Below are 57,671 nucleotides of genomic sequence, written 5' to 3'. Positions count from 1 at the left end.
TCGCGCATGGCGGGCATGGCCCGCAATGCGGCCTTGATGGCTTCGTCCACTTCGGGCTTGTCACCGGCGCCCAGCAGCTCCACGCGGGTCACCACGCCCGTGCTGGAAATCCAGACATTCACGCTGCGCTGAAACTCTCCCGCAGTGCGCAATTTCTTGTCCCTTGCAATCACGTCCTGGATGCGCTCCTTCAGCAGCGCGCCATACCAGGCAAATTTGTTGCCCGTGCCGCCGCCCCCTCCTCCGATCAGGTCCGAGCCGCCCTTCTTGCCCACTAGCCCGAAGCCGTCGCCAGCTCCAGTCCCTGCCGCGTCCACCGCAAGGTCTGGGCCCGGCGGCGGCGCCTCGGCCTTGGTGGGCGGAGCATCCGGCTTGGGGATGTCCATCTTTTCCTTGATCTCTTCTTTGGGCGGCGGTGGCGGCGTCTTGGGTGGCGGTGGCGGTGGTGGCGGCTTCATCAGGGCGATTTCCTGAATCACCTTCTTCTTGCGCGGCTCTTCGCCACCTGCCATCAACTTGACCAGCCAGGCCACCAGCAAACCCAGCGCCACGACAACCGCAAGCGCCAGCAACGGCAGGCGATAGCGCTGCCATGAACTCTTCTTCGCACTCACTTGACCAACCGCTGCGTCACCAAGCCGACCTGGTTCAGGTCCAGCCGCCCCAGCATGTCCAGGACCTCCATCACCTTGGCGTACTGCACCGCCGAGTCACCCTTGAGCACCACGGGAAAATCCGGCGTGGCGCCCTTGAGCGCCACCAGCCGCTGCTCCAAGTCCTGGATGGTGGCCATGGGATAGGCGTCCAGATACAGGCTGCCATCCTGCGTGATGGTGATGGCCTTGGTAGCCGGCTTGGCCAGACTGGGCGTGTTGCTGGCCTTGGGCAGATTCACCTTGATGCCCTGCACAGAGGCTGTGGTCATTAATATAAATATCACCAGCAGCACATACGACAGATCCAACATCGGTGTGATGTTGATGTCGTCATAGACTGCACCGTCTTCTTGCGCCTTGGACATGATCAGCCTCCGTAGTTTTCCGCCATCTTGGTGACGAACTCATCCACGAACACCGTCATGTCGGCACCCACACCCTTGATGCGCGTTTGCAGATAGTTGTAGCCAAACAGCGCGGGAATAGCCACCCCCAAACCCGCCACGGTAGCCACCAGAGCAGCGGCGATACCGGGGGCAATCGCGTTCACATTGACGTCACCTGCGGCAGCAATGGCGGCAAAGGTAATCATCACGCCCACCACCGTGCCCAGCAAGCCCAGGAACGGTCCACCGGAAATGGCAATCGTCAACAGCACCATGCCCTTGTCCAGCCCGTGGCGCTCGCGCGTGAGCTGTGCATCCAACGTGGCGCGCACCGCATTAATGGACTGCGACGAAACAACCGGGAAGTCGTGGTGCTCATCATTCACCTTGGGGAAACGCGACATGAGCTCCATCACACCCACCTTGTAGATGCGGTGCAGTGAAGAAGCAGAAAAGTCATCCGTACGCACGCACAGACTGTCCAGCGTGCCCGCATGGGCCTTGGCATCCTGGCCCAACTCCAGCAGCTTGCGGGTCACATTGCCAAACTCTTCGTTGAAGTGCCGATTCGTGCGCTCCATGCGATTGAGCAGCACCAGCTTTTTGCCCATCACCCACAGGGCAATGAAAAACATCAGTACACAGATGCCAACCACCACCCATCCGTCCACCGTCAGGTTCTGCAGCGTGGCCTTGAAGTAGTTGGGGCCTTCACTGGTGTCGGTGGTTTGCTCTTCTCCTTGCGACAGCAGCTTGCCTTGCTCGGCCTGTGACTGCACCTGAGCCGACAGCCAAGCCTCGTTGCGCGCCACACCCGATACCTGGATTTCGTCTACCTGTGCCACCAGGGTGCTGCCTACACGCAACGCATCGGTGGCTACGAGCAAACCAGCCGCATTGGCCACAGCCTTGCCATCCACAAACAACACGGCCTGTGCGCCACCGCTCACCGCCACATGGTGCCAGGTGTTCAGGCTCAGTGCCTCTGCGGCCTTGGAGGTCACCGTACCCATTTTCAAAACCGGCACGCCACCGAGCAACGACACGCTGACGTTGCCAAAGGAAAATACTTCTCCATCACTGCGCTCTGGGTTGACCCAGGCCGACACGGTGATTTCCTTGGTCTGTTGCAGCGTAGGGTTTTTCACGACCACACCACCGTCACCGTTGAGGTGTGCAGAGCCTGCGATCAGACCGGACGGAACTACGGTCGCATGTGACTCGGTGGCATGCAGAGCCTTGCCACTGGCATCCTGGGGCAGACCTTGAGGTTCACCCAGGTGGTACACCGCGAGCTGCTGCGCATCAAACACCGGCGCAGGCGCCGCTGCTGCCGCCTTGGTATTGCCGTAATACATCCAGATGTGTTGCGTGGAGTTGCCCGTCTGCAGCTTGGGCACTTGCACCCAGACAAAGGCCAGGTTGTTGACACTGTCAAAGCGCTCTATCTGAAATGGCAACAGCGTCTTGTCGTCTTCTGCCAGAAAGCGCAAATCGCTGCCATCCTCTTTGCCCGCCAGAAAGTCAAAGTTGGCACTGGACAAACGCACCAGCACTGGCACTTGCGACACATCACTCGTGATGCCGGCGGCCTTGGTATCCAAAGTTATTTTTTTTCTGCCGGTCCAGTCCTTTTCCCACCAGGCGTGAGCAGACAGGGGCATGACTAAAAATAGGGCGACGATGGCTAGAAAACGTTTCATGGAAGTTGGATATAAATAGTCAAAAAGAACGCGGTTCGCCCTGAGCGGCAATCCTATGAATAGCGTATGTAACGCGTATGACATGGCACTGTTGTTCATGTCACTCACCAAAGCCCAGCACGTCCACGCGCACGACGGGTGGCCGTAAGGAAGTGGCCAGTGCCTGGGCCGAGCGCGCTGAATCCGCAGCGCTCTGGCTGGCCGCGGCAATCGTCTTGCTGGCGTCGTCACTCATGGAGCTGGCACCGGATGCGGCAGCGGTCACAGCGCTCATGTCGGCTACCGGCACGCCCACCGATTTGCCGCTCACCGTGACGTTGTCGGCGCCCTTGAAGTCCAGTGCGGCCACGTTCAGGTTGCCGGCGCGAATACCGGCGTCGCCTGCATTGACCGTGCCTTTGGGAGCAACCAGATCCACATCGCCCGCAGTGACGCCTGCAGTGGCCAACGCGCCGATACCGCTACCGGTGGCAGCGCCTTGCAGCACCAGGCTGGTGGTTCCGGTTTCATAGTTGGTCACCAGCAGCGGCGGCGGAACGGCGCTGGCGGTCTTCTTTCCCTTGCCGGCGTCAATACCGCCTTCGCTGGACCACAACATCACGTCGCCACCACCCAGCGTCAAGATGCGCGACTGGTTGACGATGATGTCACTGCGCGCAAAGCCTTTGATATTGCCCGTGCCCGCAACCACCATGCCCAGCACATTGCTCAAGGGCGACTTGGAGCTTCCAACCAATGCCTCGGGCGTGTTGGCCAGACCCACCACCACTTTGCCGCCTGGCACCATCAACTCGATATCACCGCCGCTCTCCGACTTCACCCGGCTGGCAAACAGATTCACATTGCCCTTGTAGTTTGCAAAAGTACCGTCGTTGGATTTGGTGGATATGCCCGGAAACAGCAACTCCAGCGCCGCATAGCCGCGCGCGTAGTCACCTTTGAACGCGCTGGATTTGTCGTTGTAGTCACGCCCGGTGGTGCGCAACGCGGTGTACACCATGTCGCGCATTTTTTGCCGCTGCGTTTCGGTGTTCTGGCTGGCAATGGCCGCCACAGCTGTGCGCGCCTGTGCGGCGTTCATGCTGTCGTCGCCCGCCAGCCAACGGGCCTCCCATAATGTGGCGTCGTCCGTAGATCCCGCCTCCAACTTGGCCAGCAAGCGCTGAACCGCAGTCACATAGTCGATGCCTTGCGCACCCACACCTGCTGCGAGCTGCAGGTCTGCACCCTGGCTTGGCAGATTCACGTTCTCCTGGTTGCCCAGGCTACGGATGCCACCGGATGTGCCAAGGTCCAGGTTGCGGCCGGCGGACACCTCCAGCCTGCCGGAGCCTGCTACCGTGATGCCGTCGTTCTCGGTGCGCTTGGTGGCCGCCGCGTAAGCAATATCGCGTCCGGCTTGTACCAAGCTGACGCTGTCAGTATTGGCGTTCTGTATCACGGCGTTGAAGTCCGTCACATCCTCACCGGCGCGCACCTGCACAGCTTTGGAAATGTCCAGTGTTGTGGACTTGCTGTCGTTTGTGGCCTGGGATACGCCCGACACATCTCCAGTCACCGCATAGATGTGCGCCGCTTCCGAGTCATTGGCATGCACGGGCGTACTTGCGTGTTTTTGTGCCGTCGTACTGGTCAGCACATTGGAGGGCAACGAGGGGTCAATCGGCGTGGCCGGAGCGGGGATCAATGCGGGGTCTCGGTCACTCACGGTCAACGAGCTATTCAAAGTCACACTGCCCTTGGCCAGCAAATCCAGCTGCCCCGTGGTGGACGGCATTAGCGTAGACACGCCACCGTTAGGTGTAACACCCACCTTTACATTGCCTTGCAAGGCCAGCATCTCCAGTCGAGAAGGCATGTAGTTGATCAATTCTCCGTAGCCTCCCTCGGAGGAAACCAAAATATTGGTGTAGGCATTTGTCAGGCTGGAAACGCCTTCACCACCAGTGGCTGTATGCAAAACAACGTCGCCAGACAGGCTGCTCAACGACACCTCGGAGGTGTCGCCGTATGTGGAAAATGCGGTGCGCCGTACGCTACCCGAGGAGTTCGCTTGTAAGTTACCCGTGGTATTCGATCCAACGGACTGCGGTAACAGTGTCGGGTTGACGACAGCCAGAATGTTGACATCCCCTTGCGCCTGCACCTTGGCAGAAGCATCACCCAGTGCAATGACCGGGTAGACAGCACCTGTTACAAGACTGTTGACGGCGCCCCCAATTTGCCCCCCCGCCTTGACCACCAACGAGCCGTTATCGGCGTAGAGCTCACCCCCCAATACACTGCCCCCAGCTTCCAGGCGCACATTGCCGCCCCCCGTCTTGAGTAACTTGCTTGCATCTACCGTAGCGGAGTTCGCCCGGCCTTGGGTGGCAGCACTGGCCCCCACGTTGATCAGGTCGGCACCGGCAGAGATCGACACATTGCCACCACCCAGCGTGGCAACGCCTTGCTTAAATAAGTCAAAGCGAACCCACCAAGCAGGGGTTGCGGGTACCAGGGTATTGCCCGTTACCGGAGCAATGTAGTAAGTATTGCCATCCGGACCTACGCGCCCTTCACGGAACAGCCACTCAGAATAGAGCTGATCGGAAGCCACCATGCGGACGTTGCCACCGGCTTTGAGGCTGACGTCGCCGCCGTTGCGGGTGAACTTGGCGTTCTGCGCAGATATCGGTGCGACAAAGTCAGACAAGGTGGCGGAATACTGCTGCCCGGCGGTATAGACCACAGACCCTGCGCTGCCCAACGTGATGTCGTTGGCCGATGCCAGCGCAATGCTGCCAGTCCCGGTGCGTATCATTTTGTCGGCCGCCAGCGTCAGGTTACCGGCCGTTGCACTGGTCGCCTTGGTGGTCATCACGTTGGCAGCAGCCGTGTCAGCACCTGCAACAAAACGATACGACCAGGAGTTCTTGCCGCTTCCGTCAGCGTTCAATGCCAGCGGCGAGGTTGGCACGCTTCCGGTTGGTGTTGTGTTGCGCGTGGCATTGACGAATCCGTCCGACACATTGGCATTGACGTTCAGATTGCGGCTGGCACGCAGCGTCAGTGCGCCCGGCTCCAGCGTACTGGTACGCAGCGTTGCAAAATTCAAATCGCTACTGATGCTCAGGTCGAGTGCCGACTGCACTTCCACGCCGGCCCGCACATGCAACAGAGACGGGTCCAGATGCGTGCTGAGCGCACTGGCAATGGCACCCGCATGGGCCGTGACACTGGCGTTGTCAAACACCATGTTGCCCAGGGTGAGTGTGCTGCCGTTGTTCCAGGCGGTGCTGGTCAGCGTACCGGTGATGTTGCTCACACCGGTATAGGTCTTGACGGCCTCCACTACCACGGAGCTGGCGCCGGTGATGCTGCCGTTCAAGGCTTCTACCTTGACACCCGTATCCACGCTGCCATCGGTACGCGCGGCACGCAGGTTCACCTGCCCACCCACGCCACCGGCGAGTGCGCTGACGTCCATGCTGCTGCCGGCTTCCGCGCGGATCTTGCCGCTGGTGGAGCCCAGCGCAACTTTCCCACCCGCCTTGCCGCTGGCGCTGGAGGTGGCGCTCAGGGAAGCGGTGGACGCCAGCGTCAGGTCCGAGCCCGCGTTCAACGAGATGCTGCCCTGCTCCGCTCCTGAGGCTACAACGGAACCTTTGACCGTTAGCCTGCCCGCATCCGCAGCAATGTCCACCGTCTTGGCACGCACTACGTCTGCCGTATCGACCGTGACATCTCCATTGCGTACACGCAGCTGGCGCTCGCCGACAAAGCCGCTGCCCAACGCGCCGTTGAAGCTGGAGAAACTCGCCAAGGTACCTACGTCGACCTGCACGCGCGCACCCTCACCACTTTCACCCTGTGCATTGGCGGCGTTGGTGCCACGCACATTGCCGCTAGCCAGTTGTACCGTGCTGGTATTGCTGCCCTTGGCGGATAGCACCAGCGTGCCAGCGTCACCACCGGCGGCGCCTGACACATCGACCCAAGCCCCGGTGTCAAAACGTACATTGCCCGCTGCGCTGGTGAGTTCTACCCGACCCGCTGAAGACACACGCTGCTGGTCAAAGAAGCTGACCGTCTGACCAGACACGTCCACCTTGGCGTTGACACCCAGGGTGACATCGCCACTGTTGGCCACCACCTTGAGGCTGCCCGCATACAGGTCCACTTCGGTGTTGATGGCCACGCTGTCACCGGACAGCGTCCACTTGGCGCCCAGTTCGGTGACCGGCGTCAGGGCGACTGCGGACGTCAATGCATTCACCGCGACCGAGCCACCATTGACTGCCAGGGTCTGGTCAGAGCCTGCCGCGCCGGTGATGCGGGCGGTGTTGACGACAACCGGTGCATTCACGTTCAGGCTGCCCGTGCCCTGCCCCACCACTTGCCCGGAAGAAATCGAGACGTTCGAAAACTGGTCCAACGTCTTGTCGCCATTGCCCAGAACCAGTGTGTCGCTCACCACGTGCAACTGACCCGCACCGGTGACGCCGCCATTGGAGAACGCAACCCCACCCGGATTCGACAGTTGCACCGTTTGCGCATGGATGGACGCGACATTGCCGGCAGTCCCGTGCCCCACGATGCCTGCCCCCTGCAGCGTGAGACTGGCCAGCGTGGGCCGTTGGCTCTCATTCAGACCACCTACCTGCACATCACCATACATGTCAAATGTGGAGTAGCTGACTAAGCTCATGCTGGCCAACGCACTGAGCGCATCCAGTTGGGCTTGTGTGTATGTCAAGCCGGTCACGTTGGGCGTGCTGCCGGTGTTGCCAAAGTTGATCTTGGACGCACCCACGGATAGATAGCCTGCCACTGCCTTTCCATCTTTCTGAAAGACGTAGCTGCCTTTGAAACTGTTGTCCTTGGTGGCGTCCAGTGTGATGGCCTTGGCGGACTGCAGTACGCTGCTGGCGTCACCGGTGACCGTACCGCGCGTGCTGCCCGGGTTGCCACTGCGCACCAACGTGGCTGTGCTATTGGCTACACGCACCAGGGCACCCATGCCCGAAGTGGTGAGCGTGCCGCCATCGGTGCCGCTGCCATCGGCGACGATTTTGCTACCGGCCTTCAGGTCCACCGCATTGTTGGCGGCCAGAATGACTTCGGGGGCCTGCAAAGGGGTTGCCGAACCATTGTCCAATGTGACGTTATTGGCACCTACCTGTATGCTGGTCGTGCTGCCACTCACCGTGCGTGTACCGCCCAGCAACAAGCTGCTGGCGCCCATGGCATTGAGGGTGTCCACGTTCACCTGTGTGGCCGTGCCGTAGTTGCCTGCGGTGGCGCTGTTGACAATTGCCAGTTCATTGGCACTGATATCCACAACAGCGCCTTTTCCACCGCTGGCTGCTGCCGTCACGAAGGTGCCGTTGAGTTGCAGGCTGGACGCCCCCTGGCCGGTCGTGGAGATGCTCAGCTGCCCGGCATCTGCAGGCCCATTGCTGCTGGCAAAGAAGTCCGAAGCCTGGGTTACGGTCAGTTCCGAGCGTGCATGCACTTGCGCCCCAGTCAGCACCTCAAAGCCCTTCCAGGTGGCATCCCGTGGCGCATTGGCGCGCGAGTCGGTCAGGTAACCGCTGGCAATGCGCACACCGTCTTGGCGCGTGTATTCCTGCCCCGGCAGGATGCTCGACGCCGTATCCAGACGCACGGCATAGGCACCTGGCAACAGCGCGTAGTGGGCTGGCAGCAAGGTGTAGGTGCCGGCCTTCAGGCCCGGCACTCCACTGAGGTAAATGGATGTGCCAACGCGCAGATTGAAACTCTCTTGCGGATCACTGGGCGCAAAGCCACCCTTGAAGCTGGGTACTACGGCGTAGATGTTGGCATCACTCAAAATATCGCGCGAACCACCAGGCCCCACGGTGAACTCATACGCCTGGACATCACCGCCACCGGCCACGTTAACGGTGGAGCCGCTTTGCATGTCCACTGTGGTACCGCTCACGCTGACCGACTTTTGCGGCAGTGCGGGCACCTCCAATTGCCCTTTCGGTACCTTCGCAGGATCTACGTTAACCACCCACTTCAAGCCATTCTGAATCTGGCCCAGCGGCAAAATCGATCCGGCATCCGCCGCCACCGAGGTCACGCTTCCGGCAGACAAGGTCACCGCGTTGCCAGCGTTCAATGCAATCTGGCCCAGCGGCGCCCAGATGCGTCCGGCCTGCTCGATATTGGCGGCGTCCACTTCCAGGCGCCCCAGTGCTGACAAAGGCTGGGTAGGCGCATCTCCCACCGCTTCAAAACGGATGGTCTTGCTCGGCGCCTGCAGCGTGATATCGGCATAGGTGCTGGGCGTCACTACACCCGCCTTCAAGGTCAGGTTGCCGGTGCTGGTGATGGTGGCTGAGTTTTCATACGTATCAGTGGTCTTTCCTGCCGCATCCAACTTGTCGCGCGTGATGCCACTCAGTTGCACCAGTTCCGTCCCCGTCAGTGTGGAAGAAGCCATGCCTTTGAGACGCAAGTTTCCCGCGAGTTCCAGCATGCGGGCATTGGCCGTCAGCGTGCCCGTGCTTTGGCTGGTTCCAGCGGTACCGATGCGGTTGTTGGTGTCATAGTTGCCCAGGCGCACGGCGTCGGCGGTCAAAGTCACATTGCCGCCATCGGTCTCAATTCGTGCGGCGTCGAGCTTGAGTTCGCGCATGGGCTGTGCCCGGCTGCTACCAATGTCCACATTGCCCTCCAGCACAATACCGTCCGGACTGCTGATGGATACCGTATCGAATCCGCCAGCCTCTATGGTGTCAGCTCCAAGGCGGGAGCGGACGACCGTTCCAGGAAGAACCACCGGATTCACATCGGTGGCCGTGCGGTTACTGATCTGCGTAGCGACGCTGCTGGCCAGATGAATCTCACGTGCATAAATGTCATAACCGGCTTGGCCGTCAGGACGTGCGGTCGTTGTCAGCGTGATGCTGAGGTTGCCATTGCGATAGCCATCCGCGCCGCCCTGTGCTTGCAAGGTGGAGTCCAGGACCAACGCTTCCTTTGCCGACACCACAACACTGCCGGCCTCGCTGCCCTGCATGCGGCCTATGCCCCCGCTCTCGTTCTTGACATCCAACCACACCGGGGCGGCACCGTTCACCGAGATGCGGCTGCCTTTGAGCGCGGCTATATAGCCCTTGGTGGAATTGAGATTGACGGTACCGCCTGCGTATACGGTGCCCTTGGTTTGGCCTTTGGAGTCAACCGAAGTTACCGCGATGCCGCTGGCATCCAGTACCGCGCCGCTACCTAACCACAAGGCATTCGCATCAGCTGCATTGCCGGGTGTCAGATTACCCCGGTCCAACAACAGATTGATAGTGCCGCCGTGTGCGACCAAGGCTCCTTCTACGTCCAGCGTATTGAGCGCATTCAGGTTCAGCGTGCCGCCAGCCTCGGTGGTAAGGCTGGCGCCGCGACCAATGGTCAGCACACCAGTTCCGGCTGTGTCTTTCTGCGCCGAGAGTGTGACATTCACGGCCTTGCGCACCGTGCTGTCGTCTAACAGTACCTGGCCCACGTCGGCCATAGCCGTACCGGTAGCCAAGGAACCCACACCCCTGAGTGCGCCCGTACCAACATCCTGCGACAGGATCTTGCGGTTGCTCTGCTGTGCAAGCACTTGCGTTCCCGCTGCTACATCCAGCGATGTCAACCCGGTCAACTGGTAGCTGCCAAAACCTCCGCGCGTCAGGAGTCCGCTATCCAGTCCCAGCGTGTCGGCAGCCGCTTGCCCACCCAGCTGAATCTTGTTGGCCGTGAGCTTGAGCGTGCCGCCCTGCGTGGCACCATAGGCCTGCATGGCGGAGGGCAAACCGTTAACGCCGTAGGCAGACACCTCCAGCGTGCCTGCCTTGCCGTTGCTGATCTTGCCCTTGCTGTCCATATAAGCACCAGCACTTGCGTCCAAGGATGCGCCTTGGCCAAAGCTGACCATGCCCTCGGTCAGAAAGCCGCCACTGGGATCGCCAATGACCGCAGCCGTCACACTGACGGTGCCGGCATTCAGCGTCGGCACAACAGACGCCGCTGTACCGGCCAGCTTGTCGTTCACCCATTTGCCACCCACGCTCAATGCCACGTTGTCGGCAATCTTCACACTGGGGGTGCGGGCGCCAATGTCGGTACCAGAGGTGTTGCGGGCCGACAGCGTGATGGCGCCGCCTGCGACTGTGATGTCCTTTTCAACCGTCAAGCCAGTGGCCACCAACGTGACTTCACCCTTGTCGGGTGCCGTCAGCGTGGCATCGCTGACCAGGCTGTTGTTGGCATAGATGTCCAGGTTGGCAACCTTGTCCACGCCCAGCAACTGGCCGTTGATTTCAAGGGTGGCTTGCTGCGTAGCGGTCAGTGCTGCATCCTTGGCAAAATCCGCGGCCAAGCTGCTGGCACCGTCCTTGATCAGTACCTGCTGGTTGGATTTGTAGTCGGTCGTGGAGCCAAGGCCGGAGTTGATCGTCAGCGTGGCGCCCTTGGGCGTATTGGCACTTGCGCGCTGCAGCCTACCAACGGTGGTGGTGCCATGGATATCAGACTGGATATAGGCCGACCCCAAGGACGTCACATTCAGGGTGCCCGCATCCTTGCCCTCCACATAACCCTCCACATAACGGCTGGAAGGTCCGGAGCTATAGGTTTCGGTGTGGTTCCAGCGGCCATAGTCCACCACCAGCTTGGACGCCAAGCTGGTGTAGCGGGTGGTCGCCAGAGCCTTGGATATATCCACCGTTTTGCCACCGGAGCTGACCAGGCTGCGCTGCACCACGGCGCTCTGGTAGTCCAGACTGCCCCCCGACAGATTGATGGTGGAGCCGTTTTCCAGAATAGTTTCGCCTTCCGAACGGATGTTCACGGTGCCAGCTGCAGTGGACCGCTCTGCCACGGTGCGCGTGGTCTTGGCCGCATAGGCCGTCAAGCTGTCCTGGGCGATCAGCGAATTGGAAGTCGCTTGCGCCGTGGCGATGTCCACGTACACGGTCTGGCCGCGCAAGGGGCCCACCTGGTTGATGGGCGAGTCCTTCAACTCGTCACCACGCAATTGCACTTCCACGGTGTTGCGCGCCACCGATACAGCCACGTCGTTGAGGCCGGAGACATCGATCAAGGCACCAGATGCGATGTCGATGCGCGCCGTGCTGGATTGTTTGGCGAAAGGGGAAACCGACTGGAGTGTGGTGGAGTCATCCACCGCCAGAAAGTCCACCTTGCCTGACGGCGCAATCACCTGTGCGCCACTGGCCATGTAGATGCGATTGCCCACCACACGTACTTCCGAGCGCTTGTCCAAGCCGATGCCACCGGTACCATCCACCGAAGTGGTGGTATCCGCCACTTCGGGCATGACCGTGGTCACACTGCCGCTGCCCAGCATGACGTTGCCGGTGGCACTGGGATCGCCCATGGTGGGCCTGAGCAATGGGTTGTTGTAGCCGCTGGCCGTCAGGTACACGGATCCGTTGGACACCACCGAGGTAGTGGCTTTTGCAATGCCGTTCTGGTTGACGGCATAACCCACCATGGTGATGTTTCCGCGCGGTGTGAACAAGGTACCGCTGTTGCTGGCCAGGCCCAGCTTGTCCTCGGCACTGTTTGCCAAGCCAGCAGGCACCGCAGCATGGGTCGCTCCGGCATCGGTGGGAACTTCCACCTCCACCAGCAAACCGCGCGTATTCAGATTGGCATCATCTGACACACGCAAATAGGCCTTGCTACCCGCGGCCAGTACGACCTGCCCATCGGGCGCTGTGATTGTGCCTCGGTTGACCACGGTGGGTGCCAACAGCATGACGCGGCCCTGGCTGCCCGCGGTGATCTGTGCGCCTTCCATGACCTTGATGAAGCCCTTGTTCACCAGGTCGGCATTGTTGAAATCCTTGGTGCCATTGAACTGCGCCTCATTGCCACCCAGCAATCCATTGGTGATGAAGCTGTCCACCATGTTCAGGCTGCTGGCCGTGAAGTTGTTCAAGTTGACCTGCGCGCCATTCATGAAGGCGATGCCGTTGTTGTTGACCAGAATGATGTTGGCCTGCTGCCCGGCGCCTTGGGTAATGGCACCCGAAATGACGCTGGGGTTGGCGTCCCAGATGCGGTTGAGCGAAGTGAAGCTGGCGCCTTGCACCAGGTTGTTGGTGGCCAATGAATCCACCTGACGGAACTGCACGGTATTGCCTGCACCGATATTGAAGCTCTTCCAGTTCAGGATGGACTTGTTGCCTACCTGGCTGACCACACCCACATTGCCGTTGACCTGGTAGCTCGCCGTCCCCAGCTTGGCAAAGTTGCCTGGAACTCCCCCATTGGCAGCCACAGGCAGCACGGCATAGGCAGGGACTGCCATCAGACTGCCAGCTAGCATTGCGCCAGCCAAGGTGACGCTGGCCGGTGATTTACCCCGCCTGCGGGCGGTCTCTGCCTGCGGCACAACCATGCCGAGCGTGGCACTGAATACAAGCTGATAACAATTGCGGTTCATGGCGGGTCCTGGTCGGTAAGGCTTGGGCAATCACCACTCTTGGGCGAGTCGGAAATGCAGGCGGTTGTCGCCCTGCTGCGTGCTATTGATATGGTTCTGGGCAATGGCCCAGTCCAAGGTGAGGCTCAGGCCGCGCGCGCCGTTCACGCGCAGTCCCAGGCCGTAGCTGCCTAGTTCAAAACGTGAGGTGGCAAACAGCGGGTCCACCACTGTCACCCAGCCCTGGTCGGCAAACGCCAGTAGGCGCACATCACTCACCCACAATGGCGCATCCGATGCATTGGCGGGTGTCAGCAAATTGGGGGTAACGGCTTCCAGCGTGAGCGCCATGCCCGTCTCGCCCGAGGCGGCCGAGTCGTAATAGCCGCGTACCGTGTCCACACCGCCGATGGAAAACTGTTCATTCGATATCAGTGCCTGACCTGCCAGCTGCCAGCTGCCACGCGCCTGCACGGTTGTGCCCTTCTCCCAGGACTCCTTGTGCGAAAAACTACCTCGCAGATAGGAGTAGTTGGAGCGGCCTTTGAAACGCTTGTCGGCAAACTGCTGGTCGGTACCGACCAGGCCCATTACATGGAAGTTGAAGCCCACGTTCAACCGGGTCTCGCGCATCGTGCCATTGAAGGTGCCATCCCAGCCCAGGGTGAAGGGCATGTAGGCAATGGGTGTGTTGAAGCTGCCGCTGGCCAACTGCGACACGGTCTGGTTGAAGTCCTTGTAGTCCACTCCCAAGGTGGCAGTCTGGTAGTAGTCGGCGCCACTGGGCAGGTTGGCGATGTAGCGCAATCCGTAGATATCACCAATGCCCGCGGTATTGGTAGCCTCGGTCAGGGCCACATCTGAAGTTGTATGCACCGCATACAGTGCCAGCATGTCGCCATTGCGCTGCGGCCAGTTGTAATTGAGTGACAGCACCCGGCTTTCATTGGGTTGCTCGGGCACGCCCTGCAAGGCTACGCCCAGGCTGTGCTGCTGGTCCCACATATTGTCCCAGCGCATGGAGACGGCAGCATGCGTTGGCGTGGTGCCCTCGCTGTGGCGGTCATTGAGTTCCGCGCTGCCGTGGAAGGGCAAATCGTCCTGCACCTTGAGCTCCACCTCCACCGTGCCCGGCTCCTTGCCAGGCCGCAAGATGGGGCTGACGCGGCGGTCGGCGCCCCGGTTCAGTGTGGCCAGTTCTTCTTGTACCTGGTCGAATTGAGGAACCTTGCCCTCGGCCAGTTCGGGCACCCGGGCCTTGATCTCACCCAGGCTGAAATACTGCGACTCCACCACACGCAGGCGGCCCACGGGGGCTTCGGTCACCGCCAGCGCCACTTCGGCGTTTTGCACCTTCTGCAAGGGGATGGAGACCACCACAGTCAGGTAGCCAGCATCGTGGTAAGCCTTCTCCAATGCCGTGCGCGCTTCTTCCACATCGGCGAGCGTCTTCTGCTCACCCAGATAGGGATACACGGCACGCTCCACGGCGGCCACCGGCAGCAGGCTTACACCATCCACCCGATACTCAAAAATATCAAACCGGGCTGCGTCCTCTGCTTGCGCGGTGCTCAGCACCAGAGCCATTAGGCAAAAGACAAGTGTGCGCATGCAGCCAATCAATCGCATCAAAATTTTCCCCTACCCCGCTCACTCGGGTAAAACAACAAATGGCGATACGCAGTGACCTGCGTATCGCCTGTACTTTCGAAACCCCCGCCAGGCTAGGCCGAGGGCTTGGACCTCAACCGATCAGTAGTTGCGGTTCAGAGGAGCGCACTGGTTGCCATTTTGGTAAGACACGTTCAGTGTCTGGGTGCTGGCGTTGGAGCCATTGGGGATGGCAGCGGCGGTCCACTTGGTTTCCTTCACAGCAGCCAGAACCGTGGGGCTCTGGGCCGAAGCCAGGAACTGATTTACAAAGGCCAGCTTGGCGCCGGTAGTACGTGCGGTGGGGATGTTGAAGCTGGTCCAACCCTGCATGGCCCAGTCACCCGTTGTCAGGGCAGCCACGGTCGGGAAGGTGCCGGTGCCGGAAGTCACAGGACCCACCGTGGTGCTCAGGCCGTCGCCGGTGATCTGACCTGCGCCGTCCAGCGAACGGAACTGCCAGTTGCCGGTGGTCAGGGAAGAACCAATGCTATCCAGGGACAAAACGCCAATGGCCTTGTAGCCGCCGGTGGGGAATGTGCCGTCGCCAGGCAGGCCAAAGTCGATGGTCACGGGGTTGCCATCACGGTCCTTGGCGGTGTAGCTGCCGCCGGTCACAGCCTTGTCCAGGCAGGTACGCACGGCGGAGGAAGAGTCATTCTCGATCACGATGGCGCTGCCAGCACCGTTGGCAACCGTGAACTTGCGTGCAACGGGATCCCAAGCGGTGGAATCGTCGCGGTTCAATGGCACTTGCGAAGCAGAACTGTTGCAAGGGTAGTTGCCAGCCCACATGTTCATGACGGCCTGAGTGCCGGAACCGGGGGTACGGCGGCAGATCACGATATCACCGCCGACTGTGGTTCCAGCAACGCTGGACCAGTCCACGACCTGACCGGACATGATGGCGGCCACGGTAGCGCGGTTGAACTTGGCAGTGGCCTCCACATTCTTGGTCACGGGGATGCCAAAGGCCTGTGCATACATGGGCTTGGAGGTCAGCAATGCGCGCTCTGCGGTGGTCAGTGCAGTGGCGGGTGTTTCACCTTCGGTGTTCACAGGCGCTGTGAAGAAGATAGGGGCCACGTCGGACATGCCGGCATCCGGCACGCGGTTGGCGCTGTCGCACTTGTAGGGAGCGGCAGTGGTGCCAGCACCGGATGCACCGCAAGTCGCTGCAGTCACATTCAGGGAGGTGATGGATTCTGCGCGGGCAACGGAGTTCACACCGTAGATGGAGCCACCGCTGTTGCGGTAGATCACGATCACGGCAGAACCAGCGGGCCAGGCGCTGGCTGCAGCCTTCAGGTTGCCAGCAACGGCCACATAGCCGGAGCCGTTCAGGGCGGTGGTGCCATCATTGTTGAAGTACACAACATTGTTCAGCAGATTGGTCACCAGAGCGTCAAAGCCCTTTTGCACAGCGGATGCACCGGAGATGAAAACGATCTGGCCGGAAGTGTTGGCGGCGTTAACCAGGGTTTCAGCTGCGGAGCCGGCAGGCAGAGCGGCCTGGGCGGAGAAAGCGGAAGCAGCAATGGAAGCTGCAATAGCGATTTTGGTGAAGTTCATTTTGTATCTCGATCAAGGAAGGTTGGGAGAACGGAAACATCCTTGCAGCACCGAGACTGCAAGGATGGGGAGAGCACTTAGGCGGCGCGGTTGCGGCGGCGGGCGATGGAGCCGATCATGCCGATACCAGCCAACAGCATGGCCAGGGTTTCGGGTTCAGGAACAGCAGCCACGGTACCGATGGAGAAGGTGCCATTGGAAGAAATCCAGGCGTGGGCGGCGGTGCCGTTGTAGCTCAGACTGGCGTAGGTGGACTTGGCGGTGGTGGCGTTGGGGGTGTTGATGCTGATCACGCCCAGGCCGCTGACATAGTCGCTGTTAGCCAGCGTGCCATTGCTGTTGAAGTTATATCCATAGCCAGCATTGCCGATACCCAAGGAAGAGTTGCCAGGATAGGCAGCACTGCTCACGGGGACGATGGACTCGGTCACACCAGCTGCAGCAAAGGCACCCAGATTCAGTTGGTCGTCGATAAACAAGCTGCGTGCCAGATTGGAAGCGCGGGCATTGCCGTTGGTGATGGTCACACCAGCATTGCTGCCGTCGGTGGTCGTGATACCACGCTGTGCACCGAATTGGTCATTGGCAAAAATGGTCCAGGTCACATTGGCTGCATTTGCAGTCGACAGCCAGTTTGTCCAGGCGCTGTCGGTGAAGCTGTAACCGGTGCCAGAAGACACGGCAGCGATCAGGCTGTCGATGGTCAGGCCGGTGTTCAGGGCAAAGGAAGTTTGGCCGTCCCAGGCAGCGAACAGCACATTGCCATTGCCGCTGGTTGTACCGTCGTCGATGATGTTGGCGTTGGCTACGCCGGAAACCAGGGCTGCAACAGCCAGGGCGATGAGTTTGATTTTCATAAAAGTGTTCCCAGATAAGTTTCAAAGGTGTTGACTTAGGCTTACCGATTTCTTTTAGGGAAATCCGCTTACCCCTTGCGTCGTCAAGCAGCGGTTTATGCTTAACTGGGATGAACTTTACGAACCAGACATTACAGATACAGCAATCTGAAACGGGGTTTCACTAGTCCTTTCAGACAGTTCTGTATCAATTTTTGGCCTATTCGCGCAACAGGCCCTAGTTCTGATCGGTGGGAGCCACCAGACGCAGCGTTGCGCTCTTGCCGACCGCTTGCGCTCGGTTGGTGACGTTGAGTTTTCGCATGATGTTTTGCACGTGGCACTTGACCGTGGGCTGGCTGATTTCCAGTATCTGGCTGATTTCCAGATTGGTCTTTCCGTTCTTGATCCAGTGCAACACCTGGATTTCGCGCTTGGAAAACATGGCCGACGGAAGCACCTCGCTGGCACTGCCGACACCATCGGTCTGCCTTCCTAGCACGCGGTACAACACCATGTGCAGATAGGGCATGAAGAGATGCAACAGATGAATGTCCCGCGGGCCAGGCGAATGCGGCATGCCAGCAAACAGGAAGAAACTGCCAAAGTGGCCCTGAACCTCGGAGGGGCCGTGGGCCACGGCTGGGCCCAGCTGCAGCTTCTTCATATCGGAAATCAATTGCCGGCGGCCTACCTGCTCGGTGGACGTGGGGCAGTACACACGCGGCTGGCGACCATAGCGCAGCCAGTCGTCAACCACATGGGGCAACAAGTCCTTGACCGGATCGGTGCCGCCCTTTTGCAGCACCTTGCGCGGGCTGCGCGAGAAGGTCTCGAAGCGGAACTGCATGCTGTCCATGTCGCCAAACGCGCAATACACCGTCTCATGGGGAATGAAACCCTGCAATGCGCCCTGCGCCCAAAGATAGAACTGGGGCCGGTTGGCAATCGTGAGCGCACCCTCCAATGTGGTCGCCAAATGTTCCAGATCGTGCCTGGTCAGACGCACCTGCTTGTTCATGGATCACCTCCCGTCGTGCCTGCTCTAAAGACCCATTGCGCGTAGCTGTCGGCACCATTGAAGGCCTCGTCAGCCCCTTCGAAATGGCGTTTGAACGGGTGTAGCTGGGAGCGGCTGTGCAGCCCCACAATGCGCTCCCCTGCCGTGACCAACACCCAGTCCAACTTCCCCGTCATGGGGTCTGCATACAACCGTCGCAGATGGCGGAGCCGGACCTGCGAGCGGTGGTCGTCCAGCAGGTCCTCCAACTGCGCCGGGTACTGTTTGACCCCGCCCACAGAACTGGCGTAATAACTGTCCAGCGCCTGACGGTATTGCTGCCCGACAAACAGCAGCTCGACCTCGCGGGCGCGCTGGGCGCTGGTGTGCCATACCTGGCCCGCCGTTGCCGCCAGCAACCCCAGTGCTGCAATGGCAAACAGCACCATGAGGTAGCCAAAACCGCGTTGACGCTTACCAGTCCGCATACGGTTGAGCCTCTCCACCGGCGCCGCTGTGTACGTCCCATATGCCGGGCTCGCCGACCTGCGGAACAGTGATCCAGCTGTCGCTGCTGTCCGACATGGGATCTATGGGCAGGCGCGCCAGGTAATGCCTAGCCACCAACTCCTGCAAATCTGCGGGATAGCGACCAGTATCGCCATGGAACTTGTCGATGGAGTCGCGCATCACCGCCAGGGTTTCGCGCAGGGCGGCTTCACGCGCCCGATCCAGGTGATTGAAATAGCGTGGCGCCGCAATGCTGAGCAGCATGGCAATGATGGCCATGACCACCATCAGCTCGATCAGCGTAAAGCCCCGTTTCTTCTGCATCTCACCAGTCCCGCAGTGGTATGCCGTTGAGGCCGATGCGCTCGGAGCGGGAGTACACATCAAACACGTCGTCGCCCTCCATTGGCATGTCGGGCGCACTGGCATAGGAGCGCTTGCCCCAGGTGGCCGCGGCCGGCACATTGGTATCGGCAAAGAACGGGTCACGCGGCAAACGGCGCAGAAAGTAGATCTTGGTCTTGTTGGGGTTCTTGGCGTCCACCACGCCGGCTTCCAGCTCTTCCAGCGTCTGCGGGTAGCCCGAGCCATCTGCACGGCGCGCAATGCGGCCGCTGTCGCTGGCGCGCTTGTAGGCATCCAGCGCCTCGCGGATCTGGCGCAGGCTGCTGCGCAACTCTCCTTCGCGCAGGCGCTGCACGCTCAAGGTTCCCAGTGGCACAGCCACCATGGCCAGGATGCCGACCAGAGCCACGGTAACCACCAGCTCGATCAGGGTGAAGCCGCGTGCCCTGTGTGTCATGGCTTCAGGGGTTGCAAGGTCACGCTGGAGGCGGGCATGGCTGCAGGCGCGCCAGCTTCGGGTGCAGCGGCGGGCGCTGCGGCCGGTGCGGGCTCTACTACGACGGGTGTCATGTCAAAAGCAGGCATGGAAGCAATGTCCTGTGCCCCTTCGGCTGGTTCCGTAGTCGGCTCCCCCGTTGCTGCACCAGCCCGCGCCCGCGGCAACGGTGTGTCGCGCGGACCACCGGGCGGATAGGACGACAGGGACAGCGCGCGCGGCTCGCCCTTCTTCACCTGCAATGGCGCCTTGAAGCCCACTGCACTCTCCGAACCCGCGGGCACATTCAGCCCCACGCCCTGGGGCTGCGCCAGGTTGCGCACGATGTGGGGCGTGATCAGCAGAATGATCTCGGTCTTGTTCTTGGAGTCGCTCTGGCTGGAGAACAGGCGTCCCACAGCAGGGATATCGCCCAGACCCGGAAGTCGGTTGGCACTGCTGCGCTCCTCATCACTGATGAGGCCGGCCAGTACCTGGGTCTCGCCATTTTTCAGGCGCAGTGAGGTGGCTGCAGTGCGCGTGCCGATCTGGTAGGCCTGCGACCCCGCCGGTCCGGTGATCTCCTTGACGATGCTGCTCACTTCAAGACCCACCTTGATGCCCACATCGTCGTCCAGATAGATATTGGGCTCCACATCCAGCTTCAACCCCACGTCCAGAAATGCCACTGAAGCGGCCACACCGACGTTGGCGGTGGACGTGGTGGTGAACACCGGCAGCTTGTCGCCGATGTGGATCTTGGCCTTCTCGCGGTTCTTCACGCGGATGCGCGGATTGGCCAGCATGTTGCCGTCGCCCACTTGGTTCTTCAGATTCAGCATCAGGCCGGGGTTGGCCACAAAGGATGTCAGGCCGCTGGTGTTGTTGAGGTCGATGTAGCCAGACGCCAACGCGCCGCCCAGCGTAGTGCTGGACTGCGTGACGTTGCCGTTGACGATGGTCGAGCTGGTGCTGGGTGTGAGCAGTCCGTAGCCCACCTGATCCGGAAACCGCAAGCCCAGTTCGCGCAGCTTGCTGCGCGACATCTCCAGCACCTCCACATCCAGCACCACCTCGGGCTCGGCAATGTCCAGAGACTCGATCAGGCGCTCGGCCAGACGCACGGCTTCGGGCGTGTCCTTGATGACCAGCAAGTTGAGTTTGTCGTCGATGAAGATGTCCTTGGTCTTCACCAGGGTGCGGATCATGGCCTGGGCCTGCTTCACGTCGGCGTTGGCCAGGTAAAAGCTGCGCGTCACCAAGTCCACGTAGTCTTTGGCCTTGGCCGGTGTGTTGGGGTAGATCAGCACCGTGTTTCCGTTGAGCACCTTGCGCTCGAGCTGGTTGGTCGTCAGGATCAGCTTGAGCAGGTCGTCAATGCTGGTGTTGCGCACGAAGATGGTGATCTTGGTGTCGCTGCGCACATCCTTGTCCAGCACGAAGTTCAGGCCCGAGCTGCGCGCAATGACCTCGAACACCGTCTTCATCGGCGTGTCGCGGAACTCCAGCGTCAGCGGCGTGGAGAAGCTGGGCTGCAGACTGGGCGCTGCCACCTCGGCGCGCGCCGCCTTCTCGCGCAGGCCATTGAGCAGGCTGCGTGCCTGGGTGCTGTTGGGGTTCTCGCTCACCACCGCACGCAGAATGCGTTCAGCCGCAGCCGGGTCGTTGGCCTCCACGAGCCGCTGGGCCTCCAGCACGCGCGCATCCAGGCGTTGTTGCGCGACCAGGTCGGCCAGGCCTTCGCGGGCGCGCTGGTTGTTGGCATCCAGCGCCTGCACGCGGCGATACAGTGCCTGCGCCTGCTCCGGATGACGCGCAGCGCGCTCGGCATCGGCGGACAGCAGCAACTGGTTGGTTACGACGTCGCGCTGGCGGAAGTATTCGGTGCGCAGCTCATGGTCGTCGGGGTATTCGCGCGTGGCGCGCTCCAACTGCAGCACCGCCTCATCGGTGCGGCCTTCGGACATGAGCTGCCTGCTGTCACGCACGGCGGTGTTGCTGGCACAGCCGGACAGCAGGATCAGGCAGGCGCAGCACAGCAGTGCCAGGGTATGGGGAGCGGTTTTCAATTTTCAGTTCCGAATGTGAGACGCTGCTTCTCATTGAGCGGCAGGTAGACAAAAGTCATGTCGGTGGGAGTGATGCTTTCCACCCGGTAGCCAGAGAGCGTGTCGCCGCTGTGCATCACATGGCTGCGCCCACCCTGGGTGACGAAAACAGTGACTGCGGCACCGTCCTGCATCTTGCCGATGTAGGCAAAAGGCAGCGGAGGTGCACGCGGTGGAGGCAGCGCAGGCGCCTTGGCATGCACCACGGGCGGCAGCCAGCTGTGCACGGCAAACGGATTGGCCTTGCTCTGGTGCAGACGTTCGCCTGCGGGTGCCGGCACATTCGCGTTGGCAGTGTCTGCGGCGCGTGCCACCACGCTGTCAGGCGCAGGCATGCGCTTCAAGGGCCGATCGACCGCCACTTTGTCGGCGTCTTGTGTGCCCGGCCAGGGACCGTCCCATACCGAGGCGATCACTGTCAGCACCAGGGCCAAGCCCATCACCACATGACGTACGGCTGGCATCAGGGCGCTCGCAGAAAGACGGTAAAGCGCACATGCGCATCCAGCAGATCCTGGCCCACGTCATCGCGCCGCAGACTGACTTCGTCCAGCGCTGCATGGGGCAAGGCATTCATCACCTGGGCCAGCCAGGCATGCAGGTGCACATAGTCGGCGCGCAGCGGCACACTGATCTGGTATCGCAACAAGGGGCCGGTGCCCAGGCGGGTGACGCGGTATTCGGCCGTGACCAGCGACACCTTGTTGCGCGCAGCAGCCTGGTTCAGCACCGCGATGGCTTCCACCGCCTCTGTCGCATCGGGCAGTGTGGCAAAGAACGCGGCCTGGGCCTGTGCCCGGGCTTCGCTGGCCTGGGGCTTTTGCGCCTGCGCCTGACGCTGCGCGCTCAGCTCCTGATGCAGTTCAGCGTTGCGGGCATGCAGGCTGTCCACCCACAGCAGTTGCAGTGCCAGTGCCGCCAACAGCACGAACAGCCCGGCTGCCGCAGGCCAACCGTGGCGCTGCAACTGGTAGCGCATATGCGCCATGATCAGTGCGCTGCTCATGATGCGTCTACCCAGCTTGCGTCCAGCGAGAAGCGCACCACTTTTTGCGTGCCCGAGAGTTTCTCCTCCTGGCCGGTGAGATACACCTTGCGCAACTCCGGCGAGCGGCGCAATGTTTTCACATAGGCCAGCGCGTGCTCCATGTCCTTGGCTTCACCCGTCAAACGCAGGCTGCCTTCGGTGGCCTGCACTTCGATGCTGATCAGGGCCACATCCTTGGTACTGTGGCGCTCGATGGCGCGCAGCAGTGCGTCCCAGGGCCGGTGCAGTTGCGCGTCTATCTGCGAGGCCGACTGCGCGTCGTCCCGCGCCAAAGGCGCGATGCTGACCGGGTTGCGTTTGCTGCCCTGGCTGGCACGCGCCTGGCGGGCCTGGCGCGCCTGCAGGGTTTGCCACTCGGCATCGGCTTGCAGATAGTCCTGCGCCACCCACGCGGCGCAAAGCAATCCCGCAGCAGCCAGAAGCACGCCCATGGGTGTGAGGCGCCCTTTGCCAGCGGACCAACGGATGTTGAGTGCCTGCATGCGCTATCTCCCCATGGCCAGGCGCAGCCCGGGTGTCACGCCCAGGCCCATTTGCCTGGGGCTGAGCCAGGTAAAGGCCTGGTCACCGGTGGCACCGGCAATGGTGGCAACCGAAGGGGCGGGCCCCTCACCGGCCAGGTACAGCGGCAGCTCGATCTGCGGCACATCACAGGTCATGGCAATCTGCGCCAGCAGTGCCGGCAACGGTGTGCGCCAGTCACCCGACAGGCGCTGGCTCTGCAATGCCGTCCACTGGCCGGCCTGCAGCAACCCCAAGGTCAGCGTGTCGGTTTCCACCGTACCAAACCAGGCGTTGGGTCCTTTGAGCACACTGCGCCAAGCATCAAATGCGGAGGAAAAATACGCAGTGAGCCACTGCAGCCGCGCACCGTGGCGCTCACAAACTGATGTCAGCGCCGCAAGCAGCGCACGGTCCACGGCCGCTGCCGGTACGGTGTGGCCGGGCGCCATGGCGGCGGGCAGGATGCTCCAGTTCTGCGCAGACTTGCCATAGGTTTCACGAAACCTGAGTGCAGCGTAGGCCGCCATTTCGTCACGCCCCGACAGTTCCAGACGCCAGGGCAGCAACTGCCAGCGCACAAACCGCCCCGACAGCACCACCTGCACACGGTGACTCTGGCCCTGGTTGGACTCCAGCCACTGCGTCAGACGCTCCACCGCCGCACGCCAGGGTTCATCGACAAGCGGATCGGCACTGCATGCCAGATGTTCGACCGCCTGCACGCGCCCCCAGCCCAGCAGCGGGACCTTGCCCACGCTGATGGCCTTGTGCGACAAACCGACCCGGATCACGGACAAGCTAGGAGACCACACGGTTCAACTCCTGCAAGGTGGTTTCGCCCCGGCGCACCATGTCTAGGCCCGCCTCGCGCAACAGGCGCGTGCCCTTGCGCATGGCGGCTTCCTTGATACGGCGCACCGGCTCGCGGGTAACGATCATTTCGCGCAGCTCATCATCCAGTATCAAGACCTCGGCCACGGCCTTGCGGCCCTTGAAGCCCGTGCCGCGGCAATGCGCGCAGCCCATGCCGGCACAAAAATGAAAGTCCAGCACAGAGTCAATGCCTGAACTGGCCAGCAGCTCCGCATCGGGCACGACCGGTGCCATGCATTCGGTGCAGTTGGCGCGCACCAGGCGCTGGGCCACGATGCCGTTCAACGCTGCCACCAGACTGTACGGGTCCACCCCCATGTGGGTGAAGCGGCCCAGCACGTCGAACACATTGTTGGCGTGCACCGTGGTCAGCACCAGGTGACCGGTCAATGCGGCCTGTACGGCAATCTGCGCGGTCTCGCCGTCGCGGATCTCGCCCACCATGATCTTGTCCGGGTCGTGCCGCAGGATGGAGCGCAGACCACGCGCAAAGCTCAGACCCTTTTTTTCGTTCACCGGGATCTGCAGCACGCCGGGCAACTGGTATTCCACCGGGTCTTCGATGGTGATGATCTTGTCGTGGCCGTGGTTGATCTCGTTGATGGCGGCATACAAGGTCGTGGTCTTGCCGCTGCCCGTGGGGCCGGTGGCCAGCAACATGCCATAGGGCTCGCGCGACAGGGCGCGCAGTGCCTTCATGGTGAATGCATCAAACCCCAGTGCCTCCAGGCGCAGACCCACCACCTGGTCCGACAGGCTTTGCTTGTCCAGAATGCGCAGCACCGCATCCTCGCCATGGATGCTGGGCATGATGGAGACGCGAATATCTATCTCGCGGCCATTCGCTGCCACCTTGAAGCGACCATCCTGCGGCACGCGTCGCTCGGCAATGTCCAGCTCGGCCATGACCTTGATGCGCGAGATGATCTGCTCCGCATGGTCCATCGGATGGTTGCTGCCCGCAGGTGCCAGCACACCGTCAATGCGGTATTTGATGAACAGCCCGTTGGGCGCCGTCTCCATGTGGATGTCGCTCACGCCGGCCTTGAGTGCGTCATACAGGGTGGAGTTGACGAGGCGCACCACTGGGCTGGAGTCTTCGTTGATGCTGCGCAGCGATATGTCTTCAGCATGCGGCCCCTGCTGCAGGCTTGCTTGCGTGCCGACGATGTCGTCCATGGCGCGCATGGACTCCTCATGGCGTTTCAGCCAGGCCGCAATGTCGCCAGCGTGGGCCAGGCAATGCTCGAACGCTGCGTCAAAGCGCTCACCAGCCCAGGCGCGCAGATCCAGGCTGAAGGGATCGGAGATCACCAGCAGCAGCTGTGCGCCCGAGCGCAGCATCAGGCATTCGCGCTGCAATGCCTCGGCATAGGGCAGCAGCTCAAAGGCGGGTTGCATGGTGTGCATCTCGGCCACGCCGAGCATGCGCATCTGCACGGTGGCAGCCAGACGTTGCACAAAGTTGTGCTCGTCACCGCCCTCGCCTTCCAGCGCCTCTACCAGCCGACAGCCGCGTGCCTTGGCCAGAGCGCGTGCGGTGGCCACTTCCTCCTTCGAAAAGGCGGGCAGCAGATGGCGTTGCTCCAGCGGAAAGTTCATCGCACACTCTCCGCCAGCTGGAATATGGGCATGTACATCAACACCACCACGGTCCCTATCACCAAGCCCATGACCAGCATCAGCAAGGGTCCAAGCAGGCGCGTAACGCGATCGGCCCAGCGTGCCATCTCCTCGTCGTGAAAGGCCGCGGCACGCTCCATCATCTCGCCCATATTGCCGGCGCGCTCACCCACACGCAGCATGCGCAGGGATACCGCCGTGGTCAGGCCAGCCACTTCAAAGGCATGCGAGATCGTCCGCCCTCCGCGCACACTGCGCGCCGCAGACACCAGACGCGGCTGCAGCGCGGAAGACAGCAGCCCCGTCACCATGTCCAGCGCCGGCATGATGGCAATGCCCCCGCGCAACAGCATGCCCAGGGTACGGTACAGGCGTGCCAGCTGGTACACGCGCATGCGCTCGCCCATGGCTGGGATGCGCCACACCACGCTCAGCAAGCGCTTTCCCACAAGCCGCATGCCACCCGCCACAGCCACCACCACCAGTCCGGCCAGCAGCATCAGCACCACGTACCAGTACTGCTCCAGCGCCAGACCCCACTGCAGCAGCAGGCGCGACATGAATGGCAGGTTGCCGCCCATGTCTTCATAGATATGCGCAAAGCGTGGCACTACATAACCCATCAGGAACAGAATCACCAGACTGCTCACCGCCACCAGGATGACGGGATAGATGGCCGCGCTCACCAGCCGACCGCGCAGAGTCTCCAGTTGCCCGGCGTAGACCACATAGCGCGCAAGCGATTCCGACAGGCCACTGGTGTGCTCGCTGGCGCGTACCGAGGCCACATACAGTGGGTTGAAAACATGCGGCACGGCCTCCAAAGCGGCGGAGAAGGGTTGCCCTTGGCGCAGCTTGGCAAGAATCCCCTGCAGCACGTCGCGCACCGCAGGGCGTGCCTCTTTCTCTGCCAGCGTCTCAATCGCCTCCACCAGGCTCACACCGGAATTCAGCAGTGCCAGCAACTCCTGACTGAAGAGCTGCAACGGAAAATCTCCACCCCCTTGCGGTGCCTTGAGGCGACTGAACCAGGATGCCGGCGCAATGGACAACACATCCAGACCCAGCGTCTGCGCCTGTAGCTGCGCATCACCGGCATTGGCTGCTTGCAAACGGCTGACGACCACGGTCGCATTCGGCTGCAATGACTTGACGACGAATTCCATACCTACCAATTGACGATGTCTTCGTCTTCACCCGTGCCGCCAGGCTTGCCGTCCTTGCCATAGGAGAACAGGTCGAACTCTCCGTGGTCGCCCGGATATTTATATACGTAGTCGTTTCCCCATGGATCCTTGGGGAGCTTCTTCTTCAGATAGGGACCCGCCCACTTGGCCTCGCCTGCGGGACGGTCATTCAAGGCGGCCAGACCTTGCTCTGTGCTGGGGTAGTGGCCCACGTCCAGACGGTACTGGTCCAGACTCTTTTCCAAGCCGTCGATCTGCGCACGTGCCGTCTTGACCTCGGACTTGCCAATCTGTGAGAAGAACTTGGGCGCCACGTACCCGACCAGCATGCCAATGATGACCATCACCACCAGCAACTCCAACAGCGTAAATCCAGACGAACGTTTTGGCAGCATGAAAGTGGGACCGTCTTATATTGGGGAATTGACCGGGCATTGCATGGCAAGTGGCCCCGGATGAAAGTGAGGGGCCAGTCTAGGTCGGCCTTGTGACATGGCCGTTACAAGAGGCACGACATTCGCATCACATCACTGCCACACCACTGCAACAATGCACGCGCACAGTCTGCCCAACACCATGCCTGCGCATCCTGATCACAAGCCGCCCTACTTCGTCGCACTGCTGGTCGCGACGCTTGTACTGTGGCTTTGTCCCCTGCGTGCGCAGGCCGACGTATATACCTTTGTGGCGGAAGATGGCGTCACACACTACAGTGACCGCCCCGACGATTCGCGCTTTCAACTATTGCTGCGCCAGATGCCAGACGGCGTATCCGATACACCGCAAATCGTTGTACCGGACGGGTTGGCTGCCACGTATGCTGGCGACATTACCGACGCTGCACGCAATCACCACGTAGAAGCGGCGCTGCTGCATGCCGTGATAGCAGTGGAGTCCCAATACAACCCGCGCGCCGTGTCACCCAAAGGCGCATTGGGAATGATGCAGCTGATGCCAACGACCGCGCGCGCCATGGGCGTATCCGACCCGATGAATGCCAGCCAGAATATTCGTGGCGGCGCCAAATACCTGAGGATGCTGCTGGACCGGTTTGCCAACAACAAATCACTGGCGCTGGCCGCCTACAACGCCGGTCCGGCAGCGGTGCTCAGCCACGGCGGGCGCATACCGCCCTTCGCCGAAACACGTTTCTACGTTCCGCAGGTATTGCGACGCTACAACGCCCTGGTGCAGCAATCCACATCAAATGATGCTGAGTGACAAGCAATAGCCACTACCACGCAGGGTCTTGATCATGTGGCTGCAATTGCCATCGGTCAGCGCCACCCGCAAGCGGCGTATATGCACGTCAACGGTACGCTCATCGCCCTGGTATTGATCGCCCCACACACTGTCTAGCAGCTGTGCGCGGCTGAATACGCGGTTGACATGCAGCATGAAGAAATGCATCAGACGGTACTCGGTCGGCCCCAGGACCACGAGCTGTCCGTTGGCATAGATGCGTCTGGCAGCAGCATCCAGTCGCAGTGCACCGACTTCCACCGTCTGCTCGCTGGCCAGCGAAGTGCGACGCCTCAGGATGGCGGCGATGCGTGCCAACAGCAGGCGCGGTGAAAACGGTTTCACCACGTAGTCGTCGGCGCCGTTTTCGAATCCGGTGATCTTGTCGCGCTCATCATCGCGCGCGGTGAGCATGATGATGGGCACATCGCGTGTACGCACTTCGCTGCGCAGCAGGCGCGTCAACTCAATGCCCGACATTCCGGGGAGCATCCAGTCGATCAGCACCAGGTCGGGTAGTTCCTCTCGCACGATGGCGTGTGCAATTTCCGCGTCATCTGCAACCTGCACGACGTGACCCGCTTGGGACAGATTGACAGCCACCAATTCCTGTATATCGCGGTCATCGTCCACTACCAGAATTTTTCCAGCCATGGGCGTATTTACTTTCGTTAAAGGCAGTAGGTTAAGAAGTATTGGTGACCCTTTCGTGAAACCATGGCCACAAAATCTTGCGCCTCCTGACACCGATTTGTCACGCCACGATGGTTTACTCCACGTCAGCCGAATCGCAACATATATATGTCGCTTTTCTTTATATGTATACGGCCAGCGTGCCTTGATCGCACTCCAATATTCATGAAACCTTCTCAACGATTTTTGCCCCAGATGCTTTTGGTTGGGGCCATGGCAGTCAGTCTTGTTGCATGCGGTCAAAAGGACGACAAGAAGGTGGCGACCCAGGTTGCCGCCAAGGTCGGGGACGAAGAAATATCGGTGCATCAGATCAACCAGGTACTCAACAGCGCCAAGACCAGCGGTGCCACACCGCAGGCCGTACAGGCCATGAGCCGCGACGTGCTTGAAAAGCTGATCGACCAGCAGTTGGCCATCGAGCAATCCAACGAGAAGAAGCTCAACCGCTCACCTGAAGTGGTGGCGCAGATCGAATCGGCCAAGCGGGAAATCCTGGCACGCGCCTATATCCAGCAACTGGTCAGCGGCCTACCCAAGCCAACGCAGGAAGAGATCAAGCAGTACTACACCGAACATCCGCAACTGTTTTCCGAGCGCCGGGTGTTCAATCTGCAGGAGTTGATTGTTCCCGCGCAGGCAGGCATTGCGGAACAACTGGGTACGCTGGTCAATGCAGGCAAGCCCATGGAGGAAATTGCCAACTGGCTCAAGGCACACGACGTCAAATACTCCGGCGGCGGCGCTACCCGTGCTGCCGAGCAGATCCCCATGGAGCTGCTGAACCGGCTGCAAAAACTCAAGGACGGTCAGAGCTTGGTGGCACAGACACCGCAGGCCATCACGCTCATCCACATCGTCGCATCCAAGACGGTGCCTGCGGACGAGGCCGATTCACTTCCACGCATTGCGCAGTTCCTGAGCAATCAACGCGCCAGCGAAGCCGTAGCTGCCAACATGAAGGCGCTGCGCAAGTCCGCAAAGATCGAATACATGGGCGAGTTCGCCAAGACCGATGCAGCAGCAGCGCCCGCCCCGGCCTCAGCCGTCAGCGCCCCCGCAGTTTCTGCTGAAGACCAGAAGCGGGCTGACCTGGAAAAGGGCGTCGCAGGGTTGAAGTAGAACAGCATGGCAGTCCGCGCCCATGAGCACGTACCCACACGCAAGCCCTTCCGCTTCAGCGCTAGGAAAAGCCACGGCTCCGGCCTGGCCGGGCCGCAACAACATGCTCAGCCTGCTGGAGAGCATGCAGTGCTCTGCCGCGCTGATTCTGTCCCTGTGGGCCACTTCCTACCTGCTCGAGGGTGAGGTACCGACCCAGCTGTTCCTGCTATCCATACTGACGTTTGCGCTCACGTTTCCCGGGCGTCCCATACTGCATTCCAGCTACTGGGGACTGCTGGCAGACGTCCTGCTCAACTGGTTGTGGATTGCGGGCCTGCTGGCACTTGCGGGCTACGGCAGCGGCTATCTGCATGAGTTTTCCAGGAAGGTACTGTGGACCTGGCTGTGGGTGGCACCCCTGAGCGATCTGGGCCTTGCGCTGCTGCTGCGGGCCAGCGCCCCCACCATCCTGCGCCTGCAAGGCCCCAGCCAACGGGCGGTCATCGTCGGCATGAATGAACAGGGCCTGTCATTGGCCGGCAAGCTCAAGGCCTCGCCCTACTCCGGCATAGAGCTGGTGGGCTTCGTGGACAGCCGCAGCATCAGCCGGCAAGGTGCGACCGAGGAGCAACAGCTGCTGGGCAAGCTCGACGAGCTGGCAAACCTGGTGCAGACCAAACGCATCCAGATCATCTACCTCTCACTGCCCATGGCTTCGCAGCCGCGCATTCTGGCGTTGCTCGACAGCCTGAAGGACACCACCGCGTCCATCTATTTCGTGCCGGACATGTTTGTGACCGATCTGGTGCAGGGGCATCCGGCGTCGGTTGCCGGCCAGCCGGTGATATCCGTTTGCGAGACACCATTCCGCGACGGCAACGGCTTCATCAAGCGTACGAGCGACATCCTGTTTTCGCTGGTCATTCTGATACTGGTCTCTCCAGTATTGTTGGCCATTGCGGTGGCCATCAAAGTGACAAGCCCAGGCCCCATCATTTTCAAGCAACGACGCTACGGCCTGGATGGCCAGGAAATTCTGGTCTACAAGTTCCGCTCCATGAGCGTCACTGAAGACGGCAACACCATCGTGCAGGCGAAGCAGAACGACAAGCGCATCACCCCGCTGGGTGCCATCCTGCGCCGCACCTCGCTGGACGAGCTGCCGCAGTTCCTGAACGTGCTGCAGGGCCATATGAGCATCGTAGGGCCACGCCCCCACGCGGTGGCGCACAACGAGCTCTACCGCAAGCTGATCAAGGGCTACATGGTCCGCCACAAGGTCAAGCCCGGCATTACCGGCTGGGCGCAGGTCAACGGTTTTCGTGGAGAGACCGACACGCTGGAAAAAATGCAGGGCCGCATCAACTACGACCTGGACTACCTGCGCAACTGGTCTTTGCGGCTGGACATCCACATCATCTTCAAGACCGTGCGCCTGGTTGTTCAGGACAAGCAGGCCTACTGACATGTCTGCACCGACCTTCACGCGGCACGTCATCGCACCGTATGGATATCTGCTCACGGCTGTGTTGGCGTGGCCCACCTCCTGCCTGGCCGAGACCGACAACCCATTCAGCCTGCGCGCGTCGGTCAGCAGCCAAAACGACAGCAATATCTTTCGCCAATCCGCTACGGCTTCCGAGCAAATCAGCACGACGTCTCTGGGACTGGGTTTCAAGACCCGGCAAAGCCTGCAGGGCGCCTATGTGAACGTCAATCTGGTAGACAACAAATACCAGAACTTCAGCTATCTGAATTACACCGCGACCAACTACGACGCGGCCTGGCAGTTTGCGGTCACGCCACGGCTGCAGGGCAGCCTCAGCAGCAGCTGGCAGGAGAGCCTCAACAGCTATGCAGACGTGAGGAACACCACGACCCGCTACCTGAACAGCAACCGCTCAACCCGGCTGGACGCCAGCTATGACTGGGATGGCGCGTGGAGCCTGTCGGCCGGTCTGGGGCAGACCCTGCAGAACAGCCAGCGTGACCAGGTTCAGGGCTCGGACTTCACATCGACCTCATCCAACCTGGGCCTGGGCTACACCTTTGGCTCGGGCAGCAAGGCAAGCATCAGCACGCAGTCGTCATCGGGGCAATACCTGGATCAGCCGGTGACGCCGGGCGCCATCTTTGACGACAGCTTCAGCCAGACCGACAACGAAATGCGCCTGCATTGGGCAGTCACCGCAACCCAGGCGGCCGACCTCTATGTGGCCAACCGAAGCGTCACCCATCCGCATGTGGCGGCACGCAACTACAGCGGCACGGTTGCCGGTCTCAGCGGCAACTGGGCCTTCAGCGGCAAAACGTCGCTGTCGGCGGGCTGGGCGCGCGAGCTGTCCACCTACCAGACCATCGATGCCAACTACAGCCAGACCGAACGCATCACGCTGGGCGCCGACTGGCAGATCCTGGCCAAGCTGGGCCTTGCACTGCGTCACGATCTCGCCCACATAACTTATCTGGGTGGACCGTTCCCCGCATTCCGGAGTCGGCGCCAGGACGACGTGACCAACACCACGCTGGCGCTGACCTGGACACCACGCAGCCAATGCACGGTGTCGGCCTCGCTGCAAAGCAGCGCACGCACATCCAACTCACCGGGTCTGGACTACACCAGTTCACTCACCGCCCTCACCGCAACCCTGAGCTTCTGACTGCATGCACTCACCGACCATGAATCCATTACGCCAAACCTTGTACCTGTTGCTCTCTGCCTTTCTGACCGTGCTCGGTTGCGCCGCACACGCCCAGGACAAGCCGGACTATTTGCTGGCAACCGGCGACTCTGTGCACATCCAGGTGTTCCAGAACCCGGACCTGAGCATTGACGCACGCGTGTCCGAAACCGGCAGCATCAGCTATCCCCTCATAGGCGCCATGGACATAGGCGGCCTGTCGACCATGGCCGCCGAGAAGCGCCTGGCCGACGCCCTGCAAAAGGGTGGCTTTCTGCAGAACCCACAGGTCACCGTAACCTTGGTACAGGTACGCGGCAACCAGGTCTCGGTGCTGGGCCAGGTGAACCGGCCGGGCCGGTTTCCGCTGGAAAGCATCAATACCCGCCTGAGCGACATGCTGGCCAATGCCGGAGGTACCACACCCCTGGGCGACGACACCGTGATCGTCAGCGGTGTGCGCAACGGCAAACCGTTTCGCCAGACCGTGGACGTACCGGCACTGTTTCTGGAAGACAAGGGTGCTGGTGACCTGGTGCTGCAAGGGGGCGACGTCGTCTACGTGAACAAGGCGCCCGTCTTCTACATCTACGGCGAAGCCCAGCGCCCTGGCTCCTACCGCATCGAGCGTGGCATGACCGTCATGCAGGCCCTGGCCCAGGGCGGTGGCCCGAGCGCTCGCGGCAGCGAGCGGCGCCTGCGCCTGCACCGCAAGGGCACAGATGGAAGCGTCCAGCAGATCGAACCCCAACTCACCGACGCAGTGCAGTCGGACGACGTCATCTACGTCAAAGAAAGCATTTTCTAACCATGTCGTTCCAGCAATTCCTATTGATCCTGCGCGCCCGCTATATCGCAGCATTGGCTACCCTGTTGCTCACGGTGGCGGTTGTGACCGGTGTCAGCCTGTGGCTACCCAAGCAGTATTCGGCCAGTGCGGCCGTCGTGGTCGACGTCAAGTCCCCCGACCCGGTCACCGGCATGATGCTGCAGGGCATGATGGCCCCGGGCTACATGGCCACGCAGATCGACATCATCAACAGCGACCGCACCGCCAAGTCGGTGGTCAAAGCGCTCAAGCTCGAAAGCAGTGGACCGGTTCAGGAAATGTGGCTGGATGCCACCAAGGGCAAGGGCCAGCTGATCGACTGGCTGTCGGCCCTGCTGCAGAAGAATCTGGACGTCAAGCCCTCGCGCGAGAGCAACGTCATCAGCATCAACTACACCGCCACCGATCCCACCTTCGCTGCCACCGTGGCCAATGCGTTTGCGCAGGCCTACATCGACGTCAACCTGGACCTGCGCCTGGCACCGGCCCGCCAATATGCGGCCTTCTTTGCGGAGCAGACCAAGGCCGCGCGCGACAAGCTGGAGGCGGCGCAAAAGGCGCTGTCCGACTACCAGCAGGCCAACGGCATCACCTCAGCCGACGAACGCCTGGACTACGAGACCGCCAAGCTCAACGAAACCAGCAGCCAGCTCACCGGCGTGCAGGCCCAGACCACCGACAGCCAGAGCAAGCGCCAAAGCGCCAAGGCAGACACCGTGGCCGAAGTCATGCAGAACCCGCTGATCAACAGCCTGAAAACCGACATCGCCCGGCTGGAAGCCAAGCTCACGGAAAGCAGCGGCAACCTGGGCAAGAACCACCCGCAGACCCTGCGCACCGAGAGCGAGCTGGCCACCGTGAAGGCACAGCTGGAACAGGAAACGCGCAAGGTCACCAGTTCCATCGAGACCACCTACCAGGTCAGCAAGCAGCGCGAGGAGCAATTGCATGCCGCGCTGACTGCGCAAAAGAGCCGCGTGCTGCTGCTCAACAAGCAGCGTGATGAATTGAACGTGCTGCGCCGCGAAGTGGAATCAGCCCAGCACATCTTTGACACCATGAGCGCACGCGCCTCCCAGAGCAACATCGAGAGCCAGACCAACCAGACCAATATCGCCGTCCTCAATCCGGCGGTGGCGCCCACCAGCGCATCCAAACCCCGCGTCCTGCTGAACATCGTGGTGGCCATGTTCCTGGGCACGCTGCTGGGTGTGGGACTGGCCCTGGGGCTTGAGTTGCACGACCGCCGCGTGCGCTCCTCCGAAGACCTGACCGATGCACTGGATCTGCCGCTGCTGGGCCAGCTCAGCTCCATCAGTCAGTTATTGAAGACCTCTACTGCCGGAGTCCGCGCATGAACGCCCCTCTTCTCTCCGGCAGCATGGCCGGCAACACGCGCTCCATCGGCGACATTCTGGTGGCCACCGGGCGCCTGGACAGCGAGGGACTGGCACGCATTCTGGAGCGCCAGCGGCAGCAAAAGCAGGCCTTTGGCGAAGCCGCCATTGCGCTGAACCTGCTGACCAAGAAAGACATTGATCTGGCACTGTCCAAGCAGTTTGACTACGCCTACCTGATCGAGGGGCAGAGTGACGTCAGTCCCCAGTTGGTTGCCGCCTACAAGCCGTTCAGCCGCGTCGGTGAAAACCTGCGCGCCGTGCGCAGCCAGCTGATGCTGCGCTGGTACAACAACGACACGGGCCGCAAGGCCATGGCCGTGGTGAGTGCGGGCAAGGGCGACGGACGCAGCTTTGTCGCGGCCAATCTGGCCATCGTCTTCGCGCAGCAAGGGCAGCGCACTCTGCTGATTGACGGCGACATGCGTGTGCCGGCCGAGCGCAGCCAGCACGCCCTGTTCAAGCTGGAAAAAGGCCCGGGTCTGTCCGGCATATTGTCCGGTCGCTGTGGGCTGGAGGTGGCACAGGTGGTGCCCGGTCTGCCAGGTCTCACGGTGCTGCCTGCCGGTGCACAGCCTCCCAATCCGCAGGAACTGCTGGGCCGCGCCGTGTTTTCCCAGTTGCTGTTTGCCGCCGCCGAGCAGTTTGACGTGATCCTGATCGACACGCCCAGCGGCAGCGACTATTCGGACGGTGAAATCATCGCTGCCCGGGCCGGCGCCGCCGTCATGGTGGCGCGGCGCAATGCCAGTCTGGTGCCCCACATCCGCAAGCTGGGGCAGCGTCTGCAGGACGGCGGAGTAGCCCTGGTCGGCTCGCTGCTCAACGATGTCTAAGTGCGTCGCCACCGCTGTGCAGGCATGCCGGCAAGACGCGCGGGCACTTCTGCTTGAAAGGTAACGCTGTGTTGCTCAACGCAAAATCTCCCAAGGCAGCCGGCATGCTGGCCTTTCTGCCCGTGATGGTCGGGCTGGTCGTGATGTACGGCCCCACGCTGTACGACTTGCTCAGCGGTCCCTGGAGTCAGGACGAGCAGATGCACGGCCCCATCGTGCTGGCCATCTCCGTGTGGCTGATGCAGCGCAACTGGAGCACCATGATTCAGGCGTCCGAGAACGGATCGCCCAGCGCCTGGGGTTGGCCGGTGTTGGCCATTGCGTTGCTGCTTTATGCCCTGGGCCGCTCGCAAGGGATTGGCTTCTTCGAGGTGGGTTCCTTCATCTGGATGCTGATGGCTTTGCTGCTGTTGCTGCGCAACGGCACGGCGCTCAAGAAGCAAAGGTTCGCCCTGTTCTTCATGCTGTTCATGATTCCGCTGCCCAGCTCGATCGTGGACCTGGTCACCATGCCCATGAAGATGGCCGTCTCCTATGTCGCCGAGCATGTGCTGTACTGGGCAGGCTACCCCATCGCGCGCACCGGCGTCATTCTGCAAGTGGGCCAGTACATGCTGATGGTTGCCGACGCCTGCGCGGGCCTGCATACGCTGCTGACGCTGGAAGCTCTGGGGCTGCTGTACCTGAACGTGGTGCGGCGTGACTCCACCTTTCGCAACATCGGCCTGGCGCTGCTGATCGTGCCCATTTCGTTTACCGCCAACGTGATCCGCGTGATGGCGCTGACCCTGATCACCTACCACTTCGGCGATGCCGCAGGCCAGGGCTTTCTGCACGGCTTTGCCGGCATGGTGCTCTTCATGAGCGCCCTGCTGCTCATCATCGGCTTTGATACCGCACTGCAGGCCTTCGAGGCCTACCGGCAACGCACCCTGCTTCACACCGCGAGGATCTGAAACCATGCGCCTGTCCATCAAGAAATGGCTTCTGCTGGCACTGATGCTGCTGTCCGCCGGATTGGGCGCGACGCTGCGCCCCACCCGCTTCCTGGCAGATGAATTGCCCACCGTCGATCTGAACGCCATGGTTCCCACCGCCTTTGGCGACTGGCACGAGCTGCCGGGCACGTTGATGCAGATCATCGATCCGCAGCAGCAGGAAACGCTGGAGCGCATCTACACCGAAACGCTGAGTCGCACCTATGTCAACGGCCAGGGCTACCGCATCATGCTGTCCATTGCCTATGGCAAGAACCAGAACAAGGGTCTGGAGCTGCACTCTCCCGAGGTGTGCTACCCGGCACAAGGCTTCACGCTCACGGATCGCGAGAAGACCACGCTGCGCATTCTGGGTCAGCCGATTCCGTCCACCCGCATCCAGACCCATATGGGGCAGCGCTACGAACCCGTCACCTTCTGGACGGCCATCGGCGAGACCGTGACCTCCGGCACATTGCAAAAACGCGGCGTCGAATTCCAGTACGCCATGAGCCGACGCATACCGGACGGTTTTCTGGTGCGGGTCTCTTCCATAGACCGGGATACCGACAAAGCCTACGACATCCAGGCCCAGTTTGCCAACGCGCTGATTGCCGCCATTCAACCCGAACACCGTCATCGCTTCGTAGGTGACCTGCAGCACCTATGATGGCCGCCCTCTCCGTCCTCTACCTGGGACCACAGAGCGGCACCTGCCTGGACCGTGCCAACGCGCTGCGGCGGCTTGGACACGGCGTGGAGCATCTGGATTTGCGCCAGTTGCTGCCGCAGACGCCGTGGGTGGACCGTATCGCCTGGCACTTGGGGGGTGACCGGCTGGTGCCCTGGCTGCTGCGTCGGCTAGACGGTTTCCTGCGGCACAAGCAGTTTGACGTCTGCTATGTGGATGGTGGTGAGTTTGTGACGCCCAAGGCCATTGCCCTGCTGCGCGAGCACGCCCGCATCATCATCAACTACAACATCGACGATCCACTAGGGCCGCGCGACGGGGCACGCTTTCGCGCATACCGGCAAAGCCTGCCCTTCTATGACCTGAACGTCGTGGTGCGCAACGAAAACGTGGCCGAGGGAGAAGACCTGGGCGCGCGCGAGATGCTGCGCGTCTACCGCAGCGCCGATGAAGTCAACCATGCGCCACGCCACCTGTCCCACCATGACCACCAGGTGTGGGACTGCGATGTGCTGTTTCTGGGCACCTGGTTCCCGGAGCGCGGCCCATTCTTGAAGGAACTGATCGAGCGCGGTGTGCCACTCACCATTCAAGGCTCCCAGTGGCACAAGGCACGCGAGTGGCCGGTGCTCCGGCGCCACTGGCGCGGCGGCGCGATTGCGGGCGATGACTATGCCAAGGCCATCCAATGCGCCAAGGTCAATCTGGGGCTGCTGTCACGCGAGAACCGCGACCTGCACACCACCCGTTCACTGGAGATTCCGGCATTGGGTGCGCTGCTGTGCGCCGAACGCACTTCCGAGCATGTGGACATGTACCAGGAAGGAAAAGAGGCACTGTTCTGGAGCGATGCACAGGAATGTGCCGATATGTGCAGCTATGCACTGGCAAACGAAGACAGGCGCCGGGCCATTGCTGCTGCGGGTCATCAACGTGTCATGCGCAATGGGCACTATAACGAGATGATAGTCAACTCCATTCTTGCGCACGCAAGCTTCAGCTGATGAAGCGCCGGGTGATTGCGGGCATGGGGGCCAATTCTTTTGGCATGGCCATCACGATTGGCATCCAGCTGCTGTCGCTTCCCCTTTTTCTGCATTACTGGGACACCGCCACCTACGGCAACTGGCTGATTCTCTCTGCCATACCGGCCTATCTGTCCATGGCCGATGCCGGCATGGTGACGGCAGCGGGCAACAAGATGGCCATGGCCATGGGCCGGGGTGATGCATACGAGGCCAACCGCGTCTTTCAAAGTGCCCAGCTCTTCATGGCAGTGGTATGCAGTGCCATCGCTGTGCTGGCCATACCGCTGGCGCTATTTGTGCCGCTGCCCGGAATCGACAACGCCGACATGCGCTCGGCCTTGGCGGTGCTCTCACTGAGCACGCTGCTGGCTCTGGGAGGAGGCCTGTCGGAGGCCGTATTCAAAGCCACGCAGCGCTACGCCACAGGCACCATGCTGGGCAACATCACCCGCCTGGCTGAATGGCTGGGCATGATGTTGGGCCTGGTGATCTTTGGAACGTTCACGGCCGTGGCCCTGAGCGGATTGCTATGCCGCCTGGTCGGGCTCGCCTATGGCAGCTGGCTGGCGCAACGGGGAACGCATCCCATGCGCTGGGGAATGGCTGCAGCAGACCGGCAGGAGCTGCGCGCCATGGCGGCACCCGCTGTGTCCTTCATGGCGTTTCCGCTGGCCAATGCACTGAGCTTCCAGGGAGTCACCTTGTTGGTTGCGGCCCAGTTCGGCCCGAGCAGCGTGGCCGTGTTCAACACCTACCGCACCCTGTGCCGTGTTGCGGTTCAAACCACTGCCATATTCAGCCATGCACTGTGGCCGGAGCTCTCCAGGCTGTTCGGCCAGGGTGACTTGGCGGGCTTGCAGCAGACCTATCGCAGAGCTTCGGGTCTGGGTTTCATCCAGGCCGTGCTGCTCAGCGCCTTGCTCTACCCCCTCGCCCCCTGGTTGCTGCAGCTGTGGACGCATGGCGCCATCGCTTTTACGCCCTGGCTCATGCTGTGGATGCTGGTGTACGCCGCAGTCGGTGGCAGCTGGCACGTTCCCCGCGTGTTGCTCATGGCCACCAACCAGCACGCGCCACTGGCTGGCTGGTCGATTGCTGCCGGTGCAGTGACGGTGACGCTGTGTTGGCTGCTGGGCGTCGCCTACGACATCAATGGCGTTGCCATGGGCATGTTGCTGGGTGAGATGGCCATTGCCATGCTGTGCATTCGCCTGGCAGCACGCCTGCTCGGTACGCCCTCGCTACGGGTCGCCAACCCATGAAAATCGCCCTGTCCACCATTGGCAAGTTCCACACCTTTGATCTGGCGCGCGAGCTCCATGCGCGCGGTGTGCTGGCTGGAATCTACAGCGGCTATCCGCTATTCAAGCTGCGCAATGAAGGCTTACCGCCCAGCCTGATACACACCTTCCCCTGGGTGCATGGCAGCTACATGGCATTTCCCTGGAAGCATCGTCTGAGCACAGCCGTGGTGCAGGCGTGGGAAAACATCAATGCCATCACCTTTGGACGCTGGCTGCAAAACAGTGTCCGTGACTGCGATGCCTACGTGGGCCTGTCGGGCTCAACGTTGCAGGCCGGGCGAGCCGCTCAGGCGCGCGGCGCCAAGTATGTGTGTGACCGGGGTTCTGCGCATATACGGGTGCAAGACCAGCTGCTGCGTGAAGAGCATGCGCTGTGGGGTCTGCCCTATGCAGGCATCGATCCCCGCGCCATAGCACGTGAAGAGGCCGAATACAGCGATGCCGATGCAATCACAGTGCCATCCACCTTTGCATTGCGTAGTTTTCTGGCGCAAGGCGTTTGCGGTCAACGCGTGAAGTTGCTTCCGTATGGCGTCAACCTCACGCGATTTGAACCTGTCGGCAAACCGGTTAGAGATGAGTTCAATGTCTTGTTTGTCGGTGCAATGAGTTTGCAAAAAGGCATTCCCTATCTGGTGCAGGCGTTCAACCGAATACAGCATCCCAAGAAGACGCTGACCTTTGCCGGGTCTCCTTCCGCTGACTTGATCCAGTTGCTTTCCGCCCGGAATATGTGGCCACAGGAGGCCAGAGTTCTTGGCCACGTGCCGCAGACCGATTTGAAGCAATTGATGAGTGCAAGCCACGTATTGGTCTTGCCAAGTATTCAGGAGGGCTTTGGCATGGTATTGGCGCAGGCCATGGCATGCGCCTGTCCGGTCATAGCCAGTGAAAACACAGGGGCCGAAGATCTGTTCACGAATGCGCGTGAAGGTTTCATTGTTCCCACCCGAAATGTGGATGTGCTGACCGAGCGCCTGCAGCAGCTTGCGGACGACCCGGATGAAAGAGCCCTCATGGGCGAGCGTTCGCTGCAAGCCGTCAAAGGCATCGGTGGCTGGAACAGCTATGGCGACAAAGCCATGGCCATCTATCAGGAACTGCTGAGCCATGCGTAGCTCCCGCTTCATGGTGCTGCTGTTTGCCGCGCTGGCCCTGCTGGCATTTGCGGCGCAGTTTGCCATTGACTTCAGCGAGGACAACATCGCAGCCAGCTGCCTGGTGCTGGCTTCGTCCCTGGCGATATTGCTGTACATCCTGTGGACCGACGCGATCCAGACGCATCCGCTATCCACCTTTGCCATATTTGGCTTTTGCGTGACCACGCAGCTGGGCGCGCTGCTTGCGCAGTCAGCCTACTGGACACCTCTTGCACAGAACCTGCGCCAGCCGGTTGAAACATTTGCCACGCTGGCGTTCTACCAAGCCATTGCGATTGCGGCGCATGGCATGTACCGCGTGTTGTCTACCTTCCGCGGGAAGAGGCAATCCACATCGCTCGTACGCTCCACGCTCCAGTCCATCGGACTGTATGACACACCTTCGGCTGGAACCCTGTGGGTCATGGGCGTGTTTGGCCTGCTGAACTTGCTGATGGCAGGTGGTGCGGGCATTGCCAGCAAGGTAGCGCAGGGCTTCTCGTTTGCGGCATGGGCACCATTCCTGATTCCCATGTACGTGCTGGAGCAAGGCAGCAGCTATTGCAATGCCCGCAAAAACTACTTTTTTCTGGGTGCTTATGTACTGCTCATTGCCGCCATTGCAATTGCCATCAATGCACGCAGCCTCATGCTTGCGGGGTTGATGACTATCGCCTTGTTCGGAATCCTGAGCGCCATGCGCAGCCACCACACGGTGCGAGCCTCCCAGGTGGGGAAAATTGCGCTGGTCATCCTGCTGTGTGGGGCAGCAACCATTCCCCTGAGCGAATTGGTGACTGCCATGGGCCTGGCCAGAGGTGTGCGCGCGAATGCCGGCCCGATGAAGATGATCGAGGAGACCCTTTACTACCTGAGTGAGCCACAACTTCTGCGCGCAGAGCAGGATCGCACCAAGCACATTAGCCTGAACAGCAACTACGATGAAACGTATTTTTCCAGCTCCCTGATCGGCAGACTGGTGGAAACCAAGTTCCATGACAACGCGCTGTATTTCGCATCGCGGTTGAGCGATCGTGATGAAGCAAGACTGCTGGACTTGACCACCGACTTGTTCTGGAGCACCCTGCCCGATCCCATGCTCAAAGCCATGTCCATTGGCGTGGACAAACAGGAGCTGCGCTTCTCCATGGGGGACTACCTCAGCTACCTTGCAGGTAGCGGAGACCTCGGTGGCTACAAGACCGGCTCGCACCTGGGGCAAGGCCAGGCGGTGTTTGGCGTTGCCTATCCCGTGGTGTACTTCTTTCTGTGTCTGCTGCTCTTCATGTGTGTCGATATATTGGCATACCGCAATGCCCAGGGCGGTATGTGGATCTCTGCCCTTGGCATGCTGGGAATTTGGCGCATGTTTCAGTACGGCATCTCCGCAGAATCGTTGCACTTTCTCTTCATGAGCATCGTGCGCGGCCTGCCCCAGAACCTGGCGCTCTACCTGCTGATCTACTACGTGTCGCGCAGGGTTGCAGGATTCCTGGCTCAACTGACAGGCGCCAATACACCGGGCGCATTGGCGCTACGTTAAGCCATGCGCATCGTCCTCTTCTCCCATCCAGCATTCATGGCATCGCAAAGCATGCCGCGCTTTGTCAACATGTTGCGCGACGCGTATCTTGCCCGTGGCCACGATGTGCAAGTGTGGGCACCGCAAGCCATGTTTTACAACTGGGTGCCGCAAGGGCATTTGAAGAAATGGGCGGGCTACATAGACCAGTACATCGTCTTTCCGCTGTGGGTCATGCACAAACGCGGTCAACAGCCATTAGATACCTTGTACGTGTTTACCGACCAAGCACAGGGCCCATGGGTGCCACGCGTCAAACATAGGTCGCACGTGGTGCACGTGCATGATTTGCTGGCGTTGCGCTCGGCGATGAGCGAATTTCCGGAGAATCCGACAAGTTGGACTGGCAAGTTGTACCAGCACTATATTCGCCAAGGCTTTCGGCAAGCTCGGCATTTCATTTCCATATCGTACAAAACACGCGCTGACCTGCATCGTTATGGGCAACCTGACGCTACAACCTCTGCGGTGGTTTACAACGGATTGAACTATCCCTACGCGCCGCTGCCTGACCAACCGGCAAAAGTAGCCCTGTCCCAAGCCGGATTGCCAATGGCTGAGCACGGCATGCTGCTGCACATCAGCGGCAACCAGTGGTACAAGAATGTGCCTGGCGTGATACGGATGTACGCGCACTATGCGCGTAGCCAAAAACGGCCCCTGCCACTCTGGCTGATAGGCGACATGCGCAGGAGCAATTTGCAAGAGCCCCTGTCAGAAGTGCCGCCCCAGGGTGAGGTGCTTTTCTTCAAGGGACTTGGAAACCAGACATTGCAAGCCTGTTATTCGCAGGCAAAGGCACTTTTGTTTCCCAGTTTGGCCGAAGGCTTTGGCTGGCCGCTGATAGAGGCGCAGGCTTGCGGTTGCCCGGTCATCACCACGGATGCCCCCCCCATGACGGAAGCTGCGGGTCCTGCGGCGCGCTACTTGCCACGCTTGAAGGCAGGTGACGACCCACAAGCCTGGGCAGCAAATGCAGCCACGGCTTTGAACGAACTGCTGAACATACCCCCTGAAGAAGCCCAACAACTGCGTCAGCAATGCGCCGCCTGGCCTGAACGCTTCAATGCAGATGCCGCCATCGAAGGCTACTTGCGCGTCTACCAACAGGTGTTTGCATTGGCCGTCGACCAGCAAACCCTACCACCCATTACAGAAAAATAACCATGTGCGGAATTGCCGGTATCTACGCCTACTGCCCCCGAGCCGCTTCGGTTGACAGGGATGAACTATTCCGCATACGTGATGCCATGCAGGCGCGCGGACCAGATGCTGCCGAGCTTTGGATGTCTGCAGACCAACGCGTGGGATTTGCGCACCGCCGCCTGGCCATAATTGACCTAAGCCCTGGAGGTGTGCAACCCATGCATGACCCGGTCACTGGCAACTGGATCGTGTTCAATGGTGAGATATATAACCACCACGCCTTGCGCGCACAATTGCAGCGAGACGGCATTGCCACGCACTCACTCTCGGACACCGAAGTGCTGCTAAAGCTATATGCACAGATGGGACCGGCCATGCTGACGCGCCTGAGAGGCATGTTTGCCATTGCCATTTGGGACGCGCACAAGCAGCACATGTTTTTTGCACGTGATGCGTATGGCATCAAACCCCTGTACATCGCCGACGACGGTCAGACGCTGCGTTTTGCTTCACAGGTAAAGGCGCTGCTGGCTGGCGATGCGGTAGACACCCGTCCCGAGCCCGCTGGCCATGTCGGATTTTTGCTATGGGGATCGGTGCCCGAACCCTACACACTGTATCGTGGCATACGTGCGTTTCCACCCGGTCACTGGATGACTGTGACCGATGGCCGTGCCAGCGTGCCTATCCCCTTTGACAGCCTGAGCCAGCGCCTTAGCCACTTACCAACAGCAACACCGCAAGATTCCGAGAAAGCCCTACATCAAATTGCCGATGCTGTACGTGACAGTGTGTCTGCGCACACGGTGGCCGACGTACCGGTGGGCGTCTTCTTATCAGCCGGCCTGGACTCCACCATGCTGGCCGCCTGTGCTGCCAAGCTGGGCGAGCTGCGTAGTGTGACGCTGGGCTTTGATGAATATACAAATACGGAATTTGACGAGGCGGTGCTGGCTGACGAAGTAGCACGACGCCTGGGCGCACAGCATACGCTGCACCGCATATCGGCCGCCCATTTTGCCCAAGACAGGTTGAACCTGCTCCGAGCAATGGATCAGCCCTCGATTGATGGCATCAATACCTGGTTCGTAGCCAAGGCAGCCGCAAGTCAAGGGCTGAAAGTGGCCTTGTCCGGGATTGGTGGAGACGAGTTGTTTGGCTCTTACCCCAGTTTTTCGCAAGTGCCCAAGCTGTATAACGCATTGCGCCGATTTGGCAGCGTACCCTTGCTCAACCGCACGGTACGCCAAGGCTTGGCTGCGGTGTCGGGGCTGTTGCCATCACCCAAATATGCAGGCATGTTGGAGTACGGCACCAGCCTAGGTGGCGCCTACTTGTTGCGTCGCGCACTTTATATGCCGTGGGAAATTCCCTCATTGATGGACCCGGACATGGCAATCGAAGGCCTGCAGCAGCTTGACACCCTGACGGCCCTGGCGGCTTGCAAACAAGGCATCCCTAGCCAACGCTTGTGCATTACCGCGTTGGAATCGCAATGGTTCATGCGCAATCAACTGCTGCGCGACGCCGACTGGGCAGGCATGGCCCATTCATTGGAGATACGTGTGCCCTTTGTGGACACCCAATTGCTTGAGCGGTTTATAGAAGTTCCCACGTTGAGCCCGGCACAAGAAAAAGCCATGATCGCGCGCACCGTGGCGCCCGAGCTACCAGAATCCGTCCTTAGTCGACCCAAGACCGGCTTTGCGGTGCCAATACATCAGTGGCTAAACCCTACAGCACGCCATAGTGTCAACAGCCACCGCGAATGGGCGAGCATGCTGTATCGAACCTTTACGCGGAGCAACGTCTAGTATGCGTTTGCTACATATCATCACCAGCGCTAACCCAAAGGGTGGCGGCCCTATCGAAGGCGTACGGCAACGTGGCCTGCGGCTACAAGACATGGGCCACAAGGTAGAAGTTCTGACACTGGATGATCCTGCCGCGCCATTTGTTACAGACTTCCCCTTGAAGGTGCACGCCCAGGGCCCTGGCGCAGGGGGTTACGGCTATAACTCCAAGCTTACGTCATGGCTTGAGATGCACGTTGATAAATACGACATCGTTATCGTAAATGGGCTTTGGCAATACACCAGCTTTGGAGCTTGGCGCGTATTGCATCGCAAGAAAATTCCCTATTTTGTTTTTACACACGGAATGCTTGATCCGTGGTTCAAGCATGCCTATCCGCTCAAACACCTGAAGAAATGGCTGTACTGGCCGTGGGCAGAATACCGCGTCCTGCGAGATGCTCAGGGCGTTTTATTTACTTGTGAAGAAGAGCGGCTATTGGCACGAAAATCGTTTTGGCTGTACCGTGCCCGCGAAGCTGTGGTGAGCTATGGCACCAAGACACCACCGGACAATGCCAAGGTTTTGCGTGAAACATTTTACTCAGCCTACCCTGCGTTGCGTGGCAAGCGCGTGCTGTTATTCCTGAGTCGTATCCAAAAAAAGAAGGGCTGCGACCTGCTGATCGAGGCTTTTGCAAAGGTTGCTTCGCAAGACCCAACACTGCACCTGGTGATGGCTGGACCTGACCAGACTGGTTGGATGGAAACACTGCAGGTTCTTGCTGAACGCCTAGGCGTGGCTGATCGCATCACATGGCCCGGCATGCTGCAGGGAGACATGAAGTGGGGAGCGTTTTACGCCAGCGAGGTATTTGTTCTGCCTTCGCATCAGGAAAATTTTGGCATCGTGGTCGCCGAGGCATTGGGTTGCGGCCTGCCAGTTCTGATATCCGATAAGGTCAATATTTGGCGCGAGATCAAAAGTGATGGTGCTGGTATCGTTAGCACCGACAGCGTAGCGGGAACCACAGGAGCCTTAACGCAATGGCTCAGTCTGGACATAACCAGCCGCGAACGAATGGCACTCCAAGCCACGCTCACCTTCAACAAGCGATTCACCATCGAGTCCATGGCCACCAGCCTGCTCGACACGGTGCAGAGTCTCTCTCAATGAGGCACAAACCATGAAGATCACTGTGTTACAGGGCGCCTTTCTGCCAGTGCCACCAGCCTTGGGCGGTGCTTGCGAAAAGATGTGGTTTCTGCTGGGCCAGAAGTTTGCGGCGCGCGGCCATCAGGTGGCGCATGTGTCCAGGTCGTGGCAAGGCTTTCCTGCACATGAGCGCATACAGGGTGTGGTCCACCTGCGGGTGCGCGGGTACCAGACGCCCACGCGGCTGCTTTGGCTCAAGCTGCTGGATGCCATCTACACCTGGCGCGCCATCCGCGCCATTCCGCCGGACACCGATGTGGTGGTCACCAACACCTTCTGGGCACCGCTGTTCATTCCCCTGTTCCGGTCCGCCAAGGTCTATGTGGATGTAGCGCGCATGCCCAAGGGCCAGATGCGCCTCTACAGCCGCGCCGCACGGCTGCGCGCCAACTCCACGCCGGTGCTGGAAGCGATTCGTGCCGAGCTGCCCATTCACCGGCAGTCGCAGGCCAGTGCCATACCCAACCCGCTGCCCTATGAACCCGCGCACTCGGTGGAGTGGGCAGGCAAGCAATCCATGATCCTGTTTTGTGGACGCCTGCATCCAGAAAAAGGCCTGGACCTGCTGGCGCAGACGGTCAATGCCTTGCCGCCCGGTTGGGTGCTGACCCTGGTCGGGCCATGGAAGACGTCTGAAGGCGGTGGCGGCGCTACCTATGTGGACCACCTGAGGGCGCTTTTCGATCCCGCCAAGGTGCGCTTTGAAGAGCCCGTCTACGACATCGAAAAGCTCAACCAATTCTACCAGCGTGCGGCGATATTCGTCTATCCATCGGTGGCGGAAAAAGGTGAAACCTTCGGCCTTGCGCCCCTGGAAGCAATGGCCTGGGGCGCGGTGCCGGTGGTCTCCAGCCTGTCGTGCTTTCGCGACTTCATTCACGACGGTGACAACGGGCTGTTCTTTGACCACCGCAGCCCCTCGGCCCAGAACCAGCTGGCGCAGTGCGTGCTGCGCCTGGTCGAAGACGCCGATCTGCGCTCGCGTCTTGCGGCCCGTGCACTGCAGGTGCGACACACACATTCTGCAACGGCCATTGCCGACAGCTTCCTGGCCGACTTCGAAAAACTCCTGGCAACGCCATGACACGGGCAGCGCTGCATACCCACCGGCAGGACTCGGCCTATGCCAGTCCGTGGACGCGCGGCGAGCAGCTGCGCATGCTGCTGTGGAACCTCTGCTGGGCCGCGTTCTGCTGCTGGACACCCAAACCCCTGAACCGCTGGCGCTTGCTGTGGCTGCGGCTGCATGGTGCAACGCTGCACGGAACCCCGTTTGTGCACCAGCGCGCCCGCATCGCCATTCCCTGGAAGCTCACCATGCACCATCGAGCCTGTCTGGGTGATGGCGCCGTGGCCTATACGCTGGGCGAGATTGAAATCATGCAGGACGCCACGGTGGCGCAGGAGGCCTACCTCTGCACGGGAACGCACGACTTCAGCTCGCCCGTCAGGCCCCTGCAAACAGGGCGCATCGTCATTGGTGCGAGCGCCTTTGTGGGTGCCCGCGCCTTCGTGATGCCGGGCGTGTCCATTGGTGCGGCAGCCATCGTGGGGGCCTGCAGCGTGGTGACCAAGGACATAGCCGCAAACGACCGCGTGATGGGCAATCCGGCGCGTTCATCCAGTCCCCGCCATACCACTTCTGCAAACCGGAGCACAACATGACACCACAGCTCGTACCCGTATCCCGCTGCGCCCCCGGCGTACTGCTTGCGCTCAAGGGAAAGCTGGACGACTTTTACGCAAAGGTCACTGACTACAGCGCCTTTGCCACGCCGTCCGACCAGGTCCACTGCTGGCAACATATTGCCGATCACATCAAGGCCCGCTCCCGCAGTTCGGGCAAGGTCCGCGTTCTGGAAGTCGGTGCGGGAATGAGCGGGTTCGGCAATTTCCTGAGCGGTCAGAATCTGCGTGACCAGTGCACATGGGTGGTGCAGGACGTGACTTCCCAGAATCGCACCTGGCTTGAGCTGAATGCGGACGAAGTGCACATCGGTGAAGTCGATTCGGCTGCGCTGGAGGGAGACTATGACGTCGTCTTCTCCACCTTCGTCCTCGAGCATGTGGTCAACCCGCAGGCGCACCTCAATGCACTGGCTCGATTGGTCAAGCGGCGCAAGGGAACGATCTTCATCTTCTGTCCCCGGTACGACGTTCCTGGATATGCAACGCCGTCGAGCCGCCATCTTGCAACATCACGGCGCTTGCGCTTCATGGGCCAGGGGCTGTTCTCGCGCCTGGCAACGCTGCTCACGGGCAGCCCCGCGTTCCTGGTTCAAACCGACCTGGCGGCATTTCACCAACCGTTTTTTACCGACGCAGACGCGGTGCACTGGGCATCGGTGTTTGATCTGAAAAGCTGGGCCCGCAGCCACAAGGCATCCTCACGCTCCCTGAAGCTGGGCAACCCCCGATTTCCCTCCAAGGACTGGGTGGTCAAGCGCATGCTGACGATTGGAATTGCCATCACGTTCGACCGATGAATTCCATATCCGTCCTCATACTCACCAAGAACGAGCAGCAGGACCTGCCGGGCTGCCTGGCGTCTGTGGCTTGGTCCGACGACGTGCATGTGCTGGATTCGCACAGCACCGATGACACCCTGCAGATCGCGCAATCTGCGGGTGCTTCGACCACGTTGCGCGTCTTTGATGGATACGCCAGCCAACGCAACGCGGGGCTGCAGCTGCCGTTCAAGCATCCGTGGGTTCTGATTGTGGACGCCGATGAGCGCATCCCTTCCGCGCTGGTTGAAGAGATGCAGGCCTTTGCGGCGTCGGCCGAGCCACAAACCGCCGCGGCACGCATGCAACGGCGCGATATCTGGTGGGGTACCTGGCTGCGGCACGCGCAAATTTCCCCGTACTTCGTCAGGCTGGTACGCGTGGGCCGCGCCCGCTATGAGCGCGAAGTCAATGAGGTGCTGGTCGTGGACGGCGCGATTCACGACCTGCGCCATACCTTTGACCACTACCCTTTTTCCAAAGGCCTGGACCATTGGATTGCAAAACACAATGTGTATTCGCGCATGGAGGCGCAAGTCATTGCATCGGGCAACGGCGTAGAACCCGCCTGGGGCAAGGCGCTCTTCGGCAAGGACTTCAATGAACGCAGGGTGCATCAGAAAGCCATTTTCTATCGCCTACCCGGTCGCCCACTCATCAAGTTCCTCTACATGCTTCTTGCACGCAGGGCGTTCTTGGACGGTGCGGCCGGCATGCGTTACGCAACGCTGCAGGCGATCTATGAGTACATGATCGTGTTGAAGGTCAAAGAGCTCAGGCATGCAGCGCAGTCCGAGCCACCGGGTCTCTCCCCATGAAGATCCTGATCTACAGCGCCAACTTCGCGCCCGAGACGGTCGGCATCGGAAAGTATTCGGGTGAAATGGCAGCATGGTTGGCCGAACAAGGGCACCAGGTACGTGTCGTGGCCGCGCCGCCCTACTACCCCGACTGGCGACTGGCTGCCGGCTATGCATGGCCGCCCTACCGGCGCGAGCGATGGAGAGGCGTCGATGTCTGGCGCGCGCCCTTGTGGGTGCCGGGTAGCCCCGGCGGTCTCAAGCGCGTGGTGCATCTGGTGACGTTTGCGGCTTCATCACTGCCCGTCATGCTGTACCAGTTGGTGTGGCGGCCCGATGCCGTGATGACGGTGGCACCCGCCCTGGTGTGTGCTCCAACGGGATGGCTGGTGGCGCGGCTGTGCGGTGCCAAGGCGTGGCTGCACATTCAGGATTTCGAAGTCGATGTGGCCTTCCAGATGGGGCTGCTCAAAGGGCGCACGCTACAGAATGTGGTTCTGGGCCTGGAGCGCTGGCTGCTGCGACGCTTTGACCGGGTCTCCTCCATATCCAACAGCATGGTGCAGCGGCTGCGGCACAAGGGTGTGGCGGCACACAAGGCCGTGCATTTCCCCAACTGGGTGGACCTGAGCCATGTGCGCCCCCTCGCGGCACCAAGCAGCTACCGGGCAGAGCTGGGCATTGCAGTGGCTACCAAAGTAGCCTTGTTCTCCGGCACGCTGGGCGTCAAGCAGGGCTTGATGGTGATACCGGAAGCGGCCCGCCATCTGGCCCACCGGTCGGACATCCTGTTCGTGGTCTGCGGAGATGGCGCGCTCAAGCCGCAACTCGAAGCTGCGGCACAGCAGTTGCCCAACCTCAAACTCCTGCCACTGCAACCGTTTGAGCGCCTGGGCGATCTGCTGGGCCTGGCAGACATGCATCTGTTGCCACAGAGCGCGGAGGCTGAAGACCTGGTGCTGCCCTCCAAACTCAGCGGCATGCTGGCCAGCGGGCGCCCCGTCATTGCCACTTGCAGGCAAGGAACCGAGATCGCTTCAGTCGTCAGCCTGTGCGGGAAAGTGGTGCCGCCTGGTGACAGCCTGGCACTGGCAGAGGCCATCGCGCAGCTGGTCGATGATGACCACCACAGCGAAGCGCTGGGACACAGGGCACGTGGTTATGCCGAAGAGCATCTGGCCACGGATAGCGTTCTGGCACGCATGGCAAACCTGCTCGGAACGCCATAGCCCATGCGCCATTTGCTCTTGGCGACGGTCGAAGACCCGCATAACCCCAAGTCATGGAGTGGCACGCCTTTCAACATGCGCCAGGCACTGGAACGCAACTTCGAACGTGTGAGTGTGCTGTCTTCCGGGACCCCGCAAAGAGGATTGCTGGATGGCGCATTGCGCTTGGCATGGGGTCGCCAGAAATACCCGCTGTGGATGACACGCACCGCGCTGAAGGCCTATGCAAAGCGGTTGAAAAAGGAAGTGCAGGAGCAACGCCCGGATGCGGTGCTGTGCATCTCCAGCCAGCACCTGATTTATGCCGGAGCGCTCGACGTTCCGGTCTACATGATCTCGGACGCACCCTGGATGGCCTACAAGCAGGCTTACCAGGCGTATGAGTCCATGCCCTTGCTGGCCCCCACCTACGCCAGGCTGGAGGCTGATGTGGCCAAAGGCATCGCCGGCGTCATCTACCCTACTCCCTGGGCCTGCAATGAAGCGATCAGGCGCTTTGGTGTGGATACCCACAAAGTCCACTTGCTTCCCTTTGGCGCCAACAGCCATTGCGTCGATTCAGATGAACAGGTGTCGGCCCGCGTCCGTCAGCGCAAGCTCAATCCCCTGCGGTTCCTGTTTATCGGGAAGGACTGGGAGCGCAAGGGTGGACCTTTGGCGGTGGAGGTCGTGAACACGCTCAACGCACAAGGCGTGCAAGCCAGCCTGGATGTGATTGGCTGTCAGCCCGCTTTGGAGACACGTGACCCGTCACACGTTCAAGTCCTGGGCTACCTTTCGCCGGACAAGCCGGAGGACCGCGCGACGATGGCTGCGGCATTTGCCGAAGCGGACTTCTTTCTTGTCCCCTCCCATGCCGAGTGCTTTGGCCTCGTCTTTGCGGAGGCTCAGTCCTACGGCTTGCCCTGCATCGCACTCAACAGCCAGGGCATACCCGGTGTGGTGGACGACCAGACAACCGGCCTGCTGTTTGATGCATCCACAAGCGCCACGCACATTGCGCAGCGAATCCTTGCGCTGATCCAGGCGCCCGGTGCCTACCAGCGCATGGCGCTGGCAGCCCGCATGAAATTCACCCGCGAATTGAACTGGGCCACCTTTGGCAGCCGCATTCGCTCCTTGATCACCTCCTCTTCAGGCCAAAGCCATGACAACACCCCACCGTGATCGCAAGGCAGACCTGTTGCGCATCTGCAGCCTTGCTGCCTGCATCGCCGACAGTGCCCATGCGGCAGACCCCTTGAGTACGGAAAGTTCCGCTGCTCCCGTCGTTTTCAATGCGTCCAGGAGTGCCCGGCCCGGCGACATCGTGGGTCTGCAGGGAGAGAACTTTGGCAAGGCTCCCGTGGTTACGCTGACCCGACCGGGTGAGCCGCCGCTGGACTTGCCGTTGGTAAACCAGTTTGGCACGGGATGGCTGTCTTTCCGGATTCCGGAGTCAGCCAACGGCGCATTGGCCGTGCGTGTGGACAACGGCCAGACTGCCAGTGCGCCTATTCTGCTCAATGCCGCACGCGCCTTTCACCTGGACGCCATGCAGATCGTGCCCAAGGGAGCCTTCAGAATCTTTGGGCGCAATCTGCTGTTACCCGGTTTCACACCGTTGGTGACCGTGGGCGGATTGCCAGCAACGGTAGACACCGCCTCCAGCGACGAGCACATGCTGCAGGTCACCGCACCGGACGGATTGCGTGCGACCAAGAAGGTTGTGATAACCGTGGACAACGGCAACGGCACAGGACCGTCTGCACTCGATAGAGACATTGACGTGGCAACGTCTGGCCGTGGCGATCCCTTCGCGCTGGGTGTGGGATGGGGCGCCGCTTTCAGCGACATCGCCATACGCGTTGTGCGCGCTGACACGGACACGCGCCTTGGCAACAAGACGCTGTGCAACGGCGCTGCAGATGACACGGCCGCAATCCAGGCCGGCATAGACAAACTGGCCGCAGCGGGCGGCGGTGTACTGCAACTGCCCGCTGGCAATTGCCGACTGGCTGGCAGCGTGGCGCTCAAGTCCCGCGTGGTTCTGCAGGGCTCTGGCAAGGATGCGACGCTCGTCCAGTACGAAGCCAGCTATCCGCTCATGGCAAGGTCACAAGACTTGGTAGGCGTGCGCAACCTGACGCTGAAAAATATACGCGCGGGTATCGAAAGCCCGCTGATGCAAAACAATACGCGGATCTTCTTGCAGAACGTGCGATTTCTGTTGGGTGGCGGCATCCATATGTACCTGTCGGGCAATACCAACTTTGTGGTGACCGACACTGAGTTCATTCAACCCAAAAATGCGGGTGGCTATGGCCCGTACACATTGGGCTCCAGCAGTGGCTTGGTATTTACACGCAACACCACGACCTTCGCGGACGGCGGAACCAACTTCTCCAGCATTCATGACGCCTATCTGGTGGGCAACCGCTTTACCCGCGATGCCCGCGGCAACCAGAATTCCAAGGTCGTCACACACAGCCTGGCGATGGACTTTGCCCATCGGGTTGCCACTGTCGGCAACACCTTTGACGTTCTGGGTGGCCCCATCGTGAACAAGGTCCGCAATGATGGGGAAACCCTGTTGACCGAAGGCGGCGGTGGACGGCGCACGGAGAACCTGGGCACAGTGGCGCGTGCCACGCCGATCACCTTGTCAGACCCGGCCAACAAACTGAACGTTGCGCTGTTTGAAGGTGGCGTCATTCCAGAAAACTATGGCGTAGCCATTGTGGGTGGCAAAGGTGCGGGCCAGACGCGAAGAGTGATGGCCTATCAGGCCGACACCATCACGGTGGACCGCGATTGGGACGTGGTGCCGGACAACAGCAGCCGCTATGTGACCTTTATCTGGGGTCTGGAAAAGTCACTCATCAAAGGCAACACGCTAACCCAGAACCCACGTGGCATCTGGCTATATCAAACCGCAGTACGGGACATCGACATTGTTGGCAATGTATTTGAAGAAGGTGGTGGCATCTACTTGCGTTCGGCTCAGAACATCACAAACCGCTTGTTCACCCCCATGTACAGCGTGCGCATTGCAAATAACAAGATAACCAACACCACCGGGGAATGGCGCTCTTACATCAGTACCTTGTTCGTGCGTATGGATGAACAGGACTTTGGCGTTGGCACGGTAGGCGTGGAAGTCCGTGACAACACCATGCGAGCCAACACCCCAAATTTGACAATGCCGCAGGAGGAATCAGGCGGAGCGGAGGGTTTTGTGAACCGCATGCATGCAGAAGGGTCTAGCCAGGCTCAGTCGCTGAACCAGACCCGGTTATTGGGAACCATCTTTCAAAACAATACCTGCGTGGGCTGCAACATAGGCGTCATCGTGCGAGATGGCGCAAAGGGTACGGTTCAGGATGGAAACACAACCGTGCAGGCGCCAAAGCTCCCTTAGGCTGTGTATCAATATAGGCTGAAGGGTAGTCGTGTTCTGTTACCCCGAGCACATATTTCCATCCATTCGGACTAGAAAATAGCAGTCCGTCGACGCACGCCATTTCATGGTTCTTGTGTAACTTTATTGTTTTGTGACAACCACTGTCACAAACAGGAGTACACCATGAAGATTCGATTGATTCACGTGCTGATGTTGGCACTTTCGCTGTGGACCGTCAGTGCATCGGCGGCAAACGTGACGGCGTCCATGCTGGTCTCCCAGGCCGGCGGCTTGTCCTGGGAGGAAGACCTCTCCGGCCTCATGACACAGTTGCAGGACGGGACGAACTATGGCGACCCGGACATGTATTACGCCGTGTCCGCCATCAACAACAGTTCGCAGAAACAGACCTACACATTCACCATTGGTTCGGCAATCACGCCTACTGTGAGTGGAACCAACACGGTGTATGCGGAGTTTTCGGGTAGCCTGACTGGCCGCAGGGGTGTGGTCAAGAGCATTGACTCCGTCTTCAGCAGCGGCATTCAAAGGGTTGAGCTTTCCGCAGACAACGGGTTGACGTTTGTGAATGCCGGAGTGGATGTGGGGCAAGGCACCACTTCGACCGGTGCCAGCAGCATCTTCGGCCTGTATTCGGCAACCAACCCGAATGGACTGCAGGGCCAGACCTGGAACTACATGCGACTGGTTAGCACATTTACACTGACCGGTAATAGCGCTGTCGCATTGACCGGCTACGCTTCGGTCACCCCCGTGCCCGAAGTGGATGAGGCGGCCATGCTACTGATGGGTTTGGCCATGCTGGCTTCCGTCGCGCGCTACCGACGCACCAAGCTTGACACCTGAGAACTGATGAACACATCCAAACTACTGGGGGCCAGTCTGCTGGCCGCAGCGCTGATCGCCCCCTTCCCCTCTCTGGCGCTTGTGGGAGGGGCCGGTGTTGCGCCGAACAGCGCGAGCTCGCCGTGGTCTGGGGTGGGAAGCCTCAGTGTAGGGGGCAATCTGTTCACCGGGACGCTGATTGCACCTGGCTATGTGCTGACCGCCGCGCATGTGATGACGGGGGCCAACGCGTCCGATGTCAGCTTCGAGGTGAACGCTGGCAGCAGCTACAGCGTGGCAGCCAGCCAGATCTACATCAATCCGGACTACACCGCCAGCACCGCAGGCAATGCGCCGGGGGACCCCACAGTGCACAACGACCTGGCCATCATCCGCCTGGCAGATGCGGTAGGCACGAACATTCCGTTTTACAGCCTCTACACCGGCAGCCTGCAGGGCGCTGACCTGAACTTTGTCAGCTTTGCCGGCAGCACTTCGGTGAAGAAGACCGGCGAGAACATTGCCGACGTGGTACTCAGCAATGCCGCAGGAACCAACCAGACCTACCTGTTTGACTTCGACGGCCCCGACCTCAGCACCAACCGGCTGGGCGCCAACATCAGCGCCAACGGCACCTTGGGGGCCAACCGGGAAGCGTCCCTGGTCAACGGCGATTCCGGCAGTGCCGCCTTTGTGTACGTCAACGGGCAGTGGCAGTTGGCCGGCATCAACACCTTCGAGGTGACGTTTGCGTCCGGCCCCACCACCAGCGGCGCCTATGGCACGGGCGGCGGCGGCATTGCGCTGGCAGGCTATTCACAGTGGATCAGCAGCGTGATCGCCGCTCCTGTTCCCGAACCGGAGAGTTGGGCGCTGCTGTTGGTAGGATTGGTCGGTATGGTCCCGCTGATACAGCGTAAAAAAGGAACTCCATGGACGCCACAAAACTCGTCATCATCCCCGGTAGCGCGCGCGAAGGCTCGCTCAATCGCAAACTCGCCGCAGTGGCCGCCAAACTGGCAGAGGCTGCGGGAATGGCAGTCACGACAATCGACCTGCGCGCTCTGAATCTGCCCATTTACGACGGCGATCTGGAGGCTGCAGCCGGTGTGCCGCAAGGTGCACATCAGCTGCAGCAAGCCATTGTGGAAAGTGACGCCGTACTGATCGTTACCCCGGAATACAACGGTTTCCCTACCCCGCTGGTCATCAATGCATTTGACTGGCTGTCACGGATTCAGGGCTCCCCCACGCAGCCTGCCGGACTATCGGTTACGGCCAACAAACCGGTCGGCCTGCTGTCCGCATCCCCCGGTCCAGGCGGTGCGCTGCGCTCCATGAACTTCATGCGGCAGTACCTGCAAATGGCGTTTGCCATGCTGGTAGTACCCCAACAATTTGCCCTGGGCAAAGCCCATGAAGCCTTCGATGAAGCCGGTGCACTGAAGGACGCCAGAGCGGCCCATTCGGTTGAAACCGTGCTGACTTCGCTCAACGCGCTGGCCCAGGCACTGAAGGAAGCCCAGCGCCACCGTTAGACTCGAGGACCACATAAAAGACGGGTCTTCAGATATGGGTGGCGGCAAAAGAGCGTTCATTACAGCCATGACGGCGCTGTTTGCCATTGGCGCATACGCCGCTCCGTCCTGGACCTTGGTGGACGAAGACGAAAACATTGCCATGTCAATCGACGTGCAGTCCATGGTCACCAGCCCAGAGTCCGTCATCGTGGACGTGCGGATCGTCTACAAGCACACACAGCAATACGAGCAAACAGACGGTACCACCGTCCCCTATATTGCCGCGGTGGGCCCGTTCTACTTCGGCTGCACAACCAACAAGTTCGGCGTCGCCAACCGCACCACCCTCTACCGGTCTGCCGACACATCAGAAGCCCCAATCGGCACCTATCTGGACAAGTCCTTCACCGGCAAGTTCTACATGCTGGACGCGCCGCCCGGCCCCACCCTGCAGAAAATCGCCAAGCTGGTTTGCTAGGCGGCTTCTTCGGCGCCCAGGTCACTGGCAATCAATTTGAACTGTTCCAGCGCGGCTTGCAGGTCTTCCACAATTTCCTGCGCAATCACGGCGGGCGGCGGCAGGTTGTCGCTATCGGCCAGCGAGTCGTCCTTGAGCCAAAAAATATCCAGGCTGGCCTTGTCCCGCGCCACCAGCTCTTCATAGCTGTACGCACGCCAACGCCCGTCCGGGCTTTCAGGTGACCAAGTGGCCTTGCGCTGCTGTCGCTTGCCTGTCTTGTAGAGCGTCACGAACTCGTCCAGGTCTGCGCGCGTGAGTGGGTTGGTCTTGAGCGTGAAGTGCTTGT

47 protein-coding genes and 1 pseudogene (1 of these 48 running past the window's edge) are annotated in these 57,671 nt (G+C 60.7%); 27 read left to right on the top strand and 21 right to left on the bottom strand.

Annotated features, from left to right (window positions below; translation table 11 throughout):
• The 19 genes from AC1RMF_RS23325 to gspG form a co-directional block, all read right to left on the bottom strand.
• Positions 1–614, bottom strand: partial view of an energy transducer TonB gene (locus tag AC1RMF_RS23325; RefSeq protein ID WP_493144668.1) — the 5' portion only. It extends 55 nt beyond the left edge of the window; only the first 614 of its 669 coding nucleotides appear in the window; the start codon lies at positions 612–614; the stop codon falls past the left edge of the window.
• Entirely contained in the window at positions 611–1,021 is a 411-nt protein-coding gene (locus AC1RMF_RS23320; protein WP_342617533.1) for an ExbD/TolR family protein, read from the bottom strand. Before AC1RMF_RS23320 ends, AC1RMF_RS23325 begins: the two co-directional genes overlap by 4 nt.
• A gap of 2 nt (positions 1,022–1,023) precedes the next feature.
• The gene (locus tag AC1RMF_RS23315) at positions 1,024–2,745 is read right to left on the bottom strand and encodes a DUF2341 domain-containing protein (RefSeq protein WP_493144667.1); all 1,722 of its coding nucleotides are present in this window, start codon (positions 2,743–2,745) and stop codon (positions 1,024–1,026) included.
• 100 nt (positions 2,746–2,845) lie between these two features.
• A complete protein-coding gene (locus tag AC1RMF_RS23310) occupies positions 2,846–13,213 on the bottom strand; it encodes a filamentous hemagglutinin family protein (protein WP_493144665.1) in 10,368 nt (3,455 codons plus the stop codon).
• Between the two features lie 30 nt (positions 13,214–13,243).
• The gene (locus AC1RMF_RS23305; protein WP_493144663.1) at positions 13,244–14,803 is read right to left on the bottom strand and encodes a ShlB/FhaC/HecB family hemolysin secretion/activation protein; all 1,560 of its coding nucleotides are present in this window, start codon (positions 14,801–14,803) and stop codon (positions 13,244–13,246) included.
• A 141-nt stretch (positions 14,804–14,944) separates the two neighbouring features.
• Positions 14,945–16,414, bottom strand: coding sequence for a hypothetical protein (locus tag AC1RMF_RS23300; protein WP_493144662.1), 1,470 nt, complete (start codon positions 16,412–16,414; stop codon positions 14,945–14,947).
• A gap of 77 nt (positions 16,415–16,491) precedes the next feature.
• Positions 16,492–17,271, bottom strand: coding sequence for a PEP-CTERM sorting domain-containing protein (locus AC1RMF_RS23295; protein ID WP_493144661.1), 780 nt, complete (start codon positions 17,269–17,271; stop codon positions 16,492–16,494).
• A gap of 217 nt (positions 17,272–17,488) precedes the next feature.
• Positions 17,489–18,271: an XrtB/PEP-CTERM-associated transcriptional regulator EpsA gene (epsA, locus tag AC1RMF_RS23290; protein ID WP_342617527.1), complete on the bottom strand. Its 783-nt coding sequence runs from the start codon at positions 18,269–18,271 to the stop codon at positions 17,489–17,491.
• On the bottom strand, positions 18,268–18,738 hold the full coding sequence (locus AC1RMF_RS23285) for a type II secretion system protein (protein WP_493144660.1): 471 nt from the start codon (positions 18,736–18,738) through the stop codon (positions 18,268–18,270). The genes epsA and AC1RMF_RS23285 overlap by 4 nt, the downstream gene beginning before the upstream one ends.
• Positions 18,725–19,084, bottom strand: a complete 360-nt coding sequence (locus AC1RMF_RS23280; protein ID WP_342617525.1) for a type II secretion system protein — start codon at positions 19,082–19,084, stop codon at positions 18,725–18,727. The genes AC1RMF_RS23285 and AC1RMF_RS23280 overlap by 14 nt, the downstream gene beginning before the upstream one ends.
• Position 19,085: 1 nt before the next feature.
• Positions 19,086–19,562 carry a type II secretion system protein gene (locus AC1RMF_RS23275; RefSeq protein WP_493144658.1) on the bottom strand — a complete coding sequence of 159 codons (477 nt, stop codon included), beginning with the start codon at positions 19,560–19,562 and terminating at the stop codon, positions 19,086–19,088.
• Positions 19,559–21,649, bottom strand: a complete 2,091-nt coding sequence (locus tag AC1RMF_RS23270; protein ID WP_493144657.1) for a secretin GspD/PilQ domain-containing protein — start codon at positions 21,647–21,649, stop codon at positions 19,559–19,561. Before AC1RMF_RS23270 ends, AC1RMF_RS23275 begins: the two co-directional genes overlap by 4 nt.
• Positions 21,646–22,152, bottom strand: a complete 507-nt coding sequence (locus tag AC1RMF_RS23265) for a hypothetical protein (RefSeq protein ID WP_493144656.1) — start codon at positions 22,150–22,152, stop codon at positions 21,646–21,648. Before AC1RMF_RS23265 ends, AC1RMF_RS23270 begins: the two co-directional genes overlap by 4 nt.
• A complete protein-coding gene (locus tag AC1RMF_RS23260; protein ID WP_493144654.1) occupies positions 22,152–22,694 on the bottom strand; it encodes a hypothetical protein in 543 nt (180 codons plus the stop codon). The genes AC1RMF_RS23265 and AC1RMF_RS23260 overlap by 1 nt, the downstream gene beginning before the upstream one ends.
• A complete protein-coding gene (locus AC1RMF_RS23255) occupies positions 22,691–23,218 on the bottom strand; it encodes a PilN domain-containing protein (protein ID WP_493144653.1) in 528 nt (175 codons plus the stop codon). The genes AC1RMF_RS23260 and AC1RMF_RS23255 overlap by 4 nt, the downstream gene beginning before the upstream one ends.
• A 3-nt stretch (positions 23,219–23,221) precedes the next feature.
• Positions 23,222–24,052 (bottom strand): hypothetical protein, encoded by an 831-nt coding sequence (locus tag AC1RMF_RS23250; RefSeq protein WP_493144651.1) that lies wholly within the window; start codon positions 24,050–24,052, stop codon positions 23,222–23,224.
• Positions 24,039–25,715 (bottom strand): GspE/PulE family protein, encoded by a 1,677-nt coding sequence (locus tag AC1RMF_RS23245; protein WP_493144649.1) that lies wholly within the window; start codon positions 25,713–25,715, stop codon positions 24,039–24,041. Before AC1RMF_RS23245 ends, AC1RMF_RS23250 begins: the two co-directional genes overlap by 14 nt.
• Positions 25,712–26,902: a type II secretion system F family protein gene (locus AC1RMF_RS23240; protein WP_493144648.1), complete on the bottom strand. Its 1,191-nt coding sequence runs from the start codon at positions 26,900–26,902 to the stop codon at positions 25,712–25,714. The genes AC1RMF_RS23245 and AC1RMF_RS23240 overlap by 4 nt, the downstream gene beginning before the upstream one ends.
• A 2-nt stretch (positions 26,903–26,904) precedes the next feature.
• Positions 26,905–27,318: a type II secretion system major pseudopilin GspG gene (gene gspG, locus AC1RMF_RS23235; protein WP_342617516.1), complete on the bottom strand. Its 414-nt coding sequence runs from the start codon at positions 27,316–27,318 to the stop codon at positions 26,905–26,907.
• A 181-nt stretch (positions 27,319–27,499) separates the two neighbouring features.
• Here gspG and AC1RMF_RS23230 point away from each other — a divergent pair, with 181 nt between their 5' ends.
• On the top strand, positions 27,500–28,144 hold the full coding sequence (locus AC1RMF_RS23230) for a lytic transglycosylase domain-containing protein (protein WP_493144646.1): 645 nt from the start codon (positions 27,500–27,502) through the stop codon (positions 28,142–28,144).
• Here the strand turns inward: AC1RMF_RS23230 and phoB are convergent.
• Positions 28,127–28,819 carry a phosphate regulon transcriptional regulator PhoB gene (gene phoB / locus AC1RMF_RS23225; protein WP_342617514.1) on the bottom strand — a complete coding sequence of 231 codons (693 nt, stop codon included), beginning with the start codon at positions 28,817–28,819 and terminating at the stop codon, positions 28,127–28,129. The two genes, AC1RMF_RS23230 and phoB, sit on opposite strands and share 18 nt — an antisense overlap.
• Before the next feature lie 147 nt (positions 28,820–28,966).
• On the opposite strand from phoB, the gene AC1RMF_RS23220 reads away from it, so the two are divergent.
• From AC1RMF_RS23220 to AC1RMF_RS23095, 26 genes are all read left to right on the top strand, one after another.
• Complete coding sequence (locus AC1RMF_RS23220) at positions 28,967–29,980, top strand: EpsD family peptidyl-prolyl cis-trans isomerase (protein ID WP_493144645.1); 1,014 nt, start codon at positions 28,967–28,969, stop codon at positions 29,978–29,980.
• A gap of 22 nt (positions 29,981–30,002) precedes the next feature.
• Positions 30,003–31,427, top strand: a complete 1,425-nt coding sequence (locus AC1RMF_RS23215) for an undecaprenyl-phosphate glucose phosphotransferase (RefSeq protein WP_493144644.1) — start codon at positions 30,003–30,005, stop codon at positions 31,425–31,427.
• A gap of 1 nt (position 31,428) precedes the next feature.
• Positions 31,429–32,622, top strand: a complete 1,194-nt coding sequence (gene epsL, locus AC1RMF_RS23210; protein ID WP_493144642.1) for an XrtB/PEP-CTERM-associated polysaccharide biosynthesis outer membrane protein EpsL — start codon at positions 31,429–31,431, stop codon at positions 32,620–32,622.
• Positions 32,623–32,641: 19 nt separating this feature from the next.
• Complete coding sequence (epsE, locus tag AC1RMF_RS23205; protein ID WP_493144641.1) at positions 32,642–33,451, top strand: polysaccharide export protein EpsE; 810 nt, start codon at positions 32,642–32,644, stop codon at positions 33,449–33,451.
• 2 nt (positions 33,452–33,453) lie between these two features.
• Positions 33,454–34,830, top strand: coding sequence for a chain length determinant protein EpsF (epsF, locus tag AC1RMF_RS23200; protein ID WP_493144640.1), 1,377 nt, complete (start codon positions 33,454–33,456; stop codon positions 34,828–34,830).
• Positions 34,827–35,705, top strand: a complete 879-nt coding sequence (epsG, locus tag AC1RMF_RS23195; protein WP_493144639.1) for a chain length determinant protein tyrosine kinase EpsG — start codon at positions 34,827–34,829, stop codon at positions 35,703–35,705. The genes epsF and epsG overlap by 4 nt, the downstream gene beginning before the upstream one ends.
• Positions 35,706–35,809: 104 nt before the next feature.
• Complete coding sequence (xrtB, locus tag AC1RMF_RS23190) at positions 35,810–36,661, top strand: exosortase B (RefSeq protein ID WP_493144680.1); 852 nt, start codon at positions 35,810–35,812, stop codon at positions 36,659–36,661.
• Between the two features lie 4 nt (positions 36,662–36,665).
• A complete protein-coding gene (epsI, locus tag AC1RMF_RS23185; RefSeq protein WP_493144637.1) occupies positions 36,666–37,352 on the top strand; it encodes an exosortase-associated protein EpsI, B-type in 687 nt (228 codons plus the stop codon).
• Positions 37,349–38,377, top strand: coding sequence for a CgeB family protein (locus AC1RMF_RS23180; protein ID WP_493144636.1), 1,029 nt, complete (start codon positions 37,349–37,351; stop codon positions 38,375–38,377). Before epsI ends, AC1RMF_RS23180 begins: the two co-directional genes overlap by 4 nt.
• 23 nt (positions 38,378–38,400) lie before the next feature.
• Positions 38,401–39,663 (top strand): lipopolysaccharide biosynthesis protein, encoded by a 1,263-nt coding sequence (locus AC1RMF_RS23175; protein ID WP_493144634.1) that lies wholly within the window; start codon positions 38,401–38,403, stop codon positions 39,661–39,663.
• Positions 39,660–40,823 (top strand): glycosyltransferase family 4 protein, encoded by a 1,164-nt coding sequence (locus AC1RMF_RS23170; RefSeq protein ID WP_493144632.1) that lies wholly within the window; start codon positions 39,660–39,662, stop codon positions 40,821–40,823. Before AC1RMF_RS23175 ends, AC1RMF_RS23170 begins: the two co-directional genes overlap by 4 nt.
• Positions 40,816–42,387: a hypothetical protein gene (locus AC1RMF_RS23165; RefSeq protein WP_493144631.1), complete on the top strand. Its 1,572-nt coding sequence runs from the start codon at positions 40,816–40,818 to the stop codon at positions 42,385–42,387. Before AC1RMF_RS23170 ends, AC1RMF_RS23165 begins: the two co-directional genes overlap by 8 nt.
• Before the next feature lie 3 nt (positions 42,388–42,390).
• The gene (locus tag AC1RMF_RS23160; RefSeq protein ID WP_493144629.1) at positions 42,391–43,590 is read left to right on the top strand and encodes a glycosyltransferase; all 1,200 of its coding nucleotides are present in this window, start codon (positions 42,391–42,393) and stop codon (positions 43,588–43,590) included.
• Between the two features lie 2 nt (positions 43,591–43,592).
• Positions 43,593–45,386, top strand: a complete 1,794-nt coding sequence (asnB, locus tag AC1RMF_RS23155; protein ID WP_493144627.1) for an asparagine synthase (glutamine-hydrolyzing) — start codon at positions 43,593–43,595, stop codon at positions 45,384–45,386.
• Position 45,387: 1 nt separating this feature from the next.
• Positions 45,388–46,542 (top strand): glycosyltransferase, encoded by a 1,155-nt coding sequence (locus AC1RMF_RS23150; protein ID WP_493144626.1) that lies wholly within the window; start codon positions 45,388–45,390, stop codon positions 46,540–46,542.
• 10 nt (positions 46,543–46,552) lie between these two features.
• Positions 46,553–47,665 (top strand): glycosyltransferase family 4 protein, encoded by a 1,113-nt coding sequence (locus AC1RMF_RS23145; RefSeq protein WP_493144625.1) that lies wholly within the window; start codon positions 46,553–46,555, stop codon positions 47,663–47,665.
• A complete protein-coding gene (locus AC1RMF_RS23140; RefSeq protein WP_493144623.1) occupies positions 47,662–48,246 on the top strand; it encodes an LbetaH domain-containing protein in 585 nt (194 codons plus the stop codon). The genes AC1RMF_RS23145 and AC1RMF_RS23140 overlap by 4 nt, the downstream gene beginning before the upstream one ends.
• Positions 48,243–49,067, top strand: coding sequence for a class I SAM-dependent methyltransferase (locus AC1RMF_RS23135; protein WP_493144621.1), 825 nt, complete (start codon positions 48,243–48,245; stop codon positions 49,065–49,067). The genes AC1RMF_RS23140 and AC1RMF_RS23135 overlap by 4 nt, the downstream gene beginning before the upstream one ends.
• Positions 49,064–49,906, top strand: coding sequence for a glycosyltransferase family 2 protein (locus AC1RMF_RS23130; protein ID WP_493144620.1), 843 nt, complete (start codon positions 49,064–49,066; stop codon positions 49,904–49,906). The genes AC1RMF_RS23135 and AC1RMF_RS23130 overlap by 4 nt, the downstream gene beginning before the upstream one ends.
• Positions 49,903–51,117 (top strand): glycosyltransferase WbuB, encoded by a 1,215-nt coding sequence (locus tag AC1RMF_RS23125; protein WP_493144619.1) that lies wholly within the window; start codon positions 49,903–49,905, stop codon positions 51,115–51,117. The genes AC1RMF_RS23130 and AC1RMF_RS23125 overlap by 4 nt, the downstream gene beginning before the upstream one ends.
• Before the next feature lie 3 nt (positions 51,118–51,120).
• Positions 51,121–52,284, top strand: a complete 1,164-nt coding sequence (locus AC1RMF_RS23120; protein ID WP_493144618.1) for a glycosyltransferase family 4 protein — start codon at positions 51,121–51,123, stop codon at positions 52,282–52,284.
• A complete protein-coding gene (locus AC1RMF_RS23115) occupies positions 52,265–54,517 on the top strand; it encodes a right-handed parallel beta-helix repeat-containing protein (RefSeq protein WP_493144616.1) in 2,253 nt (750 codons plus the stop codon). Before AC1RMF_RS23120 ends, AC1RMF_RS23115 begins: the two co-directional genes overlap by 20 nt.
• A 165-nt stretch (positions 54,518–54,682) precedes the next feature.
• Positions 54,683–55,366: a hypothetical protein gene (locus AC1RMF_RS23110; protein WP_493144615.1), complete on the top strand. Its 684-nt coding sequence runs from the start codon at positions 54,683–54,685 to the stop codon at positions 55,364–55,366.
• 6 nt (positions 55,367–55,372) lie between these two features.
• Positions 55,373–56,413: a trypsin-like serine protease gene (locus AC1RMF_RS23105; RefSeq protein ID WP_342617491.1), complete on the top strand. Its 1,041-nt coding sequence runs from the start codon at positions 55,373–55,375 to the stop codon at positions 56,411–56,413.
• A complete protein-coding gene (locus tag AC1RMF_RS23100) occupies positions 56,299–56,883 on the top strand; it encodes an NADPH-dependent FMN reductase (protein ID WP_493144679.1) in 585 nt (194 codons plus the stop codon). Before AC1RMF_RS23105 ends, AC1RMF_RS23100 begins: the two co-directional genes overlap by 115 nt.
• A 67-nt stretch (positions 56,884–56,950) precedes the next feature.
• Entirely contained in the window at positions 56,951–57,343 is a 393-nt protein-coding gene (locus AC1RMF_RS23095) for a surface-adhesin E family protein (protein WP_493144612.1), read from the top strand.
• Here the strand turns inward: AC1RMF_RS23095 and AC1RMF_RS23090 are convergent.
• Positions 57,340–57,671: pseudogene (locus AC1RMF_RS23090) on the bottom strand (SAM-dependent DNA methyltransferase); the annotation flags it as partial. The gene AC1RMF_RS23095 and the pseudogene AC1RMF_RS23090 overlap by 4 nt on opposite strands.

It is taken from the genome of Rhodoferax sp. GW822-FHT04A08, from assembly GCF_058801025.1.
Note: the sequence above shows the minus strand (reverse complement) of the source record. Positions and strands in the feature narration are given on the sequence as shown.

Bases quoted from the DNA above. Each gene is read 5' to 3' on its own strand.
- AC1RMF_RS23320 (WP_342617533.1), bottom strand. From the start codon at position 1,021: ATGTCCAAGGCGCAAGAAGACGGTGCAGTCTATGACGACATCAACATC.
- AC1RMF_RS23315 (WP_493144667.1), bottom strand. From the start codon at position 2,745: ATGAAACGTTTTCTAGCCATCGTCGCCCTATTTTTAGTCATGCCCCTG.
- AC1RMF_RS23310 (WP_493144665.1), bottom strand. From the start codon at position 13,213: ATGAACCGCAATTGTTATCAGCTTGTATTCAGTGCCACGCTCGGCATG.
- AC1RMF_RS23305 (WP_493144663.1), bottom strand. From the start codon at position 14,803: ATGCGCACACTTGTCTTTTGCCTAATGGCTCTGGTGCTGAGCACCGCG.
- AC1RMF_RS23300 (WP_493144662.1), bottom strand. From the start codon at position 16,414: ATGAACTTCACCAAAATCGCTATTGCAGCTTCCATTGCTGCTTCCGCT.
- AC1RMF_RS23295 (WP_493144661.1), bottom strand. From the start codon at position 17,271: ATGAAAATCAAACTCATCGCCCTGGCTGTTGCAGCCCTGGTTTCCGGC.
- epsA (WP_342617527.1), bottom strand. From the start codon at position 18,271: ATGAACAAGCAGGTGCGTCTGACCAGGCACGATCTGGAACATTTGGCG.
- AC1RMF_RS23285 (WP_493144660.1), bottom strand. From the start codon at position 18,738: ATGCGGACTGGTAAGCGTCAACGCGGTTTTGGCTACCTCATGGTGCTG.
- AC1RMF_RS23280 (WP_342617525.1), bottom strand. From the start codon at position 19,084: ATGCAGAAGAAACGGGGCTTTACGCTGATCGAGCTGATGGTGGTCATG.
- AC1RMF_RS23275 (WP_493144658.1), bottom strand. From the start codon at position 19,562: ATGACACACAGGGCACGCGGCTTCACCCTGATCGAGCTGGTGGTTACC.
- AC1RMF_RS23265 (WP_493144656.1), bottom strand. From the start codon at position 22,152: ATGCCAGCCGTACGTCATGTGGTGATGGGCTTGGCCCTGGTGCTGACA.
- AC1RMF_RS23260 (WP_493144654.1), bottom strand. From the start codon at position 22,694: ATGAGCAGCGCACTGATCATGGCGCATATGCGCTACCAGTTGCAGCGC.
- AC1RMF_RS23255 (WP_493144653.1), bottom strand. From the start codon at position 23,218: ATGCAGGCACTCAACATCCGTTGGTCCGCTGGCAAAGGGCGCCTCACA.
- AC1RMF_RS23245 (WP_493144649.1), bottom strand. From the start codon at position 25,715: ATGAACTTTCCGCTGGAGCAACGCCATCTGCTGCCCGCCTTTTCGAAG.
- AC1RMF_RS23240 (WP_493144648.1), bottom strand. From the start codon at position 26,902: ATGGAATTCGTCGTCAAGTCATTGCAGCCGAATGCGACCGTGGTCGTC.
- gspG (WP_342617516.1), bottom strand. From the start codon at position 27,318: ATGCTGCCAAAACGTTCGTCTGGATTTACGCTGTTGGAGTTGCTGGTG.
- AC1RMF_RS23230 (WP_493144646.1), top strand. From the start codon at position 27,500: ATGCCTGCGCATCCTGATCACAAGCCGCCCTACTTCGTCGCACTGCTG.
- phoB (WP_342617514.1), bottom strand. From the start codon at position 28,819: ATGGCTGGAAAAATTCTGGTAGTGGACGATGACCGCGATATACAGGAA.
- AC1RMF_RS23220 (WP_493144645.1), top strand. From the start codon at position 28,967: ATGTCGCTTTTCTTTATATGTATACGGCCAGCGTGCCTTGATCGCACT.
- AC1RMF_RS23215 (WP_493144644.1), top strand. From the start codon at position 30,003: ATGAGCACGTACCCACACGCAAGCCCTTCCGCTTCAGCGCTAGGAAAA.
- epsL (WP_493144642.1), top strand. From the start codon at position 31,429: ATGTCTGCACCGACCTTCACGCGGCACGTCATCGCACCGTATGGATAT.
- epsE (WP_493144641.1), top strand. From the start codon at position 32,642: ATGAATCCATTACGCCAAACCTTGTACCTGTTGCTCTCTGCCTTTCTG.
- epsF (WP_493144640.1), top strand. From the start codon at position 33,454: ATGTCGTTCCAGCAATTCCTATTGATCCTGCGCGCCCGCTATATCGCA.
- epsG (WP_493144639.1), top strand. From the start codon at position 34,827: ATGAACGCCCCTCTTCTCTCCGGCAGCATGGCCGGCAACACGCGCTCC.
- xrtB (WP_493144680.1), top strand. From the start codon at position 35,810: ATGCTGGCCTTTCTGCCCGTGATGGTCGGGCTGGTCGTGATGTACGGC.
- epsI (WP_493144637.1), top strand. From the start codon at position 36,666: ATGCGCCTGTCCATCAAGAAATGGCTTCTGCTGGCACTGATGCTGCTG.
- AC1RMF_RS23180 (WP_493144636.1), top strand. From the start codon at position 37,349: ATGATGGCCGCCCTCTCCGTCCTCTACCTGGGACCACAGAGCGGCACC.
- AC1RMF_RS23175 (WP_493144634.1), top strand. From the start codon at position 38,401: ATGGGGGCCAATTCTTTTGGCATGGCCATCACGATTGGCATCCAGCTG.
- AC1RMF_RS23170 (WP_493144632.1), top strand. From the start codon at position 39,660: ATGAAAATCGCCCTGTCCACCATTGGCAAGTTCCACACCTTTGATCTG.
- AC1RMF_RS23165 (WP_493144631.1), top strand. From the start codon at position 40,816: ATGCGTAGCTCCCGCTTCATGGTGCTGCTGTTTGCCGCGCTGGCCCTG.
- AC1RMF_RS23160 (WP_493144629.1), top strand. From the start codon at position 42,391: ATGCGCATCGTCCTCTTCTCCCATCCAGCATTCATGGCATCGCAAAGC.
- asnB (WP_493144627.1), top strand. From the start codon at position 43,593: ATGTGCGGAATTGCCGGTATCTACGCCTACTGCCCCCGAGCCGCTTCG.
- AC1RMF_RS23150 (WP_493144626.1), top strand. From the start codon at position 45,388: ATGCGTTTGCTACATATCATCACCAGCGCTAACCCAAAGGGTGGCGGC.
- AC1RMF_RS23145 (WP_493144625.1), top strand. From the start codon at position 46,553: ATGAAGATCACTGTGTTACAGGGCGCCTTTCTGCCAGTGCCACCAGCC.
- AC1RMF_RS23140 (WP_493144623.1), top strand. From the start codon at position 47,662: ATGACACGGGCAGCGCTGCATACCCACCGGCAGGACTCGGCCTATGCC.
- AC1RMF_RS23135 (WP_493144621.1), top strand. From the start codon at position 48,243: ATGACACCACAGCTCGTACCCGTATCCCGCTGCGCCCCCGGCGTACTG.
- AC1RMF_RS23130 (WP_493144620.1), top strand. From the start codon at position 49,064: ATGAATTCCATATCCGTCCTCATACTCACCAAGAACGAGCAGCAGGAC.
- AC1RMF_RS23125 (WP_493144619.1), top strand. From the start codon at position 49,903: ATGAAGATCCTGATCTACAGCGCCAACTTCGCGCCCGAGACGGTCGGC.
- AC1RMF_RS23120 (WP_493144618.1), top strand. From the start codon at position 51,121: ATGCGCCATTTGCTCTTGGCGACGGTCGAAGACCCGCATAACCCCAAG.
- AC1RMF_RS23115 (WP_493144616.1), top strand. From the start codon at position 52,265: ATGACAACACCCCACCGTGATCGCAAGGCAGACCTGTTGCGCATCTGC.
- AC1RMF_RS23110 (WP_493144615.1), top strand. From the start codon at position 54,683: ATGAAGATTCGATTGATTCACGTGCTGATGTTGGCACTTTCGCTGTGG.
- AC1RMF_RS23105 (WP_342617491.1), top strand. From the start codon at position 55,373: ATGAACACATCCAAACTACTGGGGGCCAGTCTGCTGGCCGCAGCGCTG.
- AC1RMF_RS23095 (WP_493144612.1), top strand. From the start codon at position 56,951: ATGACGGCGCTGTTTGCCATTGGCGCATACGCCGCTCCGTCCTGGACC.